At 62.4% G+C, this 57509-nt stretch carries 53 protein-coding genes (1 of these 53 running past the window's edge); 28 read left to right on the top strand and 25 right to left on the bottom strand.

The annotated features are described in order from the left end of the window. Positions 1 to 406 carry the 3' portion of a copper homeostasis protein CutC gene (locus DDE76_RS00250; RefSeq protein ID WP_104892251.1) on the top strand. 314 nt of this gene lie to the left of the window's left edge, so only the last 406 of its 720 coding nucleotides appear in the window; its start codon lies beyond the left edge, outside the window; its stop codon occupies positions 404 to 406. Here DDE76_RS00250 and DDE76_RS00245 read toward each other — a convergent pair. From DDE76_RS00245 to DDE76_RS00230, 5 genes are all read right to left on the bottom strand, one after another. Beyond that, on the bottom strand, positions 392 to 973 hold the full coding sequence (locus DDE76_RS00245) for a DUF6969 family protein (protein ID WP_425430609.1): 582 nt from the start codon (positions 971 to 973) through the stop codon (positions 392 to 394). The two genes, DDE76_RS00250 and DDE76_RS00245, sit on opposite strands and share 15 nt — an antisense overlap. Further along, entirely contained in the window at positions 973 to 1404 is a 432-nt protein-coding gene (locus tag DDE76_RS19700) for a hypothetical protein (RefSeq protein WP_198650805.1), read from the bottom strand. The genes DDE76_RS00245 and DDE76_RS19700 overlap by 1 nt, the downstream gene beginning before the upstream one ends. Next, positions 1401 to 2615 carry a YeeE/YedE family protein gene (locus DDE76_RS00240; RefSeq protein ID WP_104892250.1) on the bottom strand — a complete coding sequence of 405 codons (1215 nt, stop codon included), beginning with the start codon at positions 2613 to 2615 and terminating at the stop codon, positions 1401 to 1403. The genes DDE76_RS19700 and DDE76_RS00240 overlap by 4 nt, the downstream gene beginning before the upstream one ends. A gap of 97 nt (positions 2616 to 2712) precedes the next feature. Continuing rightward, positions 2713 to 3615: a sulfurtransferase gene (locus tag DDE76_RS00235; protein WP_104892249.1), complete on the bottom strand. Its 903-nt coding sequence runs from the start codon at positions 3613 to 3615 to the stop codon at positions 2713 to 2715. Between the two features lie 128 nt (positions 3616 to 3743). Beyond that, entirely contained in the window at positions 3744 to 4436 is a 693-nt protein-coding gene (locus DDE76_RS00230) for a FadR/GntR family transcriptional regulator (protein WP_104892248.1), read from the bottom strand. 297 nt (positions 4437 to 4733) lie between these two features. On the opposite strand from DDE76_RS00230, the gene DDE76_RS00225 reads away from it, so the two are divergent. Together DDE76_RS00225 and DDE76_RS00220 are read left to right on the top strand one after the other, a co-directional pair. Further along, positions 4734 to 5465 (top strand): SDR family oxidoreductase, encoded by a 732-nt coding sequence (locus DDE76_RS00225; RefSeq protein WP_104892247.1) that lies wholly within the window; start codon positions 4734 to 4736, stop codon positions 5463 to 5465. A gap of 5 nt (positions 5466 to 5470) precedes the next feature. Next, positions 5471 to 6745: an L-fuconate dehydratase gene (locus tag DDE76_RS00220; RefSeq protein WP_104892246.1), complete on the top strand. Its 1275-nt coding sequence runs from the start codon at positions 5471 to 5473 to the stop codon at positions 6743 to 6745. Here the strand turns inward: DDE76_RS00220 and DDE76_RS00215 are convergent, their stop codons facing one another. The 4 genes from DDE76_RS00215 to DDE76_RS00200 all read right to left on the bottom strand — a co-directional run bounded on the left by DDE76_RS00215 (position 6746) and on the right by DDE76_RS00200 (position 10848). Next, positions 6746 to 7513, bottom strand: coding sequence for a DeoR/GlpR family DNA-binding transcription regulator (locus DDE76_RS00215; protein ID WP_104892245.1), 768 nt, complete (start codon positions 7511 to 7513; stop codon positions 6746 to 6748). It abuts the gene before it with no gap. 123 nt (positions 7514 to 7636) lie between these two features. Beyond that, a complete protein-coding gene (locus DDE76_RS00210) occupies positions 7637 to 9070 on the bottom strand; it encodes a M81 family metallopeptidase (RefSeq protein WP_104892244.1) in 1434 nt (477 codons plus the stop codon). Beyond that, positions 9070 to 10263, bottom strand: a complete 1194-nt coding sequence (locus tag DDE76_RS00205; protein ID WP_104892243.1) for an MFS transporter — start codon at positions 10261 to 10263, stop codon at positions 9070 to 9072. The genes DDE76_RS00210 and DDE76_RS00205 overlap by 1 nt, the downstream gene beginning before the upstream one ends. A gap of 96 nt (positions 10264 to 10359) precedes the next feature. After that, a complete protein-coding gene (locus DDE76_RS00200) occupies positions 10360 to 10848 on the bottom strand; it encodes a hypothetical protein (protein ID WP_104892242.1) in 489 nt (162 codons plus the stop codon). A gap of 368 nt (positions 10849 to 11216) precedes the next feature. Between DDE76_RS00200 and DDE76_RS00195 the strand changes: the two genes are divergently transcribed. From DDE76_RS00195 to DDE76_RS00165, 7 genes are all read left to right on the top strand, one after another. After that, complete coding sequence (locus tag DDE76_RS00195) at positions 11217 to 12371, top strand: Gfo/Idh/MocA family protein (RefSeq protein ID WP_104892241.1); 1155 nt, start codon at positions 11217 to 11219, stop codon at positions 12369 to 12371. Positions 12372 to 12382: 11 nt separating this feature from the next. Further along, complete coding sequence (locus tag DDE76_RS00190; RefSeq protein ID WP_104892240.1) at positions 12383 to 13270, top strand: carbohydrate ABC transporter permease; 888 nt, start codon at positions 12383 to 12385, stop codon at positions 13268 to 13270. Between the two features lie 101 nt (positions 13271 to 13371). Further along, positions 13372 to 14214 carry a carbohydrate ABC transporter permease gene (locus tag DDE76_RS00185; RefSeq protein ID WP_104894775.1) on the top strand — a complete coding sequence of 281 codons (843 nt, stop codon included), beginning with the start codon at positions 13372 to 13374 and terminating at the stop codon, positions 14212 to 14214. 162 nt (positions 14215 to 14376) lie between these two features. Next, positions 14377 to 15564: an extracellular solute-binding protein gene (locus DDE76_RS00180; RefSeq protein WP_104894774.1), complete on the top strand. Its 1188-nt coding sequence runs from the start codon at positions 14377 to 14379 to the stop codon at positions 15562 to 15564. Positions 15565 to 15796: 232 nt separating this feature from the next. Then, positions 15797 to 16873 carry an ABC transporter ATP-binding protein gene (locus DDE76_RS00175; protein ID WP_104892239.1) on the top strand — a complete coding sequence of 359 codons (1077 nt, stop codon included), beginning with the start codon at positions 15797 to 15799 and terminating at the stop codon, positions 16871 to 16873. A gap of 31 nt (positions 16874 to 16904) precedes the next feature. Then, on the top strand, positions 16905 to 17771 hold the full coding sequence (locus DDE76_RS00170) for a MurR/RpiR family transcriptional regulator (protein WP_104892238.1): 867 nt from the start codon (positions 16905 to 16907) through the stop codon (positions 17769 to 17771). A 179-nt stretch (positions 17772 to 17950) separates the two neighbouring features. After that, positions 17951 to 19957, top strand: a complete 2007-nt coding sequence (locus tag DDE76_RS00165; RefSeq protein WP_245891742.1) for a beta-N-acetylhexosaminidase — start codon at positions 17951 to 17953, stop codon at positions 19955 to 19957. Positions 19958 to 20180: 223 nt separating this feature from the next. Here the strand turns inward: DDE76_RS00165 and DDE76_RS00160 are convergent, their stop codons facing one another. Further along, positions 20181 to 21650, bottom strand: coding sequence for a M81 family metallopeptidase (locus DDE76_RS00160; protein ID WP_104892236.1), 1470 nt, complete (start codon positions 21648 to 21650; stop codon positions 20181 to 20183). A 191-nt stretch (positions 21651 to 21841) separates the two neighbouring features. Here DDE76_RS00160 and DDE76_RS00155 point away from each other — a divergent pair, with 191 nt between their 5' ends. The 4 genes from DDE76_RS00155 (at position 21842) to DDE76_RS00140 (ending at position 25062) form a co-directional block, all read left to right on the top strand. Then, a complete protein-coding gene (locus tag DDE76_RS00155; protein ID WP_104892235.1) occupies positions 21842 to 22225 on the top strand; it encodes a RidA family protein in 384 nt (127 codons plus the stop codon). A 110-nt stretch (positions 22226 to 22335) separates the two neighbouring features. After that, the gene (locus DDE76_RS00150) at positions 22336 to 23112 is read left to right on the top strand and encodes an SDR family oxidoreductase (protein ID WP_104892234.1); all 777 of its coding nucleotides are present in this window, start codon (positions 22336 to 22338) and stop codon (positions 23110 to 23112) included. After that, the gene (locus DDE76_RS00145) at positions 23109 to 24173 is read left to right on the top strand and encodes a D-TA family PLP-dependent enzyme (RefSeq protein WP_104892233.1); all 1065 of its coding nucleotides are present in this window, start codon (positions 23109 to 23111) and stop codon (positions 24171 to 24173) included. The genes DDE76_RS00150 and DDE76_RS00145 overlap by 4 nt, the downstream gene beginning before the upstream one ends. Positions 24174 to 24234: 61 nt before the next feature. Continuing rightward, positions 24235 to 25062 carry a sugar phosphate isomerase/epimerase family protein gene (locus DDE76_RS00140; protein WP_104892232.1) on the top strand — a complete coding sequence of 276 codons (828 nt, stop codon included), beginning with the start codon at positions 24235 to 24237 and terminating at the stop codon, positions 25060 to 25062. Between the two features lie 10 nt (positions 25063 to 25072). Here DDE76_RS00140 and DDE76_RS00135 read toward each other — a convergent pair whose 3' ends face one another. From DDE76_RS00135 to DDE76_RS00110, 6 genes are all read right to left on the bottom strand, one after another. After that, positions 25073 to 25831 carry an iron ABC transporter ATP-binding protein gene (locus tag DDE76_RS00135; protein WP_104892231.1) on the bottom strand — a complete coding sequence of 253 codons (759 nt, stop codon included), beginning with the start codon at positions 25829 to 25831 and terminating at the stop codon, positions 25073 to 25075. Next, a complete protein-coding gene (locus DDE76_RS00130; RefSeq protein WP_104892230.1) occupies positions 25828 to 26808 on the bottom strand; it encodes an iron chelate uptake ABC transporter family permease subunit in 981 nt (326 codons plus the stop codon). Before DDE76_RS00130 ends, DDE76_RS00135 begins: the two co-directional genes overlap by 4 nt. Next, on the bottom strand, positions 26801 to 27763 hold the full coding sequence (locus DDE76_RS00125) for an ABC transporter permease (protein ID WP_104892229.1): 963 nt from the start codon (positions 27761 to 27763) through the stop codon (positions 26801 to 26803). The genes DDE76_RS00130 and DDE76_RS00125 overlap by 8 nt, the downstream gene beginning before the upstream one ends. Before the next feature lie 72 nt (positions 27764 to 27835). Beyond that, positions 27836 to 28738 (bottom strand): siderophore ABC transporter substrate-binding protein, encoded by a 903-nt coding sequence (locus DDE76_RS00120; RefSeq protein ID WP_104892228.1) that lies wholly within the window; start codon positions 28736 to 28738, stop codon positions 27836 to 27838. A gap of 123 nt (positions 28739 to 28861) precedes the next feature. Continuing rightward, a complete protein-coding gene (locus DDE76_RS00115) occupies positions 28862 to 29773 on the bottom strand; it encodes a LysR family transcriptional regulator (protein ID WP_158672384.1) in 912 nt (303 codons plus the stop codon). Positions 29774 to 29857: 84 nt separating this feature from the next. Beyond that, a complete protein-coding gene (locus DDE76_RS00110; protein ID WP_104892226.1) occupies positions 29858 to 30604 on the bottom strand; it encodes a TSUP family transporter in 747 nt (248 codons plus the stop codon). Between the two features lie 327 nt (positions 30605 to 30931). Here DDE76_RS00110 and DDE76_RS00105 point away from each other — a divergent pair, with 327 nt between their 5' ends. Together DDE76_RS00105 and DDE76_RS00100 are read left to right on the top strand one after the other, a co-directional pair. Then, entirely contained in the window at positions 30932 to 32698 is a 1767-nt protein-coding gene (locus tag DDE76_RS00105; RefSeq protein ID WP_104894773.1) for an ABC transporter ATP-binding protein, read from the top strand. Next, entirely contained in the window at positions 32695 to 34590 is a 1896-nt protein-coding gene (locus DDE76_RS00100) for an ABC transporter ATP-binding protein (protein ID WP_104892225.1), read from the top strand. The genes DDE76_RS00105 and DDE76_RS00100 overlap by 4 nt, the downstream gene beginning before the upstream one ends. Before the next feature lie 118 nt (positions 34591 to 34708). On the opposite strand, the gene DDE76_RS00095 is transcribed toward DDE76_RS00100, so the two are convergent. The 4 genes from DDE76_RS00095 to DDE76_RS00080 all read right to left on the bottom strand — a co-directional run bounded on the left by DDE76_RS00095 (position 34709) and on the right by DDE76_RS00080 (position 38897). After that, on the bottom strand, positions 34709 to 35689 hold the full coding sequence (locus DDE76_RS00095; protein ID WP_104892224.1) for an acetyltransferase domain-containing protein: 981 nt from the start codon (positions 35687 to 35689) through the stop codon (positions 34709 to 34711). 231 nt (positions 35690 to 35920) lie between these two features. Further along, complete coding sequence (recQ, locus tag DDE76_RS00090) at positions 35921 to 37768, bottom strand: DNA helicase RecQ (protein ID WP_104892223.1); 1848 nt, start codon at positions 37766 to 37768, stop codon at positions 35921 to 35923. A 59-nt stretch (positions 37769 to 37827) separates the two neighbouring features. Continuing rightward, positions 37828 to 38145 carry a plasmid stabilization protein gene (locus DDE76_RS00085; protein ID WP_104892222.1) on the bottom strand — a complete coding sequence of 106 codons (318 nt, stop codon included), beginning with the start codon at positions 38143 to 38145 and terminating at the stop codon, positions 37828 to 37830. Between the two features lie 185 nt (positions 38146 to 38330). Continuing rightward, positions 38331 to 38897, bottom strand: a complete 567-nt coding sequence (locus DDE76_RS00080) for a DNA-3-methyladenine glycosylase (RefSeq protein WP_104892221.1) — start codon at positions 38895 to 38897, stop codon at positions 38331 to 38333. Between the two features lie 171 nt (positions 38898 to 39068). Between DDE76_RS00080 and DDE76_RS00075 the strand changes: the two genes are divergently transcribed. From DDE76_RS00075 to DDE76_RS00065, 3 genes are all read left to right on the top strand, one after another. Continuing rightward, the gene (locus DDE76_RS00075; RefSeq protein WP_157955593.1) at positions 39069 to 39992 is read left to right on the top strand and encodes a VOC family protein; all 924 of its coding nucleotides are present in this window, start codon (positions 39069 to 39071) and stop codon (positions 39990 to 39992) included. Between the two features lie 107 nt (positions 39993 to 40099). Further along, positions 40100 to 40645: a DUF924 family protein gene (locus tag DDE76_RS00070; protein ID WP_104892219.1), complete on the top strand. Its 546-nt coding sequence runs from the start codon at positions 40100 to 40102 to the stop codon at positions 40643 to 40645. A 62-nt stretch (positions 40646 to 40707) separates the two neighbouring features. Then, on the top strand, positions 40708 to 40887 hold the full coding sequence (locus tag DDE76_RS00065; RefSeq protein ID WP_104892218.1) for a hypothetical protein: 180 nt from the start codon (positions 40708 to 40710) through the stop codon (positions 40885 to 40887). Positions 40888 to 40923: 36 nt separating this feature from the next. Here DDE76_RS00065 and DDE76_RS00060 read toward each other — a convergent pair whose 3' ends face one another. Continuing rightward, positions 40924 to 42720, bottom strand: coding sequence for an ABC transporter ATP-binding protein (locus tag DDE76_RS00060; protein ID WP_104892217.1), 1797 nt, complete (start codon positions 42718 to 42720; stop codon positions 40924 to 40926). An 804-nt stretch (positions 42721 to 43524) separates the two neighbouring features. Further along, positions 43525 to 43653, bottom strand: coding sequence for a hypothetical protein (locus tag DDE76_RS19995; RefSeq protein ID WP_281261849.1), 129 nt, complete (start codon positions 43651 to 43653; stop codon positions 43525 to 43527). Positions 43654 to 43812: 159 nt separating this feature from the next. Between DDE76_RS19995 and DDE76_RS00055 the strand changes: the two genes are divergently transcribed. Continuing rightward, positions 43813 to 45063, top strand: coding sequence for an aminopeptidase (locus DDE76_RS00055; RefSeq protein WP_425430608.1), 1251 nt, complete (start codon positions 43813 to 43815; stop codon positions 45061 to 45063). Between the two features lie 21 nt (positions 45064 to 45084). Here the strand turns inward: DDE76_RS00055 and ppk2 are convergent, their stop codons facing one another. Then, entirely contained in the window at positions 45085 to 45939 is an 855-nt protein-coding gene (ppk2, locus tag DDE76_RS00050) for a polyphosphate kinase 2 (RefSeq protein WP_104892215.1), read from the bottom strand. Positions 45940 to 46026: 87 nt separating this feature from the next. On the opposite strand from ppk2, the gene DDE76_RS00045 reads away from it, so the two are divergent. Continuing rightward, positions 46027 to 47319, top strand: coding sequence for a sensor histidine kinase (locus DDE76_RS00045; RefSeq protein ID WP_104892214.1), 1293 nt, complete (start codon positions 46027 to 46029; stop codon positions 47317 to 47319). Between the two features lie 152 nt (positions 47320 to 47471). Here the strand turns inward: DDE76_RS00045 and DDE76_RS00040 are convergent, their stop codons facing one another. Further along, complete coding sequence (locus DDE76_RS00040; RefSeq protein ID WP_104892213.1) at positions 47472 to 48011, bottom strand: GcrA family cell cycle regulator; 540 nt, start codon at positions 48009 to 48011, stop codon at positions 47472 to 47474. A gap of 385 nt (positions 48012 to 48396) precedes the next feature. Between DDE76_RS00040 and DDE76_RS00035 the strand changes: the two genes are divergently transcribed. From DDE76_RS00035 to DDE76_RS00010, 6 genes are all read left to right on the top strand, one after another. Next, positions 48397 to 49596 (top strand): aspartate aminotransferase family protein, encoded by a 1200-nt coding sequence (locus DDE76_RS00035; RefSeq protein WP_104892212.1) that lies wholly within the window; start codon positions 48397 to 48399, stop codon positions 49594 to 49596. 131 nt (positions 49597 to 49727) lie between these two features. Continuing rightward, complete coding sequence (argF, locus tag DDE76_RS00030; RefSeq protein ID WP_104892211.1) at positions 49728 to 50660, top strand: ornithine carbamoyltransferase; 933 nt, start codon at positions 49728 to 49730, stop codon at positions 50658 to 50660. 183 nt (positions 50661 to 50843) lie between these two features. After that, positions 50844 to 51845, top strand: a complete 1002-nt coding sequence (locus DDE76_RS00025) for an Hsp33 family molecular chaperone (protein WP_104894772.1) — start codon at positions 50844 to 50846, stop codon at positions 51843 to 51845. Positions 51846 to 51956: 111 nt separating this feature from the next. Next, entirely contained in the window at positions 51957 to 52676 is a 720-nt protein-coding gene (locus tag DDE76_RS00020) for a helix-turn-helix transcriptional regulator (protein ID WP_104892210.1), read from the top strand. A gap of 178 nt (positions 52677 to 52854) precedes the next feature. Beyond that, positions 52855 to 53505 (top strand): acyl-homoserine-lactone synthase, encoded by a 651-nt coding sequence (locus DDE76_RS00015; RefSeq protein WP_104892209.1) that lies wholly within the window; start codon positions 52855 to 52857, stop codon positions 53503 to 53505. Positions 53506 to 53518: 13 nt separating this feature from the next. Beyond that, complete coding sequence (locus tag DDE76_RS00010) at positions 53519 to 55435, top strand: glycosyltransferase family 2 protein (protein WP_104892208.1); 1917 nt, start codon at positions 53519 to 53521, stop codon at positions 55433 to 55435. Here the strand turns inward: DDE76_RS00010 and DDE76_RS00005 are convergent. Next, positions 55366 to 56400, bottom strand: a complete 1035-nt coding sequence (locus DDE76_RS00005; protein WP_104894771.1) for a sulfate/molybdate ABC transporter ATP-binding protein — start codon at positions 56398 to 56400, stop codon at positions 55366 to 55368. The two genes, DDE76_RS00010 and DDE76_RS00005, sit on opposite strands and share 70 nt — an antisense overlap. Before the next feature lie 300 nt (positions 56401 to 56700). On the opposite strand from DDE76_RS00005, the gene DDE76_RS19450 reads away from it, so the two are divergent. Then, positions 56701 to 56853: a hypothetical protein gene (locus tag DDE76_RS19450; protein WP_157955592.1), complete on the top strand. Its 153-nt coding sequence runs from the start codon at positions 56701 to 56703 to the stop codon at positions 56851 to 56853. Positions 56854 to 57509 lie beyond the last annotated feature (656 nt).

Genomic DNA, 57509 nt, shown 5'->3' with positions numbered 1-57509 from the left:
GGAGCGCCTGGTCGATGAAGCCGGCGAAATGCAGAAGACCCTGCACCGCGCCATAGACCTGGTGCCGGACATTGCCGAAGCGGTCGAGCAGGCCATTGCCCTGGGGTTCGATACCATTTTGACCTCAGGCCGCGCATCCAGTGCCCTGGAGGGCATTGCCGATCTCGAGCTTGCCCATAATGTCGCCGACGGGCGCATCGCCATCATGGCCGGGGCAGGCGTCAATGCGGCCACCGCGCCGCATATTCTTGGCCGCGTCCCTTTGGCGGCCATGCATGGCTCCTGCTCCGAGCCGGTGCCGCCCGATAGCGATGTCGCGCAGCGCCTTGGCTTTGTCAGCCCGACGCGCCGCGCCACCAGCCCCGACAAGGTTGCTGCCCTCAAGGCCGCCTTAGCGGTCCACTAGAAGTTCCGAAGTCACCTCAAGCGCCCGGTCATCGTGGGCCGCGACGCCCTCTGGCGGCTGATGCGCCGCAAGCACCGCGTCGCGCCGGCGGATCAACGCCGCAATCTCGTCCTCATAGGCCACCAGCACCGCCGTCAGCCAGCGATTGACGAGGTAGGATGGCCGCGGCATCTGCATGTCGAAGCGCGCGAGCAGGGGAACGGTCGTTGCCGCATCCGCCCAGTCATCGCCAACCACCCATTGATTGACGGTGAAAAGCCGCAACAGCCGCCCATGGGCATCAACGCCCACCGCGCAGAGGTGATGGATCGGGCCCTCCGGTCCACCGGGGCGAAGGAAGCAATGGAAATGCCCATGCTCCTCCGATCCCTCTTCGGCCGGATGGCAATGATAGAACCATTGCGCATTGCTGGCGGGGTCGAACACGTCGCCCGGCGGATAATGCTTCCAGGCGGCAATGTCGGTGATGCCCGCAAAGGTTTCGCTCAGCACGTTAAGACCGCCCTTGGCGAGGATAGCCTCGCAAAAGGCGATTTCCGCGTGGGCCTGGTCCTGGGCGTCGCTCATCAGCCAGAGACCACCAGATCCGGCGCTTCGTCTGCCCCGTCCGGAAGCGGCTTCGGGGCCGGGGGTGGCGGCGCCAATTGCGGCGCCGTTGCAGCGGGAGGCGTGGCCGGTGGCGGGGGCGGAGGGGCCTTCTGTGTCGTGGCGGGCGGTGTGGCCGGGGGAGGCGGCGGCGCGGCCTTGGCCGGGGCGCCGGCAGCACAAGGGGCAACAGCTGGCGGCGGCGGTGGCGCGGCCTTGGCGGGCGCGCCAGCGGCGCAGGGTGCCCCGGCTGCACACGGGGCGGCGCCCGCAGAGCAGGGCGAAGCGCCCGCGCTCACGCTGGTGTCCGCCGTCGGACGCGGCGGCACCGGATTGTTCACATGGTCATAGGCGATGGCAGCGGTCGACACGGCCAGCGCGGCACCAAACAGAAGTGTGTTGCGTGAACTCATTTGCGGCTCAATCCATCAAGGCCAAACAGTGGGCGCGCCCAGACCCCGGCATAGGAGCCGGCAAAGGCTGCCGCGAACCACAGCCAGCCATGCAGGCTCCCCGTGGCGATGCCCGAAAACAGCGCGCCGATATTGCAGCCGAAGGAGAGGCGGGCGCCATAGCCCATCAACAGGCCGCCGATAATGGCGGCCAATAGCGATCCCAGCGGCAGCTTGGCCTTTGGCGCGAACTTACCTGCGACCGAAGCAGCAATCGCGGCACCTAGTACCAGGCCAAAATCCATCACTGACACTGTATCAGCCAGCACCGAGGATTGCAGCGCCTGGGCCTGCGCCGGCCAGGTCCAGAACTCCCAGCTTGCCACATCAATGCCCACGCCTTGCGCGATTTTCGCGCCCCACAGGCCAAAGCCATAGGTGATCGACCAGGGATGTCCGGCGGTCAGCAGGGTGGCGATATTGAGCAGCGCCAGGGCGAGCCCGGCGCCGACCAGCGGCCAGGGGCCAAGCCACAACCAGCTCCAGCCCGGACGGGCCGGCACAGGTTCGGTTTCAAGATTGCCATGCGCGCGGCGCTCGATCAGCGCGGTGACAAGGGCCACCAGCGCCAGGGCGGCAATGGTCACGGCCAGGGCGCCGGCTATGCCGATCTCCGCCCCCAGGCTGAACGTGCCCAGCGAGGGCTGCTCCAGCCAGAAGGGCAGGTGCGCCGTGCCGATCAGCGCCCCGATGATGAAGAATGCCAGCGTCACCAGCATGCGGGCCGAGCCGCCCCCGACGGTGAACAGCGTGCCCGAGCCGCAGCCGCCGCCCAACTGCATGCCCAGGCCGAACATGGCCGCCCCCAGCAGCACCGAGACGCCCACCGGGGCAGCAGCCCCGACAATGGCCTGTCCACCGATTGATCCGGCCGCAACCAGCGGGATCATTGCAATCGCGGCCACCCCGATCATCAGCATCTGCGCCCGCATCGAGCGGCCGCGCTTTTCCACCACCATGCGGCGCCAGCCGCCGGTAAAGCCGAAACTGCCATGGAACAGGGCGGCGCCCAGCGCGCCGCCGATCAGGAACAGCGCGCCCTGTCGCAGATCGACCAGGCTGGTGATGAGCAAAAAGCCCAGGACCAGCGCGGTCGCGGCAACAATGAGGGGCCAGCGGTCAGACGTGACCGGAGGCAGGAATTTGGGGGTGGATGCGGAAATGTCGCTCATGGTGCCCTGCAAAAAATCGTGCGCTCAAGACGTTTTGGATGCTGCGCCGGCTGGGCGCAACATCCAATAATTCGCCGGTCCGTCGGGCCTGTCTGGCTTACTGGATCGGACGGGCCGGATCGGCAGCCCATTCGGCCATCGAGCCGTCATACATGGCCGTATTGGTGTTGCCGCCCACTTCGTGCAGCGCAAACCACACCACCGAAGCCCAGTGCCCGGTATTGCAGAACACGATGTTCTCTTCGTCAGCCGCCAGCCCGAGGCCCTCGGCCAGCGCGGCAATGGTCTCAGGCTGCGCGAAGCTGGCATATTCCGAGCTGTAGAGCTTGGAGTTTTCCAGGTTCAGCGAGCCGGGAATGGTGCCTTCGATGCGCACCACCGGGCTCTTGGCTTCGCCCACGAACTGGGCATGCGGCCGCCCGTCGATCAGCTTGGTGCCGGCAGCAAGGGCCGCTTCCACATCGGCTGTGGTGGCGCGCAATTCGTCACGCACTTCAAAGGGGAAGGTGGTTGGCTCCGGCACGGCGGCCTCGGCCACGCGCTCGCCGCCCTGGGCGTCATACTGGCGCCAGCCGCCATCGAGGATCGAAACCTCGTCATGGCCGAGATATTTGAAGGTCCAGTAAACGCGGGTGGCGCCCCCGAATTCGGAACTGTCGGTCCCCCAGGGCACGATCACCACATGGTCGTCGCCATCGATGCCCAGGCTGCCGATGAGCTCGGCGACCTGCTCGGCAGGCGGGATCTGGCCCGGCACGCCCTCGATTTCGGTGCGCCAGCCGGCGGTGTTGTACGGGGCAACAACGGCATTGGCGATGTAGGGCAATTCGCCCAGATCCGTGTTTTCGATGTCGGCGCGAATGTCGAGAATGACGAGGTTTTCGTCACCGGCATGGGCTTTCAGCCATTCCGCGCTCACCAGCGGGGTGACATCCTGCGCCTGGACGGCAATCGGGGTCACGGCCAGCACGGCGGCGGTGGCAAAGGTGGAAAGGCGCATGGGGAAACTCCAAAGTCTGTTTTGCCGCAAACCTACACAAGAGCGTCCCGAAAATCGAAGACTGGGGAACCAATTTCCGTTCCGAATGCAGAATATTTCGCCCAAGGCGTGCCCCGGCAAAGCAAGCCTTACTCCCAGGTTTCGAGCATGGCGTTGGCGACAAAATCGAGGTGCTCCGCCATGGCTTTGCGGGCGCCTTCGGCATTGCCGCTGACCACGCCGGCCACAATGGCCTCGTGATCGGCCAGGATATGGTCGCGGATTGCCCGGATATCGGCCAGATGCTGGTGGAAGCGCTTGTCGACCGCGCCATGGCGGGCGTTCCAGAGTGCTTCGATGGTTTCGCGCAGCACGGCATTGTTGCATGCATCGGCCAGCGTCATATGCAGCATCTGGTCGCTTTCGGGGCGCCATTGGTCTTGCGCGGCCTCGGCACGCATGATCTTGAGCGTTTCGCGCAGCCGCGCAGTGCCTTCGGGCGAAATAGTCTGGCTGGCCAATGCAGCGGCCTCAGGCTCGAGCAGGCGCCGCACGGCCATCACTTCAAGCGGCGAGGCGTTCAGCTCCGGCAGACCGAGGCTGGAATCGTCGCGCTGGCGCACAAAGGCGCCAACCCCCACCCGCACTTCCACCAGCCCTGCCACTTCAAGGGCGATCAATGCCTCGCGTACCGTGGGCCGCGAAACGCCCAGGCTCAGCGCCAGCTCTCGCTCGGAGGGCAATTGCCGGCCGGGCTTAGCTGCCCCGGCCTTGATCTGGTCGCGGATCTGGTCGGCGATCTGGATATAAAGTTTGCGGTTGGAAACGGCTTGCAGCTTCATGGCTCTCCCCTCGCCAACACATAGACAGATGGGACCACTCTGTCTACTGGTCTGACCACTTGACAGCTCGACCAACTTGCCATTAGCTCATGGCCGGCATCGGGAGCCTGGCACCAGACCGGGCGGCCTGGGGAGGCTGGCCAATGGAGGGTTCGACATTCGGTGCTGCGATACGCCGTGCCGCTGGCCGACATGCGCAGTCTCGGCATCCGTCCCACCACTCTGCGCTCGGTCCTTGCGCATCCTGGCAAGGGGTCAAGCTTGGGTTTCTGACCACCACGAACTAAGGGGCAAGAATTGGCCGACCTCACCGGAAAAACCGTTCTGATCACCGCCGCGGCTCAAGGCATCGGCAGGGCCTCGGCCGAAGCGTTTGCGCGGGCCGGGGCAAAGGTGGTCGCCACCGATATCAATGCCACCCTCCTCGCCGAGCTCGAGGCGATCCCCAATGTGACCACGCGAGTGCTCGATGTGCTCTCCGGCGAAGCGGTCAACCAGGCCATCGCCGAGATCGGCCATATCGACGTGCTCTTTAACTGCGCCGGCGTCGTCCACAACGGCACCGTCCTTGAGATGAGCGACGCCGATCTTGACTTTGCACTCGATCTCAACGTCAAGGCGCAGATCAGGACAATCAAGGCCGTGCTGCCGCAGATGCTGGAACGCCGGGACGGCGCCATCATCAACATGGCGACGGTGGCCTCCTCGATCAAAGGCGTTCCAAATCGCGCGGCCTATACCATTTCCAAGGCGGCCGTGGTGGGTCTCACCAAGTCCATTGCCGCCGACTACACCACTCAGGGTATCCGCGTGAACGCCATCTGCCCCGGCACGGTGGACAGTCCCAGCCTGCACCAGCGCTGGGAGGCCACCGGCGATTTCGAGGGCGCAAAAAGAGCCTTTATCGCCCGCCAGCCCATTGGCCGCATAGCCCGGCCCGACGAGGTGGCAGACCTCGCCGTCTATCTCGCCGGCGCCACCTATACCACCGGACAGGTCCACATCATCGACGGCGGCTGGACGGCCTGATTGCCATGATCAAGATCACTTCCCTCACCACGCACGATTTGCGCTTCCCCACCTCGGCATCGCTGGACGGTTCGGACGCGATGAACCCCGATCCGGACTACTCCGCCGCCTATGTCGTGCTCGGCACCGATGGCGATTTGGAAGGCCATGGCCTCACCTTCACCATCGGCCGGGGCAATGAGGTGGTGGTGGCGGCCATCAAGGCCCTCCATGATCGTGTTGTCGGCCTTGATCTCGACTGGATCGAAGAGGCCCCCGGCCGCTTCTGGCGGCATGTCACCGGCGACAGCCAATTGCGCTGGATCGGGCCGGACAAGGGCGCCATGCATCTGGCGACCGGCGCCGTGGTCAATGCGGTCTGGGACCTGCTGGCCAAGCGGGCCAATAAGCCCGTCTGGCTCTATGTGAGCGAAATGAGCCCCGAACAGCTCGTCTCCATCATCGACTTCCGCTATCTGACCGATGCCATCACGCCAGACGAGGCGCTGGAGATTTTCCGTGCCGCCGAACCCGGCAAGGCCGAACGCATCGCCCGGCTGCGGGAGGAAGGCTACCCTTGCTACACCACTTCGGCTGGCTGGCTCGGCTATTCCAACGAAAAGCTGACCCGTCTGGCCACCGAGGCAGTCGAGGCTGGCTTCACCCATATTAAGATGAAGGTCGGGCGCGACCGTGACGACGATATGCGCCGCCTCGAAATCGTCCGTTCGATCATGGGGCCGGATCGTTTTCTGATGATCGATGCCAACCAGGTCTGGGAGGTCAGTGAGGCCATCGACTGGGTCAATGCGCTCAAGCGCTTCAACCCCTTCTTCATCGAGGAGCCGACCAGCCCCGACGATGTCGAAGGCCACCGCAAGATCCGCGAAGCCATTGCCCCGGTGAAGGTCGCCACCGGCGAGATGTGCCAGAACCGGATCCTGTTCAAGCAATTCATCACCCGCGACGCCATCGATATCGTCCAGATCGATGCCTGCCGCATTGGTGGCCTCAATGAAGTGCTCTCCGTACTGCTTATGGCCGCCAAATACGGCAAGCCGGTCTGGCCCCATGCCGGTGGCGTGGGCCTGTGCGAATATGTCCAGCACCTTTCCATGATCGACTACATCGCCGTTTCGGGCGACAAGCAGGGCAGGGTCATCGAATATGTCGATCACCTGCACGAGCATTTCCTTGATCCCTGCGTGATCCGGGGCGCAGCCTATATGCCGCCCGAGCGTCCCGGCTTTTCGATCGAGATGAAGCCGAGTTCGATTTCGGAGAACGCCTTCGCCGGCTGATTAGAGTTCCCCGGTCTCGATCAGGGCAATGCCGGCATCTGTGCAGACCTGCCGGATGGAGTCCACTGGGCAGATGTCCGTAATGAAACTGTGCGCCTGGCTCAGATGCCCGATCCGCACCGGGGCGGTGCGGGTGAATTTGGTCTGGTCGGCCACAACGATCACATGACGGGCATTGGCGATGATCGCCTGGGCCACTTTCACCTCGCGGAAATCGAAATCCAGCAGCGCCCCGTCCGGGTCGATGGCGGAGACGCCGATGACGGCAAAATCCACCTTGAACTGACGTATGAAATCCACTGCCGCCTCGCCCACAATACCGCCATCGCTGGGCCGCACCACCCCGCCGGCAATCACCACTTCCGTGCTGGGCACCACGCGCAAATGATTGGCCACATTGATATTGTTGGTGATCACCATCAGCCCGCGATGCTCGCTCAGCGCCTGGCTGACCGCTTCGGTGGTGGTGCCGATATTGATGAACAGCGATGCATGGTCGGGGATCAACGCCGCGGCCGCCTTGCCGATGGCGCGCTTCTCCGCCGGCGCAATCTGTCGACGCGCTTCATACTCGACATTCTCGACCCCCGAGGGGTGCATCGCCCCGCCATGGGTGCGTTTCAGCGCCCCCCGGTCACAGAGGATATTGAGGTCCTTGCGGATCGTCTGCGGCGTCACCTCGAAAGCGGCAACCAGTTCCTCGACGCTCACCTCGCCCTGCTGGCGCGCCAGCTCGACGATTTTCGCCTGCCGCATTGATGGGGTCATAGTGGTGCGCTCCCTTTCGTTTTGTAACTAAACGAAAGGGAGGGAAGGGGGAAGGTGCGGTGGCAGAGAAGTCAGCCCCACCATCATTCCCGCCCCATCAAGAGAAGAGAACAAGGCCGCCAGTCACCCCGCCCGCTTCGACCACTTCACCACTGGCACAAACCCAAAATCCGTGTCGAACGGATAGCTCGGGCGTGGCGTGTGCTTACGCTCGGTGCGCTCGACGAACTGGTCAACCACACCCGGCGACAGCGCCATGATGCCTGGATTGGCAATGGGTCCCAGCTCTGGCGAGAGATAGCCCGATTTCACCGCGATGATATTAGCCGCGTGTGGATCCAGCCCGAGCCGGGTGAAATCCGCAATATTGTGGAACGGCCGGCGGCGCGCGGTCAGCACCAGATCGATGCCGCCAATCCGCACCACCGCTTCGCGCAGATGGGCGTTTTCGGTTTCGGCCAGGAATACCACCTCGGCTTCGGTATTGACCGGCGTGCTCGAGGGATCAAGGCTCGCCCCGATATGGAGCGGCAGCCTGGCGCCCACACCCGCAGCATAGGCCGCGTCGGTCGCCGCCTTGTCGGCAATGCCGGCAAAAATCACGCCCTGCGCATCCTTGGCCATCAGCGCCGCCAGCACTTCGGCCCGGTCGCCCACGCCGCCGCCGGTCGGATTGTCTCCCGATTCGGCCAGCACCACGGGATGGGTCGGGCTGCTCACCGCCCGGTCTACGCATTCTTCGATTGAGCCGGTCTCCATGCCGAAGACAAAGCCCTCGCGGATATCCCAATAGTCCTGCGCCAGATGGATCGCTGCCTTTTCGATGGCCGCCCGGTCGGTGCCGGTGACCACGGCGCAGGCAGTGGCGCGCGGCTCGTCGGCCCAGACATAGCCCACCTGGAAGGAGGCATCCCAGATCCCGCTGGGCTCCTCGACCTGATGGATCTGCGTGTAGAATGTGCGCGCCGGCTCGTCCTGGGTCGAGGTGCGTTCGCCCGGCAGCAGCACCGGCACCGGTGCCCAGGCCAACATCGGCTTTACGCCGGTCTTGAGCGCCCGCACCAGCATGGTCACGGCACGGCGCATGGTGTCGGGCACGTCAATATGTGGCGCGGTGCGATAGGTCGAGAACATGTCCAGCCCGTCGATAATGCGCTGGCTGATATTGCCGTGCAGGTCATAGCTGGCCGAAATCAGCACATCGGGGCCTACCACCTCTCGCACTGCGGTGATAAAGTCGCCCTCTGCATCGAACATGCCTTCGACATGCATGGCGCCATGCATGGCCAGATAGACACCGTCGAGCGGCATGGCGGCTTTCAGGCCATCAAGAATCTCACATTTCCAGCGATCATAGAGCGCCCGCTCCACCGGTCCGCCGGCAATGGCCCGGGCATGCAGGATGGTGATGAACTCGGCCGGGAAATGCGTCAGGAAATCGAAATATTGATCCTTGAGCATGGACGGACCACGCAGCACGCGAAAATCGGCTTCGCGCGCCAGGACGGGGTTATAGGTGCTGCATTCAGTGTGCAGGCCGGCAACGGCAATCTTCACTAGAGAACTCCAGGAACTTGGGCTTCAGGATTATGGGCAGGCTGGGCCCGGCGCGGCGTCAGCCGCCCGGTGAGGAACAGGCTCACCACCAGCATGGGGATGACGCAGGCGACCCCGAACCGGATATCGCTGTGCTCGGCCACAAAGCCGATCAGCGGCGGGCCAATCAGGAAGCCGGTCAGCGCCACAAAGGAGAGCACGGCCACATTGGCCGAGGCGGCCCGGTCGCCAATGCCGGCAGCGGCCGTGACGGCCAGGGGGAAGCCGACTGAAACGCCAATGCCGATAGTGCCAAAGCCGATCAGCGCGAGTTCGACACTCGGCGCCAGGAACAGCAGGGCCGCACCGAGCACCGCCAGCGTGCCACACAAGCGGGCCGTGTTGACGCTACCCAGCCGGCGCTTGAGGAAGTCGCCGCCGAACCGGCCGGCCGCCACCATGAAGGCAAATACCGAATAGCCCAGGCCCACCAGCCCGCCCTCGGCATTGAGCGCATCGCGCAGGAATATGGCCGACCAGTCGGCCATCGCGCCTTCTGTCATGGTGATGCCGAAGACGAACAGGCATACCCCGACCAGTGCGGGACTGGGCAGCGACCATGCTGAACGTTTCGGCGCACCCGTCTCGTTTTCGGTCCTGTCGTCCAGAGCGGGCAGGGCCCACCCGGCCAGCAAGGCGATGGGCAGGATGGCCAGGGCCAGCAGCGGCAACGCGATACCGGGCGCAACGCCGGCAGCGACAAAACCCGAGCCGATCAGGCTGCCCACCATGATGCCCAGCGACCAGCAGCCATGCGAGGTGTTCATGATCAGCTTGCCGGTGGATTTCTCCACCAGGTCGGCTTCGACATTCAGCCCCAGTTCGACAAACGAGATGGACGAACCCGCCAGCATCAGCGCAATGAACAGCAGGATCGGGTCCGGCGCGAGCACCGGCAGGCAGGCGGCAAGCGAATAGAACACAAAGCCGATCAGGATCGCCATGCGGGCGCCGATCCTGCCCACCAGCGGCCCGGCAAAGGGCAGGGTCAAGAGCGTGCCCACCGGCATGCCGAGCAGCGCAATGGCCAGCGCCGCCGAGCCTAGCCCCATGGCTGACTGGATCTCGGGAATGCGCGGCAGCCAGGAGCCAAAGGCAATGGGCTGGAGAAAGAAGACCAGCATGACAAGGCGCTGGGGTGTGAGGAAGGACATGGAGCTGCTCAATTGTGATGGCCACCGGCCTACCCGGCAGCGCGACGCGGCTCCCTCCCCTTGATGGGGAGGGCTGGGGTGGGGCCGGCGCCAGGCTTAGCCCCGGTTGGGCATCGGATAGGGCAGGTAGCCGACAAATCCGGTCAGCTTCCACTGGCCGTCCACCTTGCGGCAGAAGTAGAGGGTCTGCCAGTTCAGCACGTCCTTGCCGCCATCCGCCAAGGCGATCTCGCCCTTGAATTTCTTGTGGGCAATGGCGCGCTCGCCGGTAATCTCGATTTCGGTCAGGCTGGTTGCCCGGTGGATCCCGGCTTCCTGGTCTTCGGCATACACCACCTTCTGGCCCTCATGGGCCTGGCGCAGCCACTCATCGCGATATTGCGCGAGGGTGGGATAGCTGATGGTCCAGCCATCGGGATTGTCGTTTTTGTTGCCGTTGATGCCCATGAAATCATCGGCAATGAAGTCGCCCTCCACCATCGACCAGTCGGCATTCACGAAAGCCTTGATGTCGCGTGGCACCAGCATGGTCCAGATCGCCGAACGGTCTGCATCATTGGGGAAGGGATTGGTCGATAGGCTCATTTTCGCATCTCTTGCCTGCGCGGTGACGCGCTGAGGCACGTCCACCAGTTCTGTTTCAAATTTTCACATACGTCATGTGTTTGTCGCCTCGTGAAAGAGGCCACATGGATACCAATTGCGACATGGTGCGCCGAGAAAGCACATTTGTCCACACCCTGCATCCCGCCAAACACCTCGCATATGCCCAGAAAATCAGCAAAACGGCGCGCGATTGAGCAAGAATCCGAGGTGGCTTAAATTGGTATTGTATTGGCGTCGAATGTGTGTTGACATTGTGTTGGCAAGGCGCCTAGTCTTGAAAATCGTTTACACAAACGACACCGATCCGCAAGAGGTCGGGAATGGAACAAAACAGGGAACGGCAAGGTATGCGGGTAGGCATTATCGGTCTCGGCTATCGTCTGGGTTATCTGGCGCGGGTGTTTTCCGCAGCGCGGGACGATTTCGAGATTGTCGGCTATGTCGATCCGGCACCGGCCGGTCTGCCTTATACCCAGGAGCATGGCGTCTCCGTTGGTCAGCAATATGACAGCCTCGAGCAGTTGATCGACGAGGCCAATCTCGATCTGCTCATGGTCGGCTCGCCCAACCATATGCATCTCGATCACATTCGCATTGGTCTTGAGCGCGGCATGAAGCTGTTCGCCGAAAAGCCGGTGGTGACCTCGGTTGAGGATACCATGGCGCTGGCCGAATTGATTGGTCAGTACGGCTCGGACAATGTCATGGTGGGTCTGGTGCTGCGCTATGCACCGCTTTATGTCGACCTGCGCAAGGCGCAGGCCGAGGGCAAGCTGGGCGATGTCACCTCCATCGAGGCGTCCGAAACCATCCCGCCCTATCACGGCGCCTTTTTCATGCGCGACTGGCGGCGTTACCAGCAATATTCGGGCAGCTTCATGCTTGAGAAATGCTGCCACGACCTTGATCTCTATAATGGCGTGATGGGCTGTCGCCCGCGCTATGTGGCCAGCTTCGGTGGGCGCAAGAGCTTCACGCCCGAAAACGCGCCTCAGGGTGCCGGCGTCAACGATCTCAACGTCTATCACCGCAAGCCGTCGGGCTGGCAGGGCTCGGACAAGGTGTTCGATAGTGATGGCGATATCATCGACTTCCAGACCGCCATCGTGCAGTATGAGAACGGCGCGGCTCTGACCTTCCACACCAATATGAACGTGCCCGACGATTTCCGCCGTTTCGCGGTGATCGGTGCCAAAGGCATGGCGGAAGGCGACTTTATTCGCAACTACTTCAAGGTCACCGACAGCCGCACCTCCGAGCGGCTTGAGGACAAGACCTACCAGACCTCCGAGCTGAGCCAGCATTACGGCGCCGACGAGCAGATGGCCGAGGATATTCTTCTGCATATGATCGACGGTGTGCCCCTGCCTGTCTCGGTCACCGACGCGCTTGAAGCAGGCCTTCTGGCGCTGTCCATGGATGAGGCGATGCGCAACAAGTCTGTCGTCGACATGGCCCCGATCTGGCAGCGCTTCGACGCTGCCCTGGGCAAAGGGAACTGAGGAGAAAGCCGATGACCAGCACAAGAAGCGCCACCCTCTTCGCCCTCGCCCTGCTGGCTCCGGCATTGCTCTATATCCTGACCATCGTGGCCTACCCGCTGGTCGATACGATCATTCTCAGCTTCACCAATGCCTCGCTGCGTCCTGGCTATGATTTCATCGGCTGGGCCAATTACGAGCGCATTTTCGGCGCCGGCAATTTCACCGAGGTGATCATCCGCACCTTTGTGTGGACCTTCTTTTCGGTCAGCCTGAAAATGATCATCGGCATGCTGGGCGCCGTGCTGCTCAATGCCGCCATTCCCGGCCAGGCCCTGTTCCGCATCCTCACCATGCCGCCCTGGATCGTGCCCATGGCCATCGGCATCTTCATGTGGGGCTGGATGTATAATGGCCAGTTCGGCATGATCTCGGGCCTGCTGCAGAATTTCGGCATCACCGATGGCCCCATTGCCTGGCTGGCCTATGGCGAGACCGCATTCTGGGCCACGATCATCACCGATGTGTGGATTGGCGTGCCCATGGTCACCATCTATTTCCTGGCCGCCATGCAGTCGATCCCGCGCGATCTGCATGAAGCCGCCTGGACCGACGGCGCGGGCCGCTTTTATCGCTTCCGCCGCATTACCGTGCCGTTGATGGTGCCTGCCATCATCACCATGAGCCTGCTTTCGCTCATCGCCACCTTCAATTCCTTCGACATCATCTGGATCCTGACCCAGGGCGGCCCGTCCGGCTCGACCACCACGATGATCATCGACACCTACAAGACCGCCATGGGGTCGCGCCGATATGGCGAGGGCGCGGCGCGTGCCGTGGTCATCTCGCTCTTCGTGACCGCCTTCTGCATTGTTTACTTCCGCGCCGTCCGCAAGCTCCAGCAGGGAGAAGCCAAATGAGCGACGTTGCCCGTTCCACAGAGGTCGCGGCCGCCGATTCCAAGGCCAGTGTCCAGCCTCAGGCCAAGGCCCGTCGCGGTCTCTGGTCGGCCAGCCGCCCGATGATCGATCGCTACAGCCTGCTCGAGGTGGTCGGGCTCTATGCCGGCATCGCGCTGTTCCTGTTCTTCGTGCTGGCCCCGTTCATCGAAGGGTTCCTGGTGTCATTGAAGCCATTGGCCCAGCTCTTCTCGACGCCCTACAGCTTCATCCCCGAAAACGGCTCCTTTGCGGCCTATTTCTCCATGTGGGAATCCGTGCCTGCCCTGGGCATGCACATCTTCAATTCCTTCTTCATCTCCACCGTGGTCACGGCCATCGTGGTCGCCATCGTGGTGCCCGCCGCCTACGCCTTTGCCCGCTTCAACTTCACCGGTGCCGGCCTGCTCCTGGCCGGGTTCCTGGCAGTCAACATGTTCTCGGGCGCGGTGCTGCTGATCCCGCTGTTCCGCCTGATGCGCACGCTGGGGCTGCTCAACACCTATTGGGCCATGATCGTGCCGGGCGCGGCCTTCCTCATTCCCTCGTCCGTCTGGCTCCTGCGCACCTATATGATGCGCATCCCGCGCGAGCTGGACGAAGCCGCCTGGGTCGATGGCGCCAGCCGCCTCTACACCCTGCGCCGGGTCATCCTGCCGCTGGCCATGCCGGGCGTCGTCGTGGTCGCCATCATGACCTTCATCGGTGCCTACGCCCAGCAGTTCATCTTCGCGCTGACCTTCAACTCCAAGACAGAATTCATGCCGCTGCCGGTCGGGCTCTTCGCCTTCTTCGGCAAGCAGGAAGTGATCTGGAACGAGCTGATGGCGGCGTCCTTCGTCGGAATCCTGCCGGTCATGATCGTCATCGTGTTCCTGCAGCGCTATCTCGTCGCCGGTCTTACCGCCGGTGCCGTGAAGCAATAACTGGCGCGGCGCCAATCCGGACCTGGTCCGGGCCGGTGCCGCACCAATCAAGGTTTGGAGATCGTTCAACAGCCAATGCTGAACGGCTCCGAGAGGGCCGAGGGGCCCGCAATCAAGGGAGACTACCAAGTGAAAAAGACAATCGGTTTGGTAACCGTGTCCATGCTGGCTCTGGCCGGTGCCGCCCCGGCGGCCTATGCCCAGGATCAGGAGATCGCCTTCATCAACTGCGGTGACGAGCTGACCGCTGGCTATGCCGACTACTTCGCCGAGTGGGAAGCCGAGAATCCCGGTTTCAAGGTTGTCCCCGAGATCGTGGGCTGGGGCCAGTGCCAGGACAAGGTGACCACGCTGGCCGCTGCCGGCACCCCGGTCGCGCTGGCCTATGTCGGCTCGCGTACCCTCAAGCAGTTCGCCATCAACGACCTGATCGTTCCCGTGCCGATGACGGACGAGGAAAAGGCATCCTATTACAACTACGTGCCCGATACCGTCACCTTCGACGGAACCCAGTGGGGCGTTCCGGTTGCCTTCTCGACCAAGGCCCTGTTCTGGAACAAGGATCTGTTCGAAGAAGCCGGTCTCGATCCTGAAGTGCCGCCCGCGACCTGGGAAGAAAAGATCGCTTTCGCCAAGCAGATCACCGAGAACACCGATGCTGCCGGCTATGGTGCCGTTGCCAAGACCTTTGACAACACCATGCACCAGTTCCTGCATTGGGTTTACACCAATGACGGCCTGATCATCGACGCCGATGGCAACATCGTTGCCGACTCGCCGCAGGTTCTGGCGGCCCTGACCGCCCTGGATGAAATCATCCCCTATTCCGAGGAAGGCCCGACCGCTTACGAGCAGAACGAAGTCCGTGCCATCTGGCTCGATGGTGGCGTTGCCATGATCGAAGCTTCGGTCGGTGCTGCCCTCCGCGCGGAAGAAGCCGGCATGAACTGGGGCGTTGCTCCGCTTCCTCTGGGTCCGGACGCCAAGGGTCCCGGCACGCTGCTGATCACCGACTCGCTGGCCGTCTTCAAGGGCACCGGTGTTGAAGAGCAGGCCATCAGCCTGGCCAAGTTCATCACTGCTCCCGAGCGTCAGTGGGCTGCCGAAATGGCCCAGGGCCTGACCCCGCTGCGTCCGCTTGAGCCGCAGACCTCGGAACTGGTTGCCGAAAAGCCCTACTGGAAGCCGTTCCTGGACGGCATCGAGTTCGGTGGTCCCGAGCCGCTGTTCACCGATTATATCGGTCTGCAGAACACCATGATCGAAATGGTCCAGTCGGTTGTCACCGGCGCTGCCGAACCTGCTGACGCCCTGACCAAGGCCGCCGGCGAGCTCGAGCTCTACAAGTAACTTCGAGCCGTCCCTGTGGGCAGATCGATCCGGTGGATCGATCTGAGGCGAGAAGGCCATGAGAGCTATGCTCGAATGGCAAGGCCGTCCCTGTGGGCAGATCGATCCGGTGGATCGATCTGAGGCAAGAAGGCCATGAGAGCTATGCTCGAGTGGCATCAACCGATCTGGCGCCGCCGCCTCGGGTGGCGGCGCTCCATCCAAGAAATCCCCGTGTCCGGAGACGCGAACCATGTCGCAACTGAGCCTCAAGCGCCTCGAAAAGTCCTTCAACGAAGCCCGCATCATCAAGGGCATCGATCTCGATGTGAGCGAAGGCGAGTTCGTGGTTTTCGTCGGCCCATCGGGCTGCGGCAAGTCCACCTTGCTGCGCATGATCGCCGGGCTTGAAGATGTCAGCGCCGGCGAGATCGAGATCGGCGGCAATATCGTCAACGATCTGCCGCCCGTGCAGCGCGGCATCGCCATGGTGTTCCAGTCCTACGCGCTCTATCCGCATATGAGCGTCTACGAGAACATCGCCTTCCCGCTCCGCGTTGAAAAACTGCCTCAGGCCGAAGTCGACAATCGCGTCCAGGCCGCCGCCAAGGTGCTCCAGCTTGAAAGCCGTTTGCAGCACCGCCCCGGTCAGCTATCCGGGGGCCAGCGCCAGCGCGTCGCCATCGGCCGCGCCATCGTCCGCCAGCCCAAGATTTTCCTCTTCGACGAACCGCTGTCGAACCTGGACGCGGCCTTGCGCTCGGAAATGCGCATCGAGCTGATGGAGCTGCACAAGCGCCTGGGCTCGACCATGATCTATGTGACCCACGACCAGATCGAAGCCATGACCATGGCCGACAAGATCGTGGTGCTCAATGCCGGCGAAATCGCCCAGATCGGCTCGCCGCTCGAGCTCTACCACAAGCCCGACAACCTGTTTGTCGCCGGCTTTATCGGCTCGCCCAAGATGAACTTCATCAATGGCCGCGTGCGTGCTGCCAACGGCACCACCGTCACGGTCGACCTGGGCAAGCTGGGCACGATCGAGCTGCCCCGCTCCAGCACCGAAGTGGCCGGCCAGGATGTGACGATTGGCATTCGCCCCGAGCACCTGACCCTGGGCAGCGGCGAATTCATCATCGAAACCACCCCCAACATCGTCGAGCATCTGGGCATCCACACCATCGGCTACGCCACCCTGCCGGGCGGCGAAAACTTCATTGGCCTGTTCGAGGGCAATCCTGACCTTGAAGATGGCAAGCCCATGAAGGTCGGATTCGACATCGCCCAGACCCATCTGTTCGACGCCAGGGGCCTGGCCGTCTACTAGGGCGGCATCGGCCGGCAAGAGGGGACGCACGATGCTGGACATAGTGGGGCTGCTGCAGACCGAGAAAGACGCTTTCACGCGCTCGGAACGCGCCCTGACCGAGATCGTCCTGGCTGATGTCGATAGCGTGCTCAAGATGAGCATTGTCGATCTGGCGGCCGAGGCCGATGTGTCCCCGCCCACCGTCACACGCTTCTGCCGGCGGCTTGGCTGCGACAGCTATGCCGATTTCAAGGTGCGGCTGGCCCAGTCCCGCTTCGTCGGTCAGCGTTATTTCGCTCCCGCATCGGGTCCCCTGAGCGTTCACGAAATCGCTCAGGGCATTGTCAACGGCATTCAGTCCACCATCTACGACACTTTCGACACGCTCGATTTCGACGCCATCGAGCGGGCCGCCGAGTCCATCGTCAAATCCAACTTCGTCCTCAGCTTCGGCTCGGGCGGTGCCTCCTCGATGATGGCGGTGGAAACCGAGGCGCGCCTGTTCCGGCTCGGGCTCAAGGTCGCCGCATCCATCGATCATCAGGTGCAGATGATGCGCGCCGCCTCTGCCCCTTCGGGCGCGGTGATAATTGCCTATTCGCTCTCTGGCAATAATGTGCCGCTGGTCAAGGCGCTCGCGGTGGCCGGCGAATATGGCCTGACCCGTGTCGTCGTCTCGCGGCCCGGTTCGGTGATGGCCGAACAGGCCGATATTCTACTGCCTGTGCACTGGCGCGAAAATCAGGACATCCTGCGACCCACCCCGGGCCGCTATGCCTTCCTCGCCACGGTCGACATTCTCTCCCAGACCATTGCTGCGCGCCTCGGCCCCACCGCAGTTGCCAGCATGCGCCGCATCAAGCACCAGCTCGTCGTCAATCGCGACGGCGACGACGCCCAGCCGCTGGGGGATTGATGCCTCCGCGCGCACCAACGCAAGCCACCCCCACCTAGCCTTCCCTTGTCCAGGGGGAGGGACGGTCTTGATGCTGGCGCCGGCAATCCCGCCCAGCACGCGATCAATCCCTCCCCCTCCTTCAGGGAGAGGTTAGGTGGGGGTAACTCGACCACCACGACACAATACTGGACCCCATCATGTCTTTTTCCCTCGTCACCACCTGGTCTCCCGCCACGGCTACCGAACCCCTCGGCTATGGCATCGAGCTGACCAATAATGGCGATACGCCGATTGCCAATTTCCAGCTCGGCTTTTCGGGGCCCGCCCGCATCGACCCGCAGGCCACCCTGGAAAACGGCAAGCTCCTCAAGCGCCTTTCCAACCACACCCTGATCGCCCCGCCCGATGGCTATGTGCTCGAGCCCGGCGCCACCTGGACCTCGACGGCACGAGGCCTGTCCTACGGTCTGCGCCATTGGAGCGATGGGGCCAATTCGGCCTATCTGGTGCTTGAAGGTGGCGAGGTCGTCGCCATCCCCACCGCGCCGACCCAGGGCAAGGGCCACAATTCGCCCCTGCTCAAGGGCGCGGTCAAATTCCCGGTCCCGGCCAAGGCCCCGGCGCCGTTCTCGATCATTCCCTGGCCCAACCATGTTGCCGCCACCGGCAATCGCATCGCGCCGCCGGGCTATGATCTGAAACCCGTTGGCGATCTGGCCGGCCGCGCCGCCGCGGCCTTTGCCGACCTCACCGCCGAATTGTTCCCGGTGGAAGCCATTGTCCGCCCCGCTGCGGAAGCCGGCATGCCGGTCCATGTCGTTGAAAAAGCCGGTCTGGGTGCCGAAGCCTACGAAATCGCCTTCGCCGACAATAGCGCGACCGTGTCCGCCACCACCCGCCAGGGCATGTTTTACGGCCTGGTGACCCTGGGTCACATGCTGCGCGGCGCCAGGCAATATCCGGCCACTTTCAGCTTTCCCACGGCGGGGACTATCAGTGACGAGCCGGGCTTTGGCTTCCGTGGCGGCCATCTCGACGTGGCGCGCCAGTTCTACACCGCCGCCGAAGTCAGCCGCCTCATTCGTCTCATGGCCTGGAACAAGATGAACAAGTTCCACTGGCACCTGACTGAGGACGAAGCCTGGCGGCTGGAAATCGACGCCTATCCGCAGCTCACCGAGATTGCCGCCTGGCGCGGTCACGGCAAGGCGCTGCCGCCCTTGCTTGGCTCGGGTCCGCAGCCGACCGGGGGCTACTACTCCAAAAAGACCGTGCGCGAGATTGTCGCCCTGGCCGATGACCTGGCCATGGATGTCATCCCCGAGATCGACATGCCGGGCCATTTCTACGCCGCCCTGCAGGCGCTGCCCGAACTGCGCGACCCCAATGAAAAGGGCGAATACCAGTCGGTACAGGGTTTCCCCAATAACAGCCTCAATCCCGCGCACGAGCCGGTCTACCGCTTCGTTGAAACCATCGTCGATGAAGTGCTTGAGCTGTTCCCCGCCGGCGTCTTCCATCTTGGCGCCGACGAAGTGCCGCTGGCCGCCTGGTCCGGCTCGCCGCTGGCCCTCGACATGATCGAGCAGATGGCGGGTCCCGCCATGCGCAAGAAACACGAAGCCCAGTTCAACCAGCTCGGCAATGCCCATGGCGCCGATGAGATCGAGGGTTCGCCCACCGCGATCATCCAGGCCGAGTTCATCAAGCGCGTGCACAAATATATCGCCGGGAAGGGCGCCATCACCGGCGGCTGGGAAGAGGCGGCCCATGGCGATGCGGTGGCCAAGGACAAGTCCTATGTCATCGGCTGGCGCAATGTGGAGATCAATGCCGAACTGGCCGAACGCGGCTACGATATCGTCGTTTCGCCCGGCCAGCGCTATTATCTCGACATGGCCAATGGCGTGAGCTGGGCCGAGCCTGGCGCCGGCTGGGCCGGCTGGTCCGGCCCGCAGGAAACCTACGAGTTCGAAGCCCGTGAAGGTTTCTCCGAGGAGGGCCTGAAACACCTTATTGGCGTGCAGAGCTGCATCTGGTCCGAAAGCATGACCGACCGCGCCATATTCGATCGCCTGGTCTTCCCCCGTATCTCGGCAATCGCCGAAGCCGGCTGGACCCTGCCCGAACGCAAGAGCTGGGAGCGCTTCAAGTCCATGGTTGGCCTGATGCCGATCATGTATGGGCACTGGTCTGCCGAGTAGGCGCAACGCACTAATTCCTCCCCCTTCGCGGGGGAGGGGGACGGCCAATAGGCGGTGGAGGGGAAGCCACGCCCACGATGCCCTTCCTCTCCTAGAGGGGGAGGGAGGGCGCTGGGACCCTCAGGACCGTAGCAGAGCTAGGGTGAGGTGATCGGCTGCCCGCCATTCGAGCACAACTCTCACGGCCTTGCCGTTTCAAATCTCTCCACTGGAGAGATTTTCCCTACGGGACAACGTCAAGCCAAGGATCCTCCACCATCGGCCAGATATCCTTGCGCGCTTTGCGGTAGTCCGTCTCCGCAGGCCGGTTGGGATAGGGCTTGCCAGCCGAGCAATAGACAATCTCCGAGGCGATCCTGGAGAATGAGTCATAGAAGTGGTTGGTCGACTTGATCAGCAGGATTTTGCGCGATTTTGGGTCAATGCCCAGCGCCGAAAACAGGCTCGGATCAAAGCTCTGTGCGCGCGTCGAATTGAGGATCACATCGATCCCGTCAAAATGCACCCAGGCCGCGTCGCCAAAGGGCGCGAAACTGTCGCCGAACTTCATTTCGGCATTGCGCACGAGCTTTCTTACGCTCACCTGCGCATCGATCGGCTGCCCGGTAAAGGGCGCCGACTTGGCCCCGAAGCGCAGCGGAATGATCGCGCCCTCCCCCGCCGCAAAACAGATCTGCACCGCAATCGGGTCCCAGATTGTGCCCACGGCGACATCGGTCACGCCGCGGGCAATCATCTCGGCCAAGATGACGGTCGCATCGCCAGCCGTGCCGCCGCCGGGATTGTCCCACACATCGGCAATCACCACCGGGCCATGCGGTGCGGCCAGCGCGGCGTCCACGGCGGTCTTTTCATCCACCTGGGCGACCATGAAGGTGCCGCGCATGGCATAAAGTTCGCGTCCGAGCGTCTCGGCCAATGCCGCGCCCTTGTCGGGCTGGTTGTCGGTGATGGCCACCAGCTTGGTGCCCATTTCGGGCACGTCGCCCGCCATGAAGCCATGGACGACCGAGAGCGAAAGCAGGCCCGGCTCGGACTTTTCCAGCGCCAGCAAAGAGTCGACAAAGCCTCGCATGGGCTGTTTCGAAGTGGGGAATACGTCAATCATCCGGCAATCGAAAACGCTCATCACCGGCTTGATTTGTTTCTTGAGGGTCCGCACCGCGATGTCCCAGAGATCGCGCGCCCGATCGACGAAGTCGGTATGCGGGAACTCCTTGAAGTAGACAAAGAAGTCAGCCGCTTCCGCCCGCTTGGCGGTCAGATGGCTGTGCGGGTCAAGCTCGGCGCAAACCAGCACATCGGGGCCGACAATGGCGCGGATGCGGGTCAGCAGATCACCCTCGGGGTCGTCATAGCCCTGGGCCACCATGGCGCCATGCAGCCCCAGCACCACGCCATCCACTGGCATGGCGGCGTGCAACTGGCCGATAATCTCGTCGCGCAATTCCTCATAGGTCGCCTGGGCCACCAGGCCGGCCGGGTCCGCCCAGCTTGCCGTGCCCTCAATCAGCGTCCATCCTTCCCGTGCGCAGACTTCGCGGCCCACCGTGATCGGCGCAGTACACAGCGTCGGGGTCGGCGGGTGCTGGCCCGGCTTGGCATGCAGCGACGCCTCGAAGGCGCGCTTGTCGATGGCAATCGGGGAGAACGTATTGGTCTCGGTGGCCAGGGCTGCGGTGAAAAGGCGCAAGGGAAGCTCGTGAGATGAAAATGGCGTCGATGCTGATCACGGTATGGAACCCACGCTACACCAAGCTGCGAGACGATTCACGTAAGAAATTTACATTTCTTGTCGTGACTCTCGCATCTTCCTGCTGATTATGGCTATAAAACTGGTATCAAGCGAAACTGAGTTTCAAAAAGCACGGAAAGGACATTCCCATGCCGATCAAACGCTATGGTGCAGACAAATCCGGCGCCGGTGGACAGAACCTGCCCTTCGCCCGCGCCGTCGAGGCCGGTGGCTGGCTCTATGTCTCGGGCCAGGTTGCCATGAAGGATGGCGAGATTGTCGGCACAGGCATCATCGAACAGACCCATCTGACCATTAAGAACGTCATCGCCATTCTCGAAGAAGCTGGCTATGGGCTCGAGCATGTTGTGCGCTGTGGCGTCTGGCTCGATGATCCGCGCGATTTCTGGAGCTTCAACGCTGTCTACAAATCCTATTTCGGCGAACATCCCCCCGCCCGCGCCTGCGTGCAGTCCACCATGATGGTCGACTGCAAGGTCGAGATCGACTGCGTGGCCTATAAGGGGCCGTAACGACGGTTAAAGAGCCCACTGGACCATGGCGTCACAAACGCAATCGGTCAGTCCCTCCCCCTATCAGGGGGAGGTTAGGTGGGGGTATCCCCTGCATTGAGGAGCACAGAATGAACGCATCCCCCTTCCGTCTCGACGGTAAGACCGTTCTCATCTCCGGCGCCGGGGGTGGCATTGGCCGCGCCCTGGTCGAAACCTTCCATGCGGCGGGCGCGACCATCGTCGGTGCCGATCGCCAGGCCGATATGCTCGAAGGCTTGCCGCTGGCGCGCAGTGTCCTCTTCGACCAGGCCGACGCCAAATCTACCCGCGCCGCTGTCCAGGCCGATATCGCCGCCCATGGCGTGGTGGACGCCGTCATTGCCAATGCTGGCTTCACCCGCGCCGAACATCTTGGCCATCTCGATGACGATGTCTGGGCCAGCGAAATGGCCATCAATCTCAATGGCGCCTATGCCCTGGTCGATCCGATCACCCATGCCATGGCCACGCGCGGCGCGGGCAATGTGGTGTTCATCTCCTCGGTCAATGCCCTCCAGCATTTCGGTAACCCCGCCTATTCAGCCGCCAAGGCCGGATTGATCGCCTATGCCCGGGCCATTGCGGTGGAACGCGGCGGCGAGGGTGTGCGCGCCAATCTCGTAGCGCCGGGCTCGGTCCGTACGCCCGCCTGGGATCACCGGCTGGCGGCCGACCCTGGACTGCTCGACAAGGTGCTGCCGCATTATCCGCTGGGCCGCATGGTCTCGCCGCAGGAGGTTGCCAATGCCGCCCTGTTCCTGGCCTCCGACGCCGCTTCGGGGATCACCGGCGTTACCATCCCCGTTGATGCCGGCCTCACCGCCGGCAATCTGCGCTTCGTTAATGAAGTCCTGAGGGCCCAATGACCCATTTCTCCGAACTCGACACGCCCGCCGTCCTCATCGATCTTGACCGGGCCGAGGCCAATATGAACAAGGCGCAGGCTATGGCCGACAAGGCCGGCATTGCCTTGCGCCCCCACATCAAAACCCACAAACTGCCCTTCTTCGCCAAAAAACAGGTCGAGCTGGGCGCGGTCGGCATCACCGTGCAGAAACTGGGCGAGGCCGAGGTCATGGCCGATGCCGGTCTGACCGACCTGCTGCTCACCTTCAACATCATCGGTGCCGCCAAGCTCAAACGCCTGCAGGCCCTGCATGACCGCGTCACCATCCGCACCGTCGCCGACAGCCCCGATTGTGTCACCGGGCTGGCGCAGGTCTTCACCAATGCCGGCCATCGCCTCGGCGTCCTTGTCGAATGCGACACCGGCATGGGACGCTGTGGCGTCCAATCGCCCACTGCAGCACTTGACCTCGCCCGCCAGATCATCGCTGCGCCGGGCCTCGACTTTGCCGGCCTGATGACCTATCCCGCCGCCGGCAAATACCGTGAAGCCGCCCAATGGCTTGCCGACGCCCGCAATGTCTTTTCCACCGCAGGCCTCGACCTTCCCGCCATCACCACCGGCGGCACCCCCGACATCTGGCATATGGATGAGGCCGCGCGCGTCGCCACCGAATACCGGCCCGGCACCTATATCTATATGGACCGCTCCCAAGTCGCCGCCGGCGCCGCCAGCTTTGACGAGTGCGCCTTGACCGTTCTGGCCACGGTGGTGTCCCGCCCCACCGAAAATCGCGCGATCATCGATGCCGGCTCCAAGGCGCTCACCAGCGACCTGTTGGGCCTTGTTGGGCACGGCCATGTCGTCGATTTCCCCGACGCCAAAATCACCGGCCTCAGCGAAGAGCACGGCACGCTCGATGTCTCCGCCTGCGCCAGCAAGCCGAAAATCGGCGATGTCATCCGCATCATCCCCAATCACTGCTGCCCGGTGACCAATCTGTTCGATCAGGTTCACCTGATCCGCAATGGCGAACTGATCCAGACCATGGACGTCGCAGCGCGGGGCAGGGTGGGTTAGGCTCACCTTGCGCGGCGCCCCCGGCCATGAAACTCTTGCGCCCAAAAAGAGGAGAACCCAATTGGCCGACCCGAACCATCGCATTGCCGTTTCCACCTGGTCGCTGCACCGCTTGCTGGGCACCACTTTCCCGCATGATCTGACCACCGATGCTGTCGGCGACATGCAGGAAACCTACGGCGAAGGCGAAGAATCGCTGCTCGGCCTGCCATCGGTCTTGGCCAATCACGGCTATCATCGGCTTGAGATCGTCTCCTTCCACCTGCGCAGCCGCGATCCGGTCTATCTGGGCGAATTGCGCGACCAGCTCAATGTTTCCGGCGTCACCCTGCAGACCCTGCTGATTGATGCCGGTGACATGACCGACCCTGTGCATGGCGCGCGCGATACCCGCTGGATCGCCGGCTGGGTCGATGTCGCCAATATGCTGGGCGCCGAAAACGCCCGCATCATTGCCGGTAAGCAGAAGCCGACCCAAGACGCCATGTCCCGCTCGGTCGCCGGCTTCAAGGAACTGCTTGCCGCCAATGCCGGTTCACCCCTGCGGCTGTTTACCGAAAACTGGTTCGACCTGCTGTCCACGCCCCAGGCGGTCCATGAGCTGCTCGATCGCCTGGATGGCCAGGTCGGCCTCCTGGCCGATTTCGGCAATTGGACCGGGCCGGACAAATATGAAGGCCTCAGATCCATCTTCCCGCGTGCCGAGCTCTGCCACGCCAAGGCCGGGTTCCATGACGGCCTCATGGATGAGGCCGATTACGGGCTCTGTGTCCAGGCGGCCGAGGAAGCCGGCTATGCCGGCCCCTACACCCTGATCTTCGATGCCGACCACCCCGCTGAATGGGCTGGTCTGGCCGAGGAGCGCGACTTCATCCTCGCGCGTCTCTAGGGACGTTCGCCTAGCCGTAATAGACCGAAATCAACTGCCCGCCAATTTCGTGCACCTTGATGTCCATTTCGTAGATTTCGGACAGCACTTCGGGCCGGATCATCTCCGGCCCCGGGCCCTGCGCGGCCACCTTCCCATCCTTCATGGCCACGATATAGTCCGAATACCAGGATGCGAAATTGATGTCGTGCAGCACCAAGACCACCGTCTTGCCCAGTTCGGACGCGGCCTGGCGCATCAATTTCATCATGCCCATGGCATGCTTCATGTCGAGATTGTTGAGCGGTTCGTCCAGCAGCACATAGTCGGTGTCCTGCGCCAGCACCATGGCCACGAAGGCCCGCTGTCGCTGCCCGCCCGAGAGCTCGTCGAGAAACCGGTCGCTGAGGGCGCCGAGATCGAGATAGTCGATGGCCTTGTCGATATGGCTCCTGTCCTCGACCGTCAGCCGCCCTTTCGAATGCGGATAACGGCCAAACCCGATCAGGTCACGCACGGTGATGCGGGCCGAAATATGGTTGTCCTGCCGAAGGATCGACAGCCGCCGTGCCAGCACGTCGCTGGGCGTCTTGGTGACATCCATGCCATCGATAGTGACGCTGCCCGCGCTCATGTCGAGCAGGCGGCTGACCATGGAGAGAAGGGTCGATTTGCCCGCCCCATTGGGCCCGATGATCGAGGTGACACCGCGCGCCGGAATGTCCAGCGTGACATTATCGACCACCAGGTTGTCGCCATAGCTGCGTGAAACCGATTGGGTGCGGATCATGTGCGGCTTCCCCTCAAGAGCATGGCGATGAACACGACCCCGCCAACAAATTCGATGATGATGGCCAGAGCCGTGTCATAGCCGAACACCCGCTCCAGCACGACCTGTCCGCCCACCAGCGTGATGATCGAGATCAGGATGGCCGCGGGCAGGATCAGGATGTGTCGATGGCTGCGGATGACCAGATAAGCCAGATTGGCCACCAGCAGGCCAAAGAAGGTCACCGGCCCCACCAGAGCTGTCGAGACTGATACCAGTATGGCCACGATCACCAGCACTTGCGAGACGGTATGGTTGTAATTGACGCCCAGATTGATGGCCGTGTCGCGTCCCAGATTAAGCACGTCCAGCGCCGGTAGCAGCCGCCACACCCAGATGCCCACGCCGGCAATGGCAATCGTGCTGATCCCGAGCAGGGTCTGGTCCGTGGTGTTGAAGCTGGCAAACAGGCTGTCCTGCAGCACCGCGAAATCATTGGGATTGATCAGCCGCTGCATCAGCCCGCCCAGCGAGCGGAACAAGACGCCAAACACAATGCCCACCAGCACCAGCAGATAGAGATCGCGCGAGGCGCGGCCGAACAGCCAGCGGAACAACAGGGTTGAAAGCCCAACCATCACCGCGGTTTCATAGGTGAACTGCAACTGGTCGGGCAGCATGGCATAGCTCAGCCCCCCGAGGAAAAACACCTGCACGGTCCGCACCAGCGCAAACAGCGCGTCGAACCCCATGATCGACGGGGTGAGAATGCGGTTGGCCGTGATGGTCTGGAACAGCACCGTGGCTATGGCAATGGCTGTGCCGATCGTGGCCATGGACCAGATCTTGGCGCCACGGAACGGCAGGATGAAGCTCCAGTTCCCCTTTGCGCCGATCACCATGAAGGCGACGATGGAGACGGCGGCGAGGGCTGCAAGTATGATCAGAACCTGACGCGGCGAGATCACGGGCGTGGCCTGGGCGCGGATATCAGCCATTGGCAGGGCGCCTTCTGAGTAGCAGATAGAGGAACAGGGCCGAGCCGATCACCCCGAACACCGTGCCGATCGGGATTTCATAGGGGAAGCGGATAACCCGGCCGATAATGTCACAGGTCAGAACGAACCCTGCGCCCATCAACACGATCCAGGGAATGGCCCGGCGCGCATTGTCGCCCACCGCCATGGACACAAGATTGGGCACGATCAGCCCCAGAAACGGGATCGATCCGACCGAGACAACGACCACGGCGGTCACCATGGAAACAATGGTCAGCCCCAGCGTCAGCACGCGCCGGTAATTGAGCCCCAGATTGGTGGTGAAGTCCTGGCCCAACCCCGCAACGGTAAACCGGTCGGCGGCGATCCAGGCGATGCCCACCAGCCCGGCGCTAATATAGAGCAGTTCGTAACGCCCCCGCAGCACACCGGAAAAATCGCCCATGGTCCAGGTGCCCAGCGTCTGCAGCAGATCGTAGCGATAGGCGAAAAAGGCGGTGATCGAGGAGATGACGCCGCCCAGCATGATGCCCACCAGCGGCACCATCAGCGTCGAGCGCAGGGGAATACGCCTCAGGATCTGCATGAACAGCGCCGTGCCCATCAGCGCGGTCACCGTCGCCGCCAGCATCTTGGCGATCAGCGGACTGCCGGGCCAGAAAATGGTGATGACAAGAATGCCGAAAACGGCGCTCTCCACCGTGCCGGCCGTGCCCGGCTCGACAAAGCGGTTGCGCGCCAGCATCTGCATGAGCAGGCCCGCTACCGCCAGGGCCGAGCCGGACAGCATCAGGGCCAGCGTGCGCGGCACGCGGCTGATCAGCAAGACCTGCATCGGCCGGTCTTCGGGCGATGAGGAGATCAGGCTCATCGGCGTCACATCGCTCACGCCGATGAAGAGGCTGATGACGGCCAGGACGAGAATGGCGAGAACGCCGAATAGCAGCTTGGGCATGGGGCCGAAAAAATGCCTGAAAAGCAAATATGCCCCCGCCCGAACGGGCGAGGGCGAAATGAGCGGTCTCGCTTACTGGCTCAGCGCTTCAGCGACCTGGTCTGCCATGATGCCGAACGAAATCAGGCCACCATTGACGATATAGGCGCGCACCGGGTCGATATAGACGACGTCGCCATTCTTCCAGGCAGTGGTTTCGGCCACCAATTCATTGTCGAGAATGGCGGCAGCGGCGCCCGAACCGGTGGCGGCATCGCGGTCGATCACGAACAGCATGTCGGGATTGGCTTCGAGGATGAACTCGAACGAAATGGCGTCGCCATGGGTGGCCGCCTCCACGTCCTCGATCACAGGGGTGACGCCGAGCGTGTCGTGGATGAAGCCGAAACGCGATCCCGGGCCATAGGCCGACACTTCCGCGCCGCTGGTCAACACGATCAGGCCCTTGCCGGCATCGGCGGCGGCAGCCTTGGCGGCCTCCACCTTGGCGTCGGTCTCGGCCTTGAGGGCGTCGATCTCGGCTTCCTTGTCGAAAAGCTGGCCGACAATGTCGGCATTGGCCTGGATCGAGTCATAGAAATCGGCCCAGTCATTGGACAGGTCGACCGTCGGAGCGATCTTGGCCAGTTCTTCATAGGCGCCCGAGGACCGGCCTGCGACGATAATCAGGTCCGGCTCGAGAGCGGCCAGGGCTTCGTAGTCGGGCTCGAACAGCGAACCGACCTTGGCATAGTCGTCGCTGGCATATTTCTCCAGATGCGCCGGCAGGTTCGAACCGGGCAGGCCCGCCACGTCAACGCCGATGGCCTCAAGCGTCTCGATTGCCGCAAAGTCGAAGCTGACGACTTTCTCGGGAACGCCCGGCAGGGTGGTTTCACCCTGAGCGTGGGTGACGGTGATTTCCTGCGCCACAACGGGAGTGCTGAGGGCAACGAAACCGGCAAGAAGCGCGGTGGCGGTACGGCGAATGGTCATCTCGGTACTTCCGATTTGAAATGAATAAAGCTCTGCGCAAACCTGACTGCGCTGGTCAGCTTCAATATCGGCGAGATGGGGGCGTGTCAAAACAATCCTGATATCTTTTATCAGGAAATTTTGTCACACGGAGGGAAGATAGGTTTCCGCGGCCAGCGAGACGAAACTCTTCATCGCCGCCGATAGCGGGCTCGACTTGCGCCGCGCCACGAGCAATTTGCGCATCGCCCAGGGCTCCGAAAGCGGCGCGCAGACCAGATCCGTGCCGGCCAGCAGATGTAGGCTGGTCGAGCGCAGAAAGCCGATGCCGAATCCGGCCTCCACCATGCGCACCAGTGCCGGAAAGCTCTCGACACGCAGCGCTTCCTTCAGCGGATGCCCCAGCTTCTCGGCCGCTTCGCTGAGCAGCCTGTCGAGCGAGCCGGCATGGTGGATGCCGACGATGGAATGCGGAATGACCGCATCGAAATTGACCGATTTTCTCGGCTCGATGCTCGCGGCCAATTCATGCTCGGGCGGCACCAGCACCCACACCCGTTCATCCTCGAAGGGCCGGATTTCGAAGCGTGTGAAATCGTAATTGTCCGAGACGATGGCGATGTCGGCCTGGCCCTCATCGAGAGAGAGCAGCGCCTTGGCCGCGCCCATCTCTGAAATGGCAATCTCAATGCCGGGATATTTGCCCGCGAACTTGGCCAAAAGCTCGGGCAGGCGCCCGGTCAGCGCCGAGCTGGTGCAGGCCAGCCTGAGGCTCCCCCGCTGACCGGAGCTGAAATCATCCATGATGGCGTCGAGATCGGCAATGGAGCGCAACACGGTGCGGCACCCCTCGGCATAGGCCTCGCCCGCCTTGGTCAGCTTCACCCCATGCGCCGAGCGATCGAACAGGACCACGCCCAGCCGTCCTTCCAGATCGGAAACCCGCCGGCTGACCGCCGAGGAGGCTATGCCCTCCCGTTCCGCCGCGCGGCCGATTGAGCCGGTCTCGGCCAGAAGCAGGATAAGGCGTGCGGTTACGCTATCGAATGGTGCCATGTCGTCTCCCGCTCCCAACATAGAGCATCGCGCCGAAAAGTGGGAACCGGTTTTCGGCTTAAAGCGATGCGTCAACAGGAAGATTCACCAGGAGCCCGCGAGCAGCAAAATGCCGCGCACCAGATAGAACACGCCCAGCATGGTGACGATCCAGCGGGTCCAGCGCCGGAACCCGTCATCGGACAGGCGCTGCAGGATGCCATAGCCCATATGGGTCCCGGCAATGGCAAAGGGTGCCGCAATGGCCACCAGTATCCAGTCGCCTGCAGCCATGGCCGCCGCCGTCGCGCCGTAGAACACCACCTTGGCGCCATGCGAGATCACCTGCATGCAGGCCTTGGTGGCAATCACCTTGCGCCGGTCCATCTGGGTGCGAATGAAGAAGATATCGATGCTTGGCCCGGCCACGCCCACCGCCAGGTTCAGCCCGCCACTGGCAAAGCCGCAGAAGAACCCGTGTACCGGCCGGCTGGCATCAAGCTGCAACCAGCTCTTGGGCAGCCAGACCAGGATCGGCATCAGCCCTACCGCGATGCACACTGTCGCCAAGTCCGGCTGATAGCGCAACAGGAACAGCAGCAAGGCCGCCAGGGCCAGTCCCCCCACCATGGTTGCGATAATGCGCCAGTCGATAAAGCTCCGCGAGAACCAGGCCCGCGATCCATTGGCCACGATCTGGATGGCGCCCTGCAGGGCAATCGCGGTGGCCACGGGCAATATGGTCAGCAGACCGGCCAGCAGCAGCATGCCGCCGGCCATGCCGAAAATGCCGGAAATCGTTGAGGTGACAAATACGGCGGCAATCAGCGCAGCCGTCAAACCGGAAATCATGGGCAGTTCCCTTCATGGGTCTAACTGCCCGAGCCCGCAGCGGGGTACCATCAACGCTTCGGCATGGGGTCATGCCGATGTCATTTTCGCTGCATCGTTGCATTTTTTGCGCAAATTGCACCTTGAATGGAAGACGCAATGCGCTTTTTATAGGCAGGCGAGTTTTTTGATTTGCCCGATTGCTGGTCGACGGTCCTCCCGCCTCTCCCTTTCGGGCTCCACTTTAACTGACGTCTGGATACTTCCTTGATAACCCTCAAGGCTGGCCGCGAGCGTTCGCGCGGCGATGCTCGGGACCATGTTGCAGCAGCCCATGCCGGTAAAGGCATGGCGCCATTGACGCGCATTACCCTGTTTTCCCTTCGCCACCCGTTTCAGGCAATCCTGGCGGTTGGTGCCACCATCATTGCGGCCATCCTGCAACTGACCATTCCCCGCTTGCTGGGGCAGGCCATCGACCAGGCGCATAACGTGCTCAGCGTCGCCGGCGACGGCGCGCAGGAGGCGCTGCTCTGGACAGCTCTGACCCTGCTCGCCGCATCCGTCGCGCGCGGTCTCTTCACCCTGGTGCAGAACTATTTTTCGGAAAGCGTCGGCCACCATGTGGGCTACGAGCTGCGCCTGGCCTTTTATGACAAGGTCCAGCGCCTCTCCTATTCCTACCACGACCGGGTGCATTCGGGCGATCTGATCACCATCGGCCTGCTCGATCTGGACGGGTTGCGCATGTTCTTTTCCACCGGTCTGGTCCGCACCATTCTGCTCGTGGTGCTCATCGGGGTCGGCGCCTGGATGCTGCTTTCGACCGATGTGCTGCTCGGCCTTCTGGCCCTGAGCTTTGTGCCCTTCGTCGCCTGGCGCTCATCAGTGGCCCAGCTCACGCTGCGCGCCACCTGGCTGATCCTGCAGCAAAAACTCTCCGTGCTGACCCGGGTCATGGAAGAAAATCTCGGCGGCATCCGCGTCGTGCGCGCCTTTTCGGGCCAGAAGCACGAGCTCGACAAGTTCGACACTGCCTCCAAGGCCGCGCTGGAGCTGGCGCATCGCCGCGTCCGGGTGCGCGTCAAGAACACCTCGATGATGACCTTTTCCTTTTTCGCCGCCATGGGCCTGGTGCTCTGGGTGGGCGGCAACAAGGTCATCGCCGGCGAGATGACCGTGGGCACGCTGGCCAGCTTTCTCACCTTCATGACCATCCTGCAGATGCCGGTGCGCCAGCTCGGACTGATGGTCAACTCCTATGCCCGCGCTTCCACCTGCGGCGAGCGCTTCTATGCTTTCCTCGATGCCCCTGTTGAAATCGAGGACAAGCCCGGCGCCACCCCGCTCAAGATCAGCAATGGCGTGCTGCGCTTTGAGGATGTTCACTTCACCTATCCTGGCTCCACCGTGCCCACCCTCAACGGCATCAGCTTCGAGGCAAAGGCCGGCCAGACCATCGGCATTGTCGGCGCCCCGGGCAGCGGCAAATCCACGCTCGCCCATCTCATTCCGCGCTTTTACGACATCACCTCCGGCCGCATCACGCTCGATGGGCAGGAGGTGCGCGACGTGACGCTGCAAAGCCTCAGGCGTTCCGTCGCCGTGGTGCAGCAGGACACGTTCCTGTTCACCACCACCATCGAGAACAACATCGCCTATGGCGATCCCTGGGCCAAGGAGCGCAAGATCGAGCGCGCCGCCGAAAGCGCCCAATTGCACAATTACATCATGGGCTTGCCGGCCGACTACGACACCGTGGTGGGCGAGCGCGGCGTCTCGCTCTCCGGTGGTCAGCGCCAGCGCCTCTCCATCGCGCGCTCCCTGGTGCTCAAGCCCGCCGTCATGGTGTTCGACGATTCGACCGCCGCCATCGACGCTGGCACCGAGCATCGTATCCGCTCGGCCATTCGCCGCTTCGCCAGCGACCGGATCACCATGATCATCGCCCATCGCCTCTCTTCGCTGATGCATGCCGACCTGATCCTGTTCCTCGAAGATGGCAGGATCGTCGAGCGCGGTACCCATGAAGACCTGCTCGCCCAAGGTGGCCGCTATCGCGCACTCTATGACCTGCAAACGCGACCAACCGACGATCTGGAGGCAGCCCAATGAGCGTCGTTGATGACGAAAGCGAAGTCGCCGCCTTCCCCGGCCAGCGTCCGCCCCGCGCCTCGGTGGGCAGCCACCGCATTGAGGAAGAAGTTTTCGGCAAGGCCTATGACCCCAAGACGGTCCGGCGCATCTGGGCCTATGTGAAGCCCTACCGCCTCAAGATCTATCTCGCTGTCGCGGCGGTGCTGATCTTTACCGGCACGCAATTGGCCATTCCGCTCATCATCGGCAATGCCATCGACACCGCACTGGTTGCCGGCGGTGATCCGAACAATCTGCTCTGGGCCGTGGGCGCCTTCGCCATCGCGGTATTGCTCAATTTCGGCGCCTCCTGGGTGCAGGAAACCCAGGTCGGGCAGGTCGCCGAACACGTGCTGTTCGACATGCGCCGCGCCATGTTCGCCCAGCTCCAGCGCGTCTCGCTCAGCTATATGGACCGCACCGAAGTTGGCCGCCTGATGAGCCGCCTGCAGGGCGATGTCAGTGCCATGCAGGAATTTCTCGAAACCTCGGTGATTTCGGTCGGCGATCTGGTCCTGCTGTTCGGCATTGTTGCCGTGCTGCTGAGCCTCGACCCATGGCTGGGGCTGGTGACCCTTATCACCATGCCGGTGCTGTTCATCATCCGCATCTTCTGGCTACCCCCGGCCAAGCGCGCCTTCTGGGCCGCGCACGAAACCAATTCGTTGACAGCCGGGGCCATGGCCGAAGGCATCAATGGCGTGCGCACGGTGCAGAACCTGGATCGTCAGAAGGTCAATTTCGACCTTTATGACGACAAGGCCTATCAGAACCTGCGCATCCAGCTCACAGGCTCCAAATATGCCCAGGTCATGGTGCCCATCGTCGATACGCTCACTGGCATATCCATGGCCACGGTCGTGGTCGTCGGTGGCGCCATGGTGCTCAATGGCGCGCTGCAGGTCGGCGTCGTCGTGGCGTTCCTGTTTTATGTGCAGCGCTTCTTCGACCCGATCCGCTCGCTCACCATGCAATATTCCATCATGCAGCGCGCCATGACCTCGGGCCGCCGCATCACCGAAGTGCTCGATCTGCCCACCGTGATCGAGGACAAATCCGACGCCAAGGTGCTGACCGGCGAGATGGATGGCTCGGTCGAGTTCAGAAACGTCGTGTTCGGCTACGATCCGAAGCGCCCGGTGCTGAAGAACGTGTCCTTCAAGGTCAATCCCGGCGAGACCGTTGCGGTCATCGGCCCCACCGGTTCGGGCAAGACCAGCGCCATGGCGCTCGTCCACCGCTTCTATGAAGTCCAGGACGGCGCGGTCATCGTCGGTGGCCACGATGTGCGCGATGTCACCCAGGAATCCTTAGGCGAACAGGTGGCCATGGTGCTCCAGGAACCATTCCTGTTCACCGGCACGATCTTTGAGAATATTCGCTACAACAAGGCCTCGGCCACCCGCGAGGATGTGATCGCCGCCGCCAAGGCCGTGGGCGCGCATGAATTCATCGATCGTTTCGCCAATGGCTATGACACCATGCTCGAGCAGCGCGGGTCCAACCTTTCGCTCGGCCAGCGCCAGCTCCTCAGCTTCGCGCGGGCATTGGTGGCCGACGCCAAGATCCTGGTGCTCGACGAGGCCACCGCAAATATCGACAGCTATACCGAACGGCAGATCCAGAAGGCGCTGGAAATCCTGCTCAAGGGCCGCACCGGCATGGTTATCGCCCATCGCCTCGCCACCATTCGCGGCGCAGACCGCATCATCGTTCTGCAAAACGGCGAAAAGATCGAAGAGGGCAATCACGACCAGCTCATGGAACTGGGCGGGCTTTATTCAAAACTCTACAACATGAACTACGCCAGCTTCGATGATATTCCCGACGAAATGGTCGCCGGTACCAACGCCAGGGAATCGAGCACCTGAGCGGCACCATTGCGCCTTGATCTGTGGTTGATCGTTACCACCCGGCGCCTCGGCTCCTGCGCACCCTCCCCTCAAGGGGGAGGGAGGCGAAGGAATTGAGAGGGAGTTGGCGACCCCCTTATTCCGCCTCCAGCTCCGGATAGATCAGCGCCGAACATTGCCGGTTATTGGCATCGAGTTTGGCCTGATCTTCCGCAGACACCAGTCCGCTAAACACCGGCTCCCACAGATCATCCCGCTCCACACCTTCAAGCCCGCATTGGCAATAGATCGCGCACTGCGCCGCCGTGGCGCCGCTCTCCTCGCAACTCATCTGGCAGGAATTGAGAAAGTCCAGCTCGCGATTGGCCTCCTGCGTCCCCATGGCCATGGAGAGCGGCATGATCACCGCCAATAGCAGCGGTTGATGCACCAGGTAAATGACCAGGCTCCAACGCCCCATCCAGCCAAACACCCGTGCCGGCACGTGGCGCGGTTCGATCGCGGCCATCCGCCGCTCAACACCGCTGCCCCGCACCAGCCGCATGGCCAGAACGCCCAACAGCACCACCCCGAACCATGGAAACACCGGCACCAGGTCATTGGTGGGCGGCGGCACCACCCAGAACCCGATCCAGGAAAACACCTTCTGGTTGTAGAGCGGATCGGCAAAGCCGAAATGCAGTCCGATCACCAGCGCCGCGACGGCACCCGTCAGCCAGAGCGGCGTGAACAGAAAGGGCAGGGCGATCAGGCTCGTCAGCGCAATGGCATGCAGCACCCCGAAATAGACAAAGCTGTCGGGGAAGGCGAACCAGGTGCCGATGGTGATCAACCCCGCGCCACCCACGACGAACAGCCAGCGCCGCCAGAAGCTGCGCCAGCGCATGCCATCCCCATGCCCCAGCACCAGGCCAGCGCCCACCAGGAACATGAAAGCAAACAGGATCGTGCGTGCGAAAAACACCCAGCCGGGGTCGAACCCGACATCGACGGAAATGAAGCGGTAGAACGCCAGATCCCAGCACAAATGGTAAAACACCATCGCGATGATCGCGACGCCGCGGGCGATGTCGATGACCGGCAGGCGGGGGCGCTTCACAGTGAAGGTATCGCTCAACTCATCCCCCTCACCGACCTACGCTTCGCTTCGGCCACCTCTCCCCGAGAGGGAGAGGAAACAGCATCGTGTACGCTCTTGGTCTTCTCCCTCTCGGGGAGAAGGTGGCGCGCAGCGCCGGATGAGGGGGCGCAAAGCCAGCCCGAAGAGCAGGTTGCTCCAGTAGAGCAATCTGAGAAGAGAAGGCCTTGAGGGCTGCGCCCGAATGGTAAGCGCGCTGCCCAAACCATCTTACCCCTCAAACCCCCGCACCACCGCCAGAAACGCATCCCCATACCTGTCCAGCTTCCCCTGTCCGACACCAGGCAGGTTCAGCAGATCATGCGGGTGTTTCGGCTCTGCCAGAGCCATGGCTTTCAGTGTCGCATCGTGGAAGATCACATAAGGCGGCACACCCTGGGCCTTGGCCAGCCGCAAACGCTCCTCGCGCAGCGCTTCAAACAGCGGCTTGGCATGCTCGGGCACATCCACCGACCGGGCCAGCGAGCGACGAACCTCGACCGATTTCTTTGGCCGGTCCTTGCGCAGCGTGACATTGCGCTCGCGCTTGAACACCGAATGGGCCGCTTCGCTCAGCGTCAGCGCGCCATGATTGGCATGGTCGACCACGATCAGCCCCATCGCCGTCAATTGCCGCAGCACCGATTGCCAGGCCCGTGTATCCAGCTCCTTGCCCTGCCCGAACACCTTTTGGTGCTGGTGGCCGAAGCGGGTGACCTTTTCGGTTTCCTTGCCCACCAGCACATCAATGACATGGGCCGCGCCAAAGCGCATGCCGGTGCGGTAGATTGCAGCCATCGCCTTGATCGCGGCGTCCGTGCCGTCCCAGCTCTCCACCGGCGAGCGGCACGTGTCGCAATTGCCGCAGGCGTGCGGATAGACCTCGCCGAAATGCGCCAGGATTGCCTGACGCCGGCACGAGGCCGTCTCGCAGACGCCCAGCAGCGCGTTGAGCTTGCCATGCTCGACACGCTTGACCTCGTCAGGCGCATTGCCCTCATCGATCATGCGGCGGCGCTGCACCACATCGGCCATGCCATAGCTCATCCAGGCATCGGCAGGCTGCCCGTCGCGCCCAGCGCGTCCGGTCTCCTGGTAATAGGCCTCAATGGAAGCCGGCAGATCCATATGCGCCACATAGCGCACATCCGGCTTGTCGATTCCCATGCCGAAGGCCACCGTAGCAACCAGGCAAAGGCCCTCCTCCTTGAGGAAGGCGTCCTGATTGGCGCTGCGCAGCTCGGCGCTCATTCCGGCATGATAGGGCAGGGCGCGAATGCCCTTGCCCGAGAGCCAGTCGGCGACATCTTCGACCTTGGCCCTGGAGAGGCAATAGACGATGCCGCTCTCGCCCTTGTGCCCGCCAAGGAAGTCGAGGAGCTGCTCGCGCGGCTTGTCCCGCTCAACAATGGAATAGGAGATGTTGGGCCGGTCGAAACTGGTGGTGAACACCTCGGCCTGTTCCAGCCCCAGCCGCTCGATAATGTCTTCGCGCGTCGTCGGGTCGGCCGTGGCCGTCAGCGCAATGCGCGGTACGCCGGGAAACAGCTCCACCAGGTGGATCAGTTCGCGATATTCAGGGCGGAAATCATGCCCCCATTGGCTCACGCAATGAGCCTCATCAATGGCAAACAGCGCGATCTGCGTATCGGCCAGCATATTGGCAAAGCCCGGCGTCGCCACCCGCTCGGGCGCCACATAGAGAAGGTCCAGTTCCCCGCGTCGCAGCTTCCGGCGCACCTCGCTCGCTTCCTCCTGGGTCAGCGAGGAATTGAGCGCCGCTGCGGCCACGCCGGCCTGTTCCAGCGCCTCCACCTGGTCGCGCATCAAGGCGATCAGCGGCGAAACAACGATGCCCACGCCCGGCCGGCAAATCGCCGGGATCTGGTAGCACATCGACTTGCCGGCGCCGGTCGGAAACAGCACGACTGCGTCGCCGCCCTCGGCCACATGTTCGATCACATCGGCCTGCTGCCCGCGAAACGCCTTGTGCCCGAAAATATCGCGCAGCACCGCAAGCGGGCTGGGCCGCTCATGGCGCTGGGGCGAGAACAGGTCGATAGACTCAATGGCTTCCACACGTCTCTTGAATCACGCGGTCGCGGGCAGGGCAACCGGCGAGGCCGATAATGCAGTGCTTAGTGTTGCGCCCGCTCTTCTTCGTGGCGCTTGCGCGTCTCGGCTGCCTTCTTGGCCGATGCGGATCGTTCTGCGGCCGGACGATTGGCCGAGGCCTCGCCGCCCTTCCTGCCGCCCTTGTGCGCGGCCGGATTGTCGGTATGCGTGCCGCGGCCGGAGCCGGACTTGTTACCGCCGCCATCATCCTTGTTGACGGTGGCCCAGGCCCGCCGCTCGGCTTCCTCGTGGGAAACGCCGCGCTCCTCGTAGCCTTTTTCGATATGTTCGGCCTTGCGCTTCTGCTTGTCGGTATAGGCGCTCTTGTCACCTCGGGGCATGATGGCCTCCTGCGTTTGTGTTCGCTGGCTGGCGCGGGCGGGACAAAGGCCTGTGTCAGCTTGAACTGACTGATGCGGGAAACCGGAAAAAACCGTATCAAAGGCCCTATGCCGCCGTGTCCGGTTGACGCGCGCCGGCCTGTGTCCTCAACGGGGTCACGAGCAGGCAGTTGCCCCGCCGCCGATCACAAAACCGGCTGCGCCTTCGGCAGGGGCCGGCTGAGATAGCGCGACCCGGCCTGCACAAAGCGCCACGGCGTTTCAGCACCCTTGGTGATCCCGATGCGCGGACCAGTGGCAATCTTATGCGTCGCTGTGGCGGCTTTGAGCGCAAATGGCGGCCCATCCAGCCCCAGCCCGTCATGCTGCAAATCAATGCCGAGCGCCTGTGCCAGCTTGCCCGGCCCCGAGCACAATTGCCGGTCCGACAATCCACCCCGTCGTTCCCGCATGGCCGCAAGCCCCTGCACCGGCTCCAGCGCCCGGATCAGCACCGCGCTGCCCGGCCGGCAGACGAAATTGAGGCAATGGTGAATGCCGTAGATCTTATAGACATAGGCATGCCCCGGCGGCCCGAACATCACCCGATTGCGCGGCGTGGGCCCCCGAAAACTATGTGAGGCCGGGTCCGTCTCGTCATAGGCTTCCACCTCGACAATGACCCCGCCAATGCCATCGAACAGCAGTGTCGCGCCGAGAATCTCCTGCGCCACGTCCAGCACCGGCCGGTCGAAAAAGCTCTTCTCCAGCATCGCCTCTGCCGCCTCGCCTCCCTGCAATGCCGGACTTAGACCACGCGACTGCCCTGTCGCCAAGACCAGCCCATTGGCGCGGTTTGACGAACAATGCCTTCGCCGTGGTTCTCTTTGTCGAAACGCCTGCGCGCGCTATTTCTGGGGTCACAACGTTTTCAGGAGGTCGAAATGATCGACACATCCATCCAGACCAATGTTCGCTCCAAACCCATCCTGCCGCTCAGCACCACGCTCGGGCCGGTCCACCTTGCAGTGACCGACCGGCAGAAGGCGCTGGCGATCTGGCAGGATGTCGTCGGCCTTGATCTTGTCGCCGAAAACGGCAATGCCCTTTCCATGGGCGCCGGCGGCAAGGTCCTGATCGTGCTCGAAACCGGCGCCACCCGCCCGGTCGCCCCGCGCACCATCGGCCTTTATCACGTCGCCATCCATGTGCCGGCGCGTGCCGATCTGGCGCAAATGGCCGTGCGGGCGCTCAAGCGCAATGTGCGCATTTCCCCTACCGACCATCTGGTTTCCGAAGCCATCTATCTCTGGGATTTGGACGGCAACGGCATTGAGATCACCTTCGAAACCCCCTGGCGCGGTACGCTGGGCGATCCGGACAAGGGCCAGACCTATGCCGTGACCGCCGAGGGCAAGCCCCATTCGGGCCGCGACCCCATCGACCTCGATGGACTTTTGGCCGAACTCGGTCCCGATCCGGTCCTTGCGCCCCGCATGCCGGCGGGAACCCGCGTCGGCCATGTCCATCTGCATGTGAACGACCTGCATTCGGGCATGGATTTTTATCGCGACGTCATCGGCTTTGCCGGCTTCCTTCTGATCCAGTCCTTCGGCATGGGCGATGTCGGGCTCGACTACATGCCCCATACCCTGGCCTTCAATGTCTGGTCCGGACCTAACGCCGCCTTGCCGCCGGCCGGCAGCGCGGGCCTGCGCTGGTTTACCATTGTGCTGCCCGATGCCGAGAGCCTCGCCGCCCTCAAAACGCGGCTGGAACAGGCCGGCGCCCCGCTCGAAGTCGTGGGCAACGACGTCGAAACCCGCGACCCGTTCGGCAATCGCATCCGGCTCGAACTGGCGGCGTGATCCGGCACGCCACGGTCATCTGCCCACCCCCGGACTTGACCCGGGGTGCTGCCCCTGCAATCCAGGGCATGGGTGATGGGTCACCCACCCGACCACAGGAGCCGAGCATGCAATCTCTTCAGGACGTCATCGATTTCTGGTTCGTCGAACACGGGCCTGATGACTGGTTTGGCGGCAAGCCGGAGTTCGACACCGCCCTTATGGATCGCTTCGCCGATCTGCACCCGCAGGTGGCGCGCGGCGAAGCCTGGGCCTGGCGTGAATCACCAGAGGGGCGTCTTGCCGAGATCATCGTGCTCGATCAGTTTTCGCGTCAACTCCATCGCGACAGTGCCGAAGCTTTTGCCCAGGACAAAATGGCGCTTGCGCTGGCCCAGGAGGCCGTTGCCGGCGGGCACGACATGGCCGTCGCGCACGAATGGGCCATGTTCTTTTACATGCCCTATATGCACGCCGAATCCCTGGTCATCCAGAATGAGGGCGTGAAGCTGTTCGAAGCCTATGGCAACGAGAACAATCTCGATTTCATGGTCAAGCACCGCGATACCATCGCCCGCTTCGGCCGCTTCCCCTTCCGCAACAAGGCCCTGGGGCGGGACAGCACGGCCGAGGAGCTGGCCTATATGAATGAAATGGGCGACCGGGTTTTCTGACCCCCCGGCAAGGCGAAACGCATCCTTGTCCCTTGCGTTGGTCTTTCCAAAGGAGAGACCCCATGGATATCGCCGGACCCGCCCTTTGGCTCATCGTCCTGACCATTGGCGTCATCGTGCTTGGTGTCGCCATGGCCTATGGCATGCGCCGCAATCGCGATCGAACCCTGTCCGAAAAAATCACCACCGAGGTGGAAACCAGACGCGGCTATGAAAAGCAGGACAAGAACGAGCCTGAATAGAGAAGGGGCGATGCATCCCATCGCCCCTTTCGTGTCTTAGGCCACCAGGCCCTTGGTCAGCTCCAGCGCCTGGCGCTCGAACAGGCGGCGATAGATTCCGCCATTGAGACGGATAAGCTGCTCGTGATTGCCTTCCTCGACAATTTTGCCCTTGTCGAACACCAGCAGCCGGTCGAGCGCCCTGACGGTCGAGAGACGGTGCGCAATCACCAGCGTGGTGCGGCCTTCCATCAGCCGTTCCATGGCCTGCTGGATCATCACTTCGCTCTCGCTGTCCAGGCTCGATGTTGCCTCGTCCAGGATCAGGATCGGCGCATCGGCCAGGAACGCCCGGGCAATGGCCACGCGCTGCCGCTCGCCACCCGAGAGTTTCACACCACGCTCACCCACCAGCGTCTCATAGGCCTTGGGCAGGTCCATGATGAAATCATGCGCATTGGCCTGTTTGGCCGCCTCGATGATCTCGCCACGGCTGGCGCCCGGGCGGCCATAGGAGATGTTCTCCGCCAGCGTCCGGTGAAACAGGATCGGCTCCTGCTGCACAATGGCGAGCTGGCCGCGCAACGAGCTTTGCTGGTGCTCGGCAATGTTCTGGCCATCAATGGTGATCGCCCCGTCATTGACGTCATAGAGCCGCTGGATCAGCTTGACGAAGGTCGTCTTGCCCGAGCCCGAATGCCCCACCAGCCCGACCCGCTCGCCAGGCTTTATCTCGACCGAGAAGTCGCGATAAAGCGGGGTCGGATGCGCGCCATACTGGAAGGTCACGTTATCGAACTTGATCCCGCCTTCACCAATGGCGATCGGCGTGGCCCCGGCCTTGTCATCGATCCCCAGCGGATGGGCATAGAGCGCCACCAGTTCTTCCATGTCGTTCACCGAGCGCTGCAGATTGCGGATATGCATCCCCACGTCGCGCAGATGCCCTGAAAGCAGGAAGAACATGGTTAGGACAAAGGCGATGTCGCCCGGCGTTGCCTGGCCTTGCGTCCACAGCCACAGCACCAGCCCCAGAATGGCCGTCTGCATGCTGGCCATCATGATGCCCTGCACACCGCCCGACAGCGTGCCGCGCTTCCAGGTGCGGCGGGTCCGGTGGTCCCATTTGCCGATCACCTGATGCAGGCGCTGTTCCTCGCGCGTCTCGGCGCCAAAGGCCTTGACCACATTGTTGCAGCTTACCGCATCGGCCAGCGCCCCGCCCATGCGGGTATCCCAGGCGTTAGCCAGCGTGGCGGCCGGCGCCACATAGCCGGTCGAAAGCGCCACGGTCACCCCGATATAGACCAGCGAACCAACGCCCACCAACAAGCCCATCACCGGCCAGTAGGACCCCAGGATCAGCGTTGCCCCCACCAGCATGATGGTCGAGGGCAGCAGCGCCACCAGCAGGGTATCGTTCAACAGGTCGAGCGCCCACATGCCGCGCGTGATCTTGCGCACCGTCGAGCCGGCAAAGGCATTGGCATGCCAGTCGGTCGAAAACCGCTGCACCCGGTGAAAGGCGCTGGCGGCAATTTCCCCCATCATCTTGAGCGTCAGCGCAATGATGTTGAGAAACACGAACTGGCGCAGCACCACCGATGCCAGATAGAGCACCGACATGGTGATGAAGGCAGTCAGCGCCGCCGTCAGCGCGTCATTGCTGTCGCCGGCAATCGCGTCGACCAGCTGCCCGGCATAAAGCGGGCTCAGGGCTTCGGCCAGCGTGGCCAACAGCACCAGAAGGGCAATGGCGGCCACACGCCAGGGCTGGCCCTGCCAGTGACGAAAGGTAAAGCCGAGCACGTTGCGAAAGGCATCGGCACGGAAATCGAGCTTCTTGCGACTCATTTGCTGTCTCCGGTGCCGTTCTCCAGCAACCGGTTCCTCAAAAAGGGAAGAATAGAGCGCAGTTTGGGCCTGAACGGATGACGCCCGAAGGCTGGCTCAACTGCTGGAAAGGACGGAAAAACCGCGTGTGGTCAGGCCGGAAGGGCGGACCACGGGGAGCAAGGACCTAAATTCGGCGCTTGCCCGCGAGGGGAGAGTACATCACTGCTGTCATGCAACGCCTCCCTAGGTTCAAAATTGAAGCGGCGAACGTTTTGTAGCCAAACCGTTCGCCCTTGCCAATGCCATAAATGTGATCAGGGCCCTTGGTGATGCAGGCCGGCAACAGACGGCCGGTCCTGCTTCGGGGTCTCGGGCTCTCAACGCATTGAGGAGACAGGCTATTTACAAAGTAATCTCCGGCCCCAAATCCTGCCCCATACTCTCGCCCATTCCTCTCGCGTCAGGGCGGCCTGCAGCGACCAGCTTCGGGCTGTGCCGCAGGCAAAACCTCCCCAGTGGGGAGGTTTTAGGCAAGAAGGCCATAAGCGCTGTGCGCGAATGGCCGAGGAGGGACAGCCGGGCGTGGGGCAGTCGCGTGCTCACACGGTCTGCGGGTCGGCGGTTGATAGCCTGGTTTCATGGGCGGCACATTGCGATGTCGTCCCCAGGATAGACCTTGCCAAGTTACCCGCTAACGAGAAAACCCGGCATCCCGAGACGGTTTTCGTCTCATTATTATTTTCGAGACTGAGGCCGTCTCGGGACTCCGCTCTGCTCTCACAACCGCGACGCCAATGGGCCGGGCGGCGCGCCGTCGCGCGCTCAGTCGATCTGGCGCGCTCCGGGTGCGATCATGCCCTTGGTCTGGATTTGGGCATAGGCCACGGCCAGCGCAAAGACACCAAAGATGCAAAGGACGGCTGCAATAACAAGAATGGTGCTGGTCGACATCGGAAACCTCCAAATTCGGATGGCTTTCATTTCCCACCCGCTCGGCGTCGCCGGCTTGATCAGGATCAACAAATTTGCCGAATTTTCCCGGGTGGCGCGGCGCGCGAGGGGACGATAGGCTCGTGCCAATCGATTCAAGAGCAAGAAGGCATCAGCCCCGTGAGCAATTCCAGCACGTCCCCCATCGATCCGGTCAAGCTCGACAAGCTCGGCGAAGTCGCCATCAAGGTCGGCCTGCAACTGGCCGAGGGTCAGGATCTGATCATCACCGCCCCGATGACCGCCGCGCCCCTGGTGCGCCGCATCACCGAACATGCCTACAAGGCCGGCGCGGGTCTGGTGACCACCATCTATTCCGACGAGGAAGCGACCCTGTCCCGCTTCCGCCACGCCAGGGACGCCAGTTTCGACCGCGCCGCCGGCTGGCTCTATGCCGGCATGGCCGAGGCCTACAAGAACAACGCGGCGCGCCTCGCCATCTCCGGCGACAACCCGATGATGCTGGCCAATGAAGACCCCGAAAAGGTCAGTCGCGCCAACCGCGCCAATTCGGCCGCCTATCGTCCGGCGCTGGAGCTGATCACCGGCTTTGACATCAACTGGAACATTGTTTCCTACCCCACGCCCAACTGGGCCAAGCTGGTCTTCCCCAACGATCCAGAGGACGTGGCCATCGCAAAATTGGCCGACGCCATTTTCAAGGCAAGCCGGGTCGATCAGCCCGATCCCATTGCCGCCTGGAAAGCGCACAATGCCAATCTCCAGGCCCGCTGGACCTGGCTCAATGGCAAGAAGTTTTCCGCGCTCAAATATACCGGCCCCGGCACCGACCTGACCGTCGGTCTCGCCGATGGCCATCGCTGGAAGGGCGGCGCCTCCGAAGCCAAGAACGGGGTCACCTGTAACCCCAATATTCCCACTGAGGAAGTGTTCACCACCCCCCATCGCCTGCGCGTTGAGGGCACGGTGTCGGCCACCAAGCCGCTCTCGCACAATGGCACGCTGATCGAGAACATTCAGGCCCGGTTCGAGGAAGGCCGCATGGTCGAGCTCAAGGCCACCAAGGGCGAGAATGTCTTCAACAAGGTGCTCGACACCGATGAAGGCGCCCGGCGCCTGGGCGAAGTGGCTTTGGTGCCCCACTCCTCGCCGATTTCGGCCTCGGGCATCCTGTTCTACAACACGCTCTACGACGAGAACGCGAGCTGCCACATCGCCATGGGCCAGTGCTATGCCGATTGCTTCGAAGGCGGCAAGGATTTGACCTCGGACCAGATCTTCGCCCAGGGCGGCAACAAGTCCCTGATCCATATCGACTGGATGATCGGCTCCGACCAGGTCGATATCGACGGCGTCCACGCCGACGGCTCCACCGAGCCCGTCATGCGCAAGGGCGAATGGGCGTTCTGATTGACCTTTTGAAGGGGGAGATTACTCCCCCTTCAACTCCAGGAATTCCTCGGCGCTCAGCACCAGCTTGCGGTCGATTTCGCCGATTTCCTTTTCGTCCTTGCCCTCATAGTCTAGGCCATGCAGCACGGTGCGGATGGCGTTGAGCCTCAGGCGCTTCTTGTCATTGGCCCGGATCACCGTCCATGGCGCATGCGCGCTGTCGGTTTCGCGCAACATCCTGTCCCGGGCGACAGAGTAATCCTCCCACTTGGTGAGGGCCTTAAGATCCACCGGTGAGAGCTTCCAGGTCTTGAGCGGGTCATGGGCCCGGTCATGGAAACGCTTCAACTGCATTTCCCGGCCAATGGAGAGCCACAGCTTGAAGATCGTGATACCGTCCCTGGTCAACTGCTTTTCAAAGTCCGGCGCCTCTTCAAGAAAGCGCGTCGTTTCCTCCGGCGTGCAGAACCCCATCACCGGTTCGACCACCGCCCGGTTGTACCAGGAGCGGTCGAACAGCACCATTTCCCCGGCCGCCGGCAGCCAGTCGACATAGCGCTGGAAATACCATTGCGTGCGTTCCCGATCATTGGGCTTGGGCAGGGCCGCGATGACATTGTAGCGGGGGTTGAGGTTCTCCAGGAACCGCTTGATCGTCCCGCCCTTGCCGGCGGCGTCCCGGCCCTCGAAGACGATGATCGTGCGCGTACCGGCCTTGGCCATATGCGCCTGGTGCAGCACCAACTGCTTTTGCAGCTTGTGGAACTGCGTGTCATAATCGTCTTTGTCGAGTTTGTCCTCATAAGGGTAGGCTCCCGATCCGAAGGCTGCCTTCTTGATGGATTTGGGCAGGTCCGGGTCGTTGATATCAAAGCCGTCAATGGGATCGGTCACGCTGTCTCTCCGTTGTCACATAGACCGTGCTATGAACCCGGCTCCCGCGCAAGAGGCGGGCTCATTGCATTGATTCGACCTCCCGACATGGACGACCTGAGAACCACACATCTGACACGCAGGCCCGCCAACGCCTTGGTGCGCCTCGCCGGGCAGGTGCCGCTGCTGCTCGGTCTGGCGGGCTTGATCATTGCCTTTGTGGTCTTTGGCGGATTGCGCATCGATCTGGCCCTGATCGGCTATCTTGTGCTGGTCGGATTCCTCGCCATGCTGCCCCAGCCGGTTGTCACAGTCACGCGCACCCTTGAGGTGCCGGCCCCTGCGCCGGTCCAGCCCGTTGTCGAGCAGGACATGCTGCCTGCCTTCGTCGAGGCCCTGGGCGATCCGGGCCTGGTGCTCGATGGCCGTGGCGCCGTGTTGCATCGCAATGGCGCAGCAGCGCGGCAATATCCCAGCCTGCAACTGGGCCGGGTGATGACCCTGGTCATGCGCAATCCCGATCTGGTTGCAGCCATAGAGGGCTCGCAGCGAACCGGCGAACCACGCAGCTTCGAGCTGCATGAAACTGTGCCCTCGGAAACCTGGGACCGGGTCGTGGTCGCGCCGATCCGTCGCCCGGACCGGGATTGGTTTGCCGATGAAAACCGGCAATTGCTGGTTACATTCCAGAGCCTGACCGAACTCAAGCGCGTTGACGCCTTGCGCACCGATTTCATCGCCAATGCCAGCCACGAGATGCGCACCCCGCTTGCGTCCCTGGTCGGCTTTATCGATACTTTGCTCGGCCCCGCGGCCCGCGATGCGGCGGCGCGGGAAAAGTTTCTTGGCATCATGCGTACGCAGGCCGAGCGCATGAGCCGGCTGATCGATGATCTTCTCAGCCTCTCGCGCATTGAAATGCATCAGCATGTGCGACCGACCGGTTCGGTGGATCTGACGGCCTTGTTGCGCGAAGTGCGCGAGGGCCTGCAGACCCAGGCCAAAGCCGCCCAGATCGACGTGATTCTGACCGTGCCCCAGGCGCCGGTCACCGTCACCGGGGATCGCGGGCAGCTCTACGAAGTTTTCGAGAACCTGATCGACAACGCCATCAAATACGGCGCCGACGGCAAGACGGTCGAAGTTGAACTGATCGACATCGACCGCTCAGGCCTCAAGCATTTGGTCAGCGTCACCGACCATGGTCCCGGCGTTGAGCCCGAACACGTGCCGCGCATGACAGAGCGCTTCTACCGCATCGACGCCGAAGCCAGCCGGAAAAAGAAGGGTACCGGTCTGGGCCTGGCCATCGTCAAGCACATCATTCAGCGTCATCGCGGTCAGATGAGTATCCGCTCCAAGCCCGGCGAGGGTTTGCGCGTCGAGGTTCTGTTGCCCTGATACCCGGCTGCACGGCCCATCTTGTCCCCGCAGGTGCGGACAGATGCTAGGCTATGGCGGTGAGAATTCAGCGGGGAACCGACCATGTCCATCATTAGTGGCACACAAAAAAGGCGCCCCGTGGCGCCTTCTTGTACAAGCCTGTCAGCGCCTCAGCGCTTTTTCTTGTCGAGCTGGTGATAGGCCCGGCGCGAATGGAACTCGCAATAAGGACCACTTTCCAGGCTGTGCTGGCCGCAGAAGTAGAAATCTTTGGTCAGCGGATCGCCGATCGGCCACTTGCAGGTGCTTTCGCTCAGCTGCAGCAGGTTGAGACGCTTGTCCTCGGGAATGAAGAGTTCAGCGGCGGCCGGTGCCACATAGAGCTCGGTATCCATTTCCGGGCTGGCGGCTAGTGCCGTTGCCCCCATGACCTGTGGACGGGACATGGACACACGGGGCTTGGCACTCATCGTGCTGGTGCTCGACGAACTGGTTGAGGGTCGACGCGGCGCCGAGGGTCGTGCTGCCGGACGCGACCGCGGCGCGGTATTGGTGGGCTTGGCCCGGGCCGAGAGCTTGAGGCGATGGACCTTGCCGATCACGGCATTGCGGGTCACCCCTTCGCCCAGCTCCGCGGCAATCTGGCTGGCACTGAGGCCTTCCATCCAGAGCTTTTTCAAAAGTTCGACGCGCTCGTCCGTCCAGCCCATCGGTTGCGCTCCTGAAACCATCGTCAAAACAGAATCCTTCATTGTGCAGCCAGAGTGGCGCTGGCTGCCATATCGACTCTACAGCTCGTATGTTGAGCGGGTCCGCCACACGAGATATCGTGTCCCCAACGCCATGGAGATTACGCCATCGGCGGAATCAGGATCAAGAGTCGGGCCCGATTTTCCCCGTTTATTCATTGGTTAAAATTGCCCTAACGATCCTTGAGTCAAATCAGGCACTTGGCGGGTTGCAGATTGACTTTGTGGCTCCATTTCGCCTAATTCTCGGGCCCAGATGCGCGGCCGAGAGGGCGCGTTTTTGGTTTGTGTGGCAGCTTTGCCACGCTTGTCACCAGCCAGTCTTCAGCCAAAAGGGAAATTCATCATGTCTGCGCTCTACGGCACCTATGCCCGGTCCGATCTCGCCTTCGAGCGGGGCGAGGGCATGCGCCTGTACGACCAGCACGGCCGGGAATTTCTCGACTTCCATTCCGGCATCGCCGTCAACGCCCTGGGCCATGCTGATCCCCATCTGGTGGCCGCGCTCAAGGCTGCGGCCGACAAGGTTTGGCACACCTCCAATGTGTTCACCATTCCCGAGCAGGAACGGCTGGGCCAGAGGCTGGTCGACAGCACATTTGCCGACAAGGTCTTTTTCACCAATTCTGGCGCCGAGGCGCTCGAATGCGCCATCAAGACGGCCCGGCACTACTTCTATTCCAAGGGCGAGCCTGATCGTTACGAAGTGATTGCCTTTACCGGCTCGTTCCATGGCCGGACCCTGGGCACCATCGCCGCCGGCGGCAATCCCAGCTATCTCGAAGGCTTCGGCCCGCCAATGCCCGGCTTCAAACACGCCGCACCCGGCGATCTCGAGGCCGTCAAGGCGCTGGTTGGCCCGCAGACCTGCGCTATCCTGATCGAGCCGGTGCAGGGTGAGGGCGGCGTCACAGCCATGAGCAGCGAGTTCCTGCAAGGCTTGCGCCAGATCTGTGACGAGCATGGCCTGCTGCTCATTTTCGATGAGGTGCAGTGCGGTTTCGGCCGGACCGGCCGGTTTTTTGCCTTCGAATGGGCCGGCATCACACCCGACATCGTGGCCGTGGCCAAGGCCATTGGCGGCGGTTTCCCATTGGGCGCATGCCTCGCCACTGAGGCGGCTTCCGCTTCCATGGTGCCGGGCACACATGGTTCCACCTATGGCGGCAACCCGCTGGGCTGCGCCATAGGCAATGCTGTGCTTGACCGCATCCAGGCGCCCGGTTTCATGGATCACGTCGCGCAGATGGGCCAGCGCTTGGCCTGGCATTTGCAGCAGCTCGCGCAGAAATATCCCGACTACGTGCTCGAACTGCGCGGCAAGGGCCTGCTTGCTGGCATCAAGATTGCGCCGCCGGTGCGCGATTTCGTGGCGCGCCTGCGTGACGACCATCAGCTCCTGGCTATCGGCGCAGGCGACAATGTGTTGCGGCTCTTGCCGCCGCTCATCGTTACCGAGGCCGATATCGAGGACGCCATGAGCCGGATTGGTGCTGCTTTCGACGCCATTGAGGCCGAAACCGCCGCCACGGCAGCGGCGGGCTGATCGTCATGCTGATCTTCTATCATTTTGGACGACGCCGAGGCGCTGCCTGACCCCTGTCCGGCGGGCCGCCTGCCCGTCGCGGACCGCTTTTCGTCCAATTCCATTCAAGCGTCACAAAAGGACCCCGGCCCATGAACTCGACCGGTACCCAAAGACATTTTCTCTCCATCGATGATTTTTCCTATGCCGAACTGCGCGGCATGCTCAACCAGGCCGGTGCGCTCAAGGCGCGTCTCAGGGAAGGCGATCGGCCCCAGCTCCTAAAAGACAAGGTGCTGGCCATGATATTCGAACGCCAGTCCACCCGCACCCGGGTCAGCTTCGATGTTGGCATGCGCCAGCTCGGGGGGCAGACGATCATGCTGTCGGGTCAGGAAATGCAACTCTCCCGCGAGGAAACCCTGGCCGATACCGCCCAGGTGATGAGCCGCTATGTCGACGCGATCATGATCCGCATCCTCAGCCACGCCGATCTGCTTGAGCTGGCCGAGGCCGCCACGGTGCCGGTCATCAATGGCCTGACGCGCCGCGCGCATCCATGCCAGATCATGGCCGATCTGATGACGTTCGAAGAGCATCGGGGCAATATCAGGGGTGCCAAGGTGACCTGGGTGGGCGACAGCAACAATGTCCTGCATTCCTGGGTCAATGCGGCCGAGCTGTTTGGCTGCGAGCTGACCATCTCGGTGCCCGAGGAATACAGCCCTGAAAAGGATCTCAAGGAAGACATCAAGCGGGCTGGCTCTGCCGTGCGCATGGTCGAGGATCCGCGCGAAGCCGTCCAGGGGGCGGATCTGGTCATCACCGACACCTGGGTGTCGATGGGCGACACCGATGCCGCCGAGCGGCGCCGCATCTTGAAACCCTATCAGGTCAACACCAATCTAATGGCCTTGGCGAACAAGGACGCCCTGTTCATGCACTGCCTGCCCGCCCATCGCGGCGACGAGGTAACCGATGAGGTGATCGATGGTCCCCAGTCGGTGGTGTTTGACGAGGCCGAAAACCGCCTCCATGCCCAGAAAGCCGTTTTGTGCTGGGCCTTCGGGGTCGAAACGAACTAGACGGGTTCTCGCCCGTCGATGCTGAACCATCAAAGCTTTCACCCCCGCGCGAGCGGGGGCGTCTGTTTGAGCGGGCAGGGCGCGTGCCGGCGTCTTGCTGCCATGCCAGGGGTTGGGTAGCGCGTTTGGCCTTCAAGGCGTAGCCTTTGGAAAGACAAGTGAATAATGACCACGGAACAGACCATGACTGACAACCTGCTCTCCAGCCTGGGCCTTGATCGCCCCGAGACCGGTGACGACGCCGTGGTGCCCTTCACCCTCGACAGGCTCGATACCCGCGGTCGTGTGGTGCGCCTCGGGGCCGCGCTCGATACCATCCTGAGCCGCCACGACTATCCATTGCCGGTCGCCCGGCTATTGGGTGAGGCGGTGGTATTGTCCGCACTGATCGGTTCCTCGCTCAAGTTCGAAGGTCGCTTCATCCTGCAGACTCAGACCGATGGTCCGGTCAATCTCATCGTGGTTGACTTTGATGCGCCCGATGGCATGCGCGGCTATGCGCGCTTTGACCACGAGGCCTTGCTCAAGGCTGCCGAGGCCGGCAAGACCAGCCCCGCCGACCTGCTGGGCAAGGGGCATCTGGCCATGACTATCGATCAGGGCCAGCACACCGAGCGCTATCAGGGCATCGTGGCGCTTGACGGCAACTCGCTTGAAGAGGTGGCACACACTTACTTCATGCAGTCCGAGCAGATCCCCACCCAGGTTCGGCTTGCCGTGGCGCAGATGTCGACCAGGGGCGACCATCGACCGCGTTGGCGCGCTGGCGGCATGCTGATCCAGCATCTGCCGCCCAATGGCCTGTCGGCCATGGCCGATCTGCCCGGCGATGGCGATTTCGACAACCCCGACATGGTCGACCCCGATTTTGTCGAGGCCGATGGCTGGTCCGAGGCCAAGGCCCTGTTGGGCACGGTTGGTGATCTGGAATTATCCGACCCGGACCTGTCGCCAGAGCGTCTGCTGTTCCGCCTCTTTCATGAGACGGGTGTTCGCGTATTTCCGCCTCAGGATCTTGAGGAACGCTGCACCTGTTCTGCTGATCGCATAGAAGACATGCTGGCCAATAGTTTCTCTGACGAGGAGCGGCGGGACATGGCGGTGGATGGTGAAATCGAAGTGGTGTGCGAATTCTGCTCGACTGCTTACCGGTTCAATCCCCACCACTTCCATTCGGAAAGTTAACGCATTGTCAGGTTGGCATTTTCCTTGAGATGCCAACCTCATTCTACTTGCCTTCCAAAAAGAACAGGGTCAATGTTCCCGCATTCAAACGGCTGAAGGGGGAATGCCGGGATGAATGCCGATCTGATGTCCACGATCGAGGACATCCAGCACCAGACGACCGTCAGCGCCATTCTCGACATCATGTATCGCGCCATAGGCAATTATGGTTTCGAGCGCTTCATCATTTCCGGCCTTCCCGATCCGGGCATGGATGTGCGCCCCTTCGTGCTGCTCTCGGGCTGGAAGGACGAGTGGTATGAGCGTTATACTGGGCTGGGCTACGTCCATCTCGATCCGGTCGCGCGGCACTGCTTCTCGACCACATTGCCTTTCGACTGGTCCGAAGCGCCCTATGACCGGGAAAATGACGTACCTGCCCGACGCGTTATGGATGAAGCCCGCGACTTCGGCATGGACGAGGGCTTCTGTGTGCCTGTCCATATGGAAGGGGGCATGCAGGGCGTTGTGTCTCTTGTTGGCAATCCAGGCCATCTCGACGAAAAGGGGCGTTTCGAGCTGCATATGCTCTCTCTTTATGCTCATGGGCGATTGCGCTACCTCAATGGCCCGGCCGGGCGCCCGCGTGGCCGCCGTGTCATTACCCCCCGTGAGGCGGAGATCCTCAAATGGGCGGCGGCTGGCAAAACGGCCGCCGAGATCGCCGAAATCACCGGGCTGACCCCACGCACCATCAATCAGCATTGCGAGAATGCCCAGAAGCGCATGGGCACCAGCAACCGCCTGCACACGGTGGTCGAGGCCATCCGCCACAAGCTGATTACACTCTAGATCGGCCCGCAGCCGCGCTGGGATGTTGGTTCATTTCCCCTGATTGCGGGTCAGTCCTTTGCGCGATCCGTCGCGCCCTCGGAAAATTTTGCGAAAACCTGTGATTTTTACCAATTTCGTTTCGCTGTTCGCCTGTGCCTAATACGGCTTTGGATGCCGGTGTCTTGGGGGCAGACCGATGAAATTGCACATCGTCCGCAGTCCTGCGGACCGGCAAGGCCGTGACCTGTTGGAACAGAGCTTTCGTCTGCGCCACAGGATCTTTGTCGAAATGGCAGGCTGGAGCGCCTTGCGCCGTGACGATGCGCGCGATGTGGACGCCTTCGACAATGACGATGCCACCCATATTTTGCTTTCCGATTCCGGCGTGGTGGTAGGCGGGTCCCGCCTCACCCCACTGAATCGGCCGAACTTGCTGCAGACTGTCTTTAACGGGTTAGTGCAAGGAGACCTCCCCGCCCACCCTTCGCTTGGGGCCGATTGGACACGTTTTTACGTGCATCCCGATCGACGCGAAGGCCGGCGGCGCGCTCCCGAGTCTGCAGCCCTTTTCTGCGCGGTGATGGAATATGCCCTGTCGCAGGGCTATAGCTTCATCACCTTTGTCTCTTCCATCTCCATGCTTGAGCATGGCACCGCGGTGGGGTGGCGCATAACCCCGCTGGGGGATCCTGTCTTCAGCGATGGCAAGCCCATCGTAGCGGCCTGGATCGAAGTATCCGAACAGGCCTTGCAGAATGTGCGACGGACCACCGGGATGAGCAAGCCGCTCGTCCCGGTTTTTTCTTCGCCAGCCCCCATGTGGCCTGACGGACCCCAGCCGGCCTGACGGACTTTTTGGCATGTCCCAGGCTGTCGCCCTTGTGCAGACAATTCTTGGCCCGCAAGCTTCGGTGGATCGGGCGCGGGCGACCTTGGATCAGGCGCTGGCGGCGGAAGTAGATCCATTGCATTGGTGCGCCGTTCATCTCGAACTGCCCGCGGCAGAGATCATGGCGCGGGCGGCCGGTTGGGCTGGGCTGAGCTTTGTAGATACCGTACCAAGACAGGGTGAGGCCCGCCTGGAACCCAGCCGTATCGACGCGCTGGGCGAGGTCCGTTTGTTCCGGACACGCCTGCATGACCGAGAGATAGCCTTTGCCGCACCAGATTTCCCGGGCGTACTGCGCCTGGCCCGGCTCCGGCAGGAGCGACCGGATCTGTGCCGCACGATCTTCCTTGTGCCAGAACCCGCCCTGCGCACCTTTCTGGTGCATCAGGCTGGCCCGGCCCTGATCGATGCAGCACGGCAGAACATGGCGCGTTACTGGCCGCGTGCTGCCGCGCAACTGGAACTGACCGCGCCAGTCCGGCACGGGTTTGCCGCAATCCTGGTGCTGGCGCCCCTGGCGATCCTGTGCCTGCCTCTGGTCGGGCCGGCCGTCCTGGCACCCATCTGGTTTGCCCTTGTCATGCTGCCAACCCTGCTGCGGCTGTGTGCGCTGGCCGTGCCGCGGCAGAGAGAGCACCGGACGCTTCACCGGGTGGATAGTGCGGACTTGCCGGTCTATTCTATTTTGGTTCCCCTCCGCGACGAGGCCAATATGGTGCCTCAGCTATGCCGGACGCTGCGGCGACTCGACTATCCGGGGGAAAAACTCGACATCGTCTTTGTGGTGGAAAGTCGCTCCCCCGGCACCATTCAGGCGCTCCATCGACACCTGCGCGATCCGCGCTTTGCGGTTCGGATCGTGCCCGATGCCCTGCCGCGCACCAAACCCAAGGCGCTCGATTTCGCCCTGCCATTGTGCCGCGGAGAATTCGTCGTGGTCTATGACGCCGAAGATCGCCCCGAGCCCGACCAGCTTCGGCGTATCGTGGACCAGTTTCGCCGGCAGCCCGAACTGGAGTGTATTCAAGCCCGGCTCGTCATCGACAATGCTGACGAAGGCTGGTTGGCCGCGCTCTTTGCCGGAGAATATGCCGGGCTCTTCGCTGTCCTGTTGCCGGCGCTGGCGCGCTGGGGCCTGGTGATGCCGCTGGGCGGTACCTCCAACCATTTCCGCCTGGAGACGCTGCGCCGTTTGGGCGGCTGGGACGCGTTCAACGTCACCGAGGATGCTGATCTGGGCGTGCGCCTGGCGCGCCGCAGATTGCGCTGCGCCACCAGCACCGCCCGCACCTTCGAAGCCGCTCCGGTCCAGCTCAGACCCTGGGTCGGCCAGCGGACCCGCTGGATGAAAGGCTGGATGCAGACCTATGCGGTGCATAATCGCTATCCCGGGGACCTGCTGGCAGACCTGGGTTGGCGCGGCATGGCCGGAGTTCAACTTGTTCTGCTCGGCATGGTGCTGACCCCGTTGCTGCATGCCGGCTTTCTGCTTTCCCTGCCCATACTCTATTTTTCCGGCCATTTGGCTGGACCGGTATTCCATCCCTGGCCACTGGCCTGTCTTGCGGTGCTGTTGCTGGGCAGCGCGGTGGCGATTGCGACCAATCTGGTGGGATTGGTGCGCAGCGGACAGGCGGAGGTGATGTGGTGGCAGGCCCTGGTGCCCGCCTACTGGGCCTTGATTGCGTTCTCTACCGTGCTGGCCCTGCGTGAATTCACCCAAAGGCCATTCCACTGGTTCAAGTCGCCGCATCAGGCGAGCGCGGTATCAGCCCATTCGGCAAAGGGCGGAGCTGAGAGACGGGATATGCCCGTAAGTCAGCCGGCTGGAAACAATCGCCAGCGCCGGGGGCGGAAGCCGATCCGGGATCGCTCTGCGGCCGGGTGATCAAAGGGCAGGTCGATCTCGACCCGGTGCGACGAGTGTGACAGCTCGACTTCCAGGCGCCGCGTCCCGCCAACCCGGCGGCTGGCAACGACCGCGCCACCAAGGGCCGTATCACCATCTACCAGCTCCACATCATGCGGACGGAAGAACAATTGACCCGCGCCTGTGGCGCCCGGCGCGGCAAGGTCCAGCGTCTGTCCCGCGAGCTGGACGCTGCCATTCTCAACAGTGACAGGCAACCGGCTCGACTCCCCGATAAATCCGAACACAAAGGGAGAGGCCGGCGTGTCGTAGATTGCGTCGGGGGTTCCCACCTGTTCGATCCGGCCCTGGCTCATCACGCACAGCCTGTCGGCGAGCTCCAGAGCTTCTTCCTGGTCATGCGTTACAAACACGGTGGTGTGCCCCGTCCGGTCATGGATTTCCCGCAGCCATTTGCGCAATTCGCGCCGCACCTGCGCGTCGAGCGCGCCAAAAGGTTCATCGAGCAGCAGCACGCGCGGCTCAATGGCCAGAGCGCGGGCCAGCGCCACCCGCTGGCGCTGCCCGCCCGAAAGCTGGCTGGGAAAGCGCTTCTCAAGGCCGGAAAGCTGCACCAGATCGAGCAATTCCATCGCCCGGCGGCGGATTTCGGCGGCAGCGGGGCGCGTGGCCCGGGGGCGCACCTTGAGGCCGAAGGACACGTTCTCCAGGATGTTCATATGCCGGAACAGGGCATAGTGCTGGAACACAAAGCCGATATTGCGCTCCTGCACGCTCTTGTCCGAGGCGTCCTCGTCGCCGAACAGGATACGACCGCTGGTTGGCCGTTCCAGGCCAGCAATGAGGCGCAACAAGGTGGTCTTGCCCGATCCGGATGGGCCGAGCAACGCGATCAGTTCGCCCGAATGGATATCCAGCGACACATCGTGCAGCGCCGGAAACCGGTCGAATTCCTTGCGAACCTTTTCTGCGCGAACGTCCATCTTGCTGCCCATCGACCTGTTGCTGGCGGTATTCGGAACAAATTTACGCCCATCGCAAGGGGGCTAATCCCCCAGGGCCATGAATTTTTCCCGCCCCTTACGGTCGGCGCCAAATTCTCCCAATATTGCAGAGGCAGGCAGCATCGTGGTCCAGCTTGAGCAAGGCTGCCCCCATCTTCGACCTAACCTTTTGAATTGAATACACCTTGGTAATTTTCCACGCGTTCATCCCGCAGCCTTATTGGGGCAATGTCGGGCCAGGCATGGTGCACTCGTTCTTTCAACCGAGGAGCTCCTCCCATGAACAAGTTCATCATCCCTGCCACCCTGGCTGTCTTCACTCTTGCGGCCGGCGCCCCGGCTTTTGCCGCGCCAGACATCATCTTTGACTACACAGGGGCCTGTGTGCGGCAGGACATCACCGCCCAGGGTTTCAACGTGACCGATGTGTAAGAATGGGGTGAGCTGATCGTTGCCACTGTCGTCGACGATCAGGGCCACTCGAGTTTCAAGTTCTTCGATCCCGATACCATCGCACTGGTGCGGTGATGCTCATAAGGGGGACGGCCTTGCCGTCTCCCTGTGTCCATTCCTGTCTGGCCAGGACCTGCAGTTTGGACCGAGCGCGGAACGGCGAGTGGAAAGATGCAGGTCGGACCGGATGCAATGACAACGCAAAGCAATGCAGAAAGATCGCCGAGGTGCAAAAAGCCCTGAAAATGCGGGGGCTTGAATTCACTTATGCACAAGGCCCGCACCGCCGTTTGAAGAAATGTCATCTTTCTTTCACGAGGGGTGTTGACGGCCAGATGGGGCTCCCCTATAACCCCGCTCGTTGACGACGCAAGTGCCTCCGGCGCTTCCACTGACAACGATCCTCAAAGGGCAGAGTTGCTGCCGGTTCGCCGGACAGGAAATGCTGTTCCCTGACGGAATAATGGAGAGTGTAAACTCTCACCGACGCTTTAGTCCTTGCGGACATTGGGTCAGCTCTTTGACATTGTGAAGAATAGAAGAAAGAGAAACGTGGACGGCGAGGTTCTTGCGAACTGGTTTGGAAGCAATTCCTGACTGGTTGTAAAAGACTTCGATGGGTGCACGTTTTCTGA

Source organism: Devosia indica (assembly GCF_003056405.1).
GTDB classification, from domain to species: domain Bacteria; phylum Pseudomonadota; class Alphaproteobacteria; order Rhizobiales; family Devosiaceae; genus Devosia; species Devosia indica.
Note: the sequence above shows the minus strand (reverse complement) of the source record. Positions and strands in the feature narration are given on the sequence as shown.

Bases quoted from the DNA above. Each gene is read 5' to 3' on its own strand.
- DDE76_RS00115 (WP_158672384.1), bottom strand. From the start codon at position 29,773: ATGGCACCATTCGATAGCGTAACCGCACGCCTTATCCTGCTTCTGGCC.
- DDE76_RS00220 (WP_104892246.1), top strand. From the start codon at position 5,471: ATGATCAAGATCACTTCCCTCACCACGCACGATTTGCGCTTCCCCACC.
- DDE76_RS00080 (WP_104892221.1), bottom strand. From the start codon at position 38,897: ATGCTGGAGAAGAGCTTTTTCGACCGGCCGGTGCTGGACGTGGCGCAG.
- DDE76_RS00215 (WP_104892245.1), bottom strand. From the start codon at position 7,513: ATGACCCCATCAATGCGGCAGGCGAAAATCGTCGAGCTGGCGCGCCAG.
- DDE76_RS00175 (WP_104892239.1), top strand. From the start codon at position 15,797: ATGTCGCAACTGAGCCTCAAGCGCCTCGAAAAGTCCTTCAACGAAGCC.
- DDE76_RS00205 (WP_104892243.1), bottom strand. From the start codon at position 10,263: ATGTCCTTCCTCACACCCCAGCGCCTTGTCATGCTGGTCTTCTTTCTC.
- DDE76_RS00060 (WP_104892217.1), bottom strand. From the start codon at position 42,720: ATGAGTCGCAAGAAGCTCGATTTCCGTGCCGATGCCTTTCGCAACGTG.
- DDE76_RS00120 (WP_104892228.1), bottom strand. From the start codon at position 28,738: ATGACCATTCGCCGTACCGCCACCGCGCTTCTTGCCGGTTTCGTTGCC.
- DDE76_RS00135 (WP_104892231.1), bottom strand. From the start codon at position 25,831: ATGATCCGCACCCAATCGGTTTCACGCAGCTATGGCGACAACCTGGTG.
- DDE76_RS00180 (WP_104894774.1), top strand. From the start codon at position 14,377: ATGCTGGCTCTGGCCGGTGCCGCCCCGGCGGCCTATGCCCAGGATCAG.
- DDE76_RS00230 (WP_104892248.1), bottom strand. From the start codon at position 4,436: ATGAAGCTGCAAGCCGTTTCCAACCGCAAACTTTATATCCAGATCGCC.
- DDE76_RS00240 (WP_104892250.1), bottom strand. From the start codon at position 2,615: ATGAGCGACATTTCCGCATCCACCCCCAAATTCCTGCCTCCGGTCACG.
- DDE76_RS19700 (WP_198650805.1), bottom strand. From the start codon at position 1,404: ATGAGTTCACGCAACACACTTCTGTTTGGTGCCGCGCTGGCCGTGTCG.
- DDE76_RS00190 (WP_104892240.1), top strand. From the start codon at position 12,383: ATGACCAGCACAAGAAGCGCCACCCTCTTCGCCCTCGCCCTGCTGGCT.
- DDE76_RS00145 (WP_104892233.1), top strand. From the start codon at position 23,109: ATGACCCATTTCTCCGAACTCGACACGCCCGCCGTCCTCATCGATCTT.
- DDE76_RS00155 (WP_104892235.1), top strand. From the start codon at position 21,842: ATGCCGATCAAACGCTATGGTGCAGACAAATCCGGCGCCGGTGGACAG.
- DDE76_RS00125 (WP_104892229.1), bottom strand. From the start codon at position 27,763: ATGCCCAAGCTGCTATTCGGCGTTCTCGCCATTCTCGTCCTGGCCGTC.
- DDE76_RS19450 (WP_157955592.1), top strand. From the start codon at position 56,701: ATGAACAAGTTCATCATCCCTGCCACCCTGGCTGTCTTCACTCTTGCG.
- DDE76_RS00045 (WP_104892214.1), top strand. From the start codon at position 46,027: ATGGACGACCTGAGAACCACACATCTGACACGCAGGCCCGCCAACGCC.
- DDE76_RS00065 (WP_104892218.1), top strand. From the start codon at position 40,708: ATGGATATCGCCGGACCCGCCCTTTGGCTCATCGTCCTGACCATTGGC.
- DDE76_RS19995 (WP_281261849.1), bottom strand. From the start codon at position 43,653: ATGTCGACCAGCACCATTCTTGTTATTGCAGCCGTCCTTTGCATCTTT.
- DDE76_RS00025 (WP_104894772.1), top strand. From the start codon at position 50,844: ATGACTGACAACCTGCTCTCCAGCCTGGGCCTTGATCGCCCCGAGACC.
- DDE76_RS00165 (WP_245891742.1), top strand. From the start codon at position 17,951: ATGTCTTTTTCCCTCGTCACCACCTGGTCTCCCGCCACGGCTACCGAA.
- DDE76_RS00130 (WP_104892230.1), bottom strand. From the start codon at position 26,808: ATGGCTGATATCCGCGCCCAGGCCACGCCCGTGATCTCGCCGCGTCAG.
- DDE76_RS00010 (WP_104892208.1), top strand. From the start codon at position 53,519: ATGTCCCAGGCTGTCGCCCTTGTGCAGACAATTCTTGGCCCGCAAGCT.
- DDE76_RS00200 (WP_104892242.1), bottom strand. From the start codon at position 10,848: ATGAGCCTATCGACCAATCCCTTCCCCAATGATGCAGACCGTTCGGCG.
- DDE76_RS00235 (WP_104892249.1), bottom strand. From the start codon at position 3,615: ATGCGCCTTTCCACCTTTGCCACCGCCGCCGTGCTGGCCGTGACCCCG.
- DDE76_RS00105 (WP_104894773.1), top strand. From the start codon at position 30,932: ATGGCGCCATTGACGCGCATTACCCTGTTTTCCCTTCGCCACCCGTTT.
- DDE76_RS00070 (WP_104892219.1), top strand. From the start codon at position 40,100: ATGCAATCTCTTCAGGACGTCATCGATTTCTGGTTCGTCGAACACGGG.
- DDE76_RS00085 (WP_104892222.1), bottom strand. From the start codon at position 38,145: ATGCCCCGAGGTGACAAGAGCGCCTATACCGACAAGCAGAAGCGCAAG.
- argF (WP_104892211.1), top strand. From the start codon at position 49,728: ATGAACTCGACCGGTACCCAAAGACATTTTCTCTCCATCGATGATTTT.
- DDE76_RS00035 (WP_104892212.1), top strand. From the start codon at position 48,397: ATGTCTGCGCTCTACGGCACCTATGCCCGGTCCGATCTCGCCTTCGAG.
- DDE76_RS00005 (WP_104894771.1), bottom strand. From the start codon at position 56,400: ATGGACGTTCGCGCAGAAAAGGTTCGCAAGGAATTCGACCGGTTTCCG.
- DDE76_RS00040 (WP_104892213.1), bottom strand. From the start codon at position 48,011: ATGGGCTGGACGGACGAGCGCGTCGAACTTTTGAAAAAGCTCTGGATG.
- DDE76_RS00245 (WP_425430609.1), bottom strand. From the start codon at position 973: ATGAGCGACGCCCAGGACCAGGCCCACGCGGAAATCGCCTTTTGCGAG.
- DDE76_RS00100 (WP_104892225.1), top strand. From the start codon at position 32,695: ATGAGCGTCGTTGATGACGAAAGCGAAGTCGCCGCCTTCCCCGGCCAG.
- DDE76_RS00185 (WP_104894775.1), top strand. From the start codon at position 13,372: ATGATCGATCGCTACAGCCTGCTCGAGGTGGTCGGGCTCTATGCCGGC.
- DDE76_RS00110 (WP_104892226.1), bottom strand. From the start codon at position 30,604: ATGATTTCCGGTTTGACGGCTGCGCTGATTGCCGCCGTATTTGTCACC.
- DDE76_RS00170 (WP_104892238.1), top strand. From the start codon at position 16,905: ATGCTGGACATAGTGGGGCTGCTGCAGACCGAGAAAGACGCTTTCACG.
- DDE76_RS00015 (WP_104892209.1), top strand. From the start codon at position 52,855: ATGAAATTGCACATCGTCCGCAGTCCTGCGGACCGGCAAGGCCGTGAC.
- DDE76_RS00020 (WP_104892210.1), top strand. From the start codon at position 51,957: ATGAATGCCGATCTGATGTCCACGATCGAGGACATCCAGCACCAGACG.
- DDE76_RS00075 (WP_157955593.1), top strand. From the start codon at position 39,069: ATGATCGACACATCCATCCAGACCAATGTTCGCTCCAAACCCATCCTG.
- DDE76_RS00150 (WP_104892234.1), top strand. From the start codon at position 22,336: ATGAACGCATCCCCCTTCCGTCTCGACGGTAAGACCGTTCTCATCTCC.
- DDE76_RS00195 (WP_104892241.1), top strand. From the start codon at position 11,217: ATGCGGGTAGGCATTATCGGTCTCGGCTATCGTCTGGGTTATCTGGCG.